General features: G+C 67.8%; 54 protein-coding genes, 1 tRNA gene and 2 pseudogenes (2 of these 57 cut by a window edge). 30 read left to right on the plus strand and 27 right to left on the minus strand.

Annotation, left to right across the window (positions count from 1 at the left end; genetic code table 11):
* The 10 genes from K5L49_RS02885 to K5L49_RS02930 all read left to right on the plus strand — a co-directional run.
* Positions 1-1,021, plus strand: the 3' portion of a protein-coding gene (locus tag K5L49_RS02885) for an ABC transporter substrate-binding protein (protein WP_223690516.1). 32 nt of this gene lie to the left of the window's left edge; the window shows 1,021 of its 1,053 coding nt (coding positions 33-1,053); its start codon lies off the left edge, out of view; its stop codon occupies positions 1,019-1,021.
* A complete protein-coding gene (locus K5L49_RS02890; RefSeq protein WP_223690517.1) occupies positions 1,008-1,781 on the plus strand; it encodes an ABC transporter permease in 774 nt (257 codons plus the stop codon). Before K5L49_RS02885 ends, K5L49_RS02890 begins: the two co-directional genes overlap by 14 nt.
* Positions 1,778-2,737 carry a dihydroorotate dehydrogenase gene (locus tag K5L49_RS02895; protein WP_223690518.1) on the plus strand — a complete coding sequence of 320 codons (960 nt, stop codon included), beginning with the start codon at positions 1,778-1,780 and terminating at the stop codon, positions 2,735-2,737. The genes K5L49_RS02890 and K5L49_RS02895 overlap by 4 nt, the downstream gene beginning before the upstream one ends.
* Complete coding sequence (locus K5L49_RS02900) at positions 2,734-3,597, plus strand: IclR family transcriptional regulator (protein WP_223690519.1); 864 nt, start codon at positions 2,734-2,736, stop codon at positions 3,595-3,597. The genes K5L49_RS02895 and K5L49_RS02900 overlap by 4 nt, the downstream gene beginning before the upstream one ends.
* A complete protein-coding gene (locus K5L49_RS02905) occupies positions 3,594-4,094 on the plus strand; it encodes a hypothetical protein (protein ID WP_223690520.1) in 501 nt (166 codons plus the stop codon). The genes K5L49_RS02900 and K5L49_RS02905 overlap by 4 nt, the downstream gene beginning before the upstream one ends.
* The gene (locus K5L49_RS02910; RefSeq protein ID WP_223690521.1) at positions 4,091-4,528 is read left to right on the plus strand and encodes a hypothetical protein; all 438 of its coding nucleotides are present in this window, start codon (positions 4,091-4,093) and stop codon (positions 4,526-4,528) included. Before K5L49_RS02905 ends, K5L49_RS02910 begins: the two co-directional genes overlap by 4 nt.
* Positions 4,529-4,551: 23 nt before the next feature.
* Complete coding sequence (locus K5L49_RS02915; RefSeq protein ID WP_223690522.1) at positions 4,552-5,829, plus strand: Zn-dependent hydrolase; 1,278 nt, start codon at positions 4,552-4,554, stop codon at positions 5,827-5,829.
* Positions 5,819-6,685 carry an iron-sulfur cluster-binding protein gene (locus tag K5L49_RS02920; protein ID WP_223690523.1) on the plus strand — a complete coding sequence of 289 codons (867 nt, stop codon included), beginning with the start codon at positions 5,819-5,821 and terminating at the stop codon, positions 6,683-6,685. Before K5L49_RS02915 ends, K5L49_RS02920 begins: the two co-directional genes overlap by 11 nt.
* Positions 6,682-7,926: a dihydroorotase gene (locus K5L49_RS02925; protein WP_223690524.1), complete on the plus strand. Its 1,245-nt coding sequence runs from the start codon at positions 6,682-6,684 to the stop codon at positions 7,924-7,926. Before K5L49_RS02920 ends, K5L49_RS02925 begins: the two co-directional genes overlap by 4 nt.
* 104 nt (positions 7,927-8,030) lie before the next feature.
* Positions 8,031-8,657 (plus strand): HdeD family acid-resistance protein, encoded by a 627-nt coding sequence (locus K5L49_RS02930; protein WP_223690525.1) that lies wholly within the window; start codon positions 8,031-8,033, stop codon positions 8,655-8,657.
* A gap of 551 nt (positions 8,658-9,208) precedes the next feature.
* Here the strand turns inward: K5L49_RS02930 and K5L49_RS19965 are convergent.
* Genes K5L49_RS19965 through K5L49_RS02940 form a run of 3 tightly spaced genes read right to left on the minus strand, consistent with a single transcriptional unit; the run spans position 9,209 to position 12,165 of the window.
* Entirely contained in the window at positions 9,209-9,331 is a 123-nt protein-coding gene (locus tag K5L49_RS19965) for a hypothetical protein (protein WP_263298804.1), read from the minus strand.
* Between the two features lie 60 nt (positions 9,332-9,391).
* Positions 9,392-11,389 carry a S9 family peptidase gene (locus K5L49_RS02935; RefSeq protein WP_223690526.1) on the minus strand — a complete coding sequence of 666 codons (1,998 nt, stop codon included), beginning with the start codon at positions 11,387-11,389 and terminating at the stop codon, positions 9,392-9,394.
* Positions 11,389-12,165, minus strand: a complete 777-nt coding sequence (locus K5L49_RS02940; RefSeq protein WP_223690527.1) for an SDR family oxidoreductase — start codon at positions 12,163-12,165, stop codon at positions 11,389-11,391. The genes K5L49_RS02935 and K5L49_RS02940 overlap by 1 nt, the downstream gene beginning before the upstream one ends.
* Before the next feature lie 128 nt (positions 12,166-12,293).
* Here K5L49_RS02940 and K5L49_RS02945 point away from each other — a divergent pair, with 128 nt between their 5' ends.
* The 4 genes from K5L49_RS02945 (at position 12,294) to K5L49_RS02960 (ending at position 15,019) form a co-directional block, all read left to right on the plus strand.
* The gene (locus K5L49_RS02945) at positions 12,294-12,797 is read left to right on the plus strand and encodes an NfeD family protein (protein ID WP_223690528.1); all 504 of its coding nucleotides are present in this window, start codon (positions 12,294-12,296) and stop codon (positions 12,795-12,797) included.
* Complete coding sequence (locus K5L49_RS02950; RefSeq protein ID WP_223690529.1) at positions 12,794-13,807, plus strand: SPFH domain-containing protein; 1,014 nt, start codon at positions 12,794-12,796, stop codon at positions 13,805-13,807. The genes K5L49_RS02945 and K5L49_RS02950 overlap by 4 nt, the downstream gene beginning before the upstream one ends.
* Positions 13,804-14,559 (plus strand): glycerophosphodiester phosphodiesterase family protein, encoded by a 756-nt coding sequence (locus K5L49_RS02955; protein ID WP_223690530.1) that lies wholly within the window; start codon positions 13,804-13,806, stop codon positions 14,557-14,559. Before K5L49_RS02950 ends, K5L49_RS02955 begins: the two co-directional genes overlap by 4 nt.
* A 91-nt stretch (positions 14,560-14,650) precedes the next feature.
* A complete protein-coding gene (locus K5L49_RS02960; protein WP_223690531.1) occupies positions 14,651-15,019 on the plus strand; it encodes an RNA polymerase-binding protein RbpA in 369 nt (122 codons plus the stop codon).
* A 106-nt stretch (positions 15,020-15,125) separates the two neighbouring features.
* Here the strand turns inward: K5L49_RS02960 and lnt are convergent, their stop codons facing one another.
* The 10 genes from lnt to K5L49_RS03010 are packed head-to-tail and all read right to left on the minus strand — an operon-like array spanning position 15,126 to position 25,266.
* Positions 15,126-16,673: an apolipoprotein N-acyltransferase gene (lnt, locus tag K5L49_RS02965; protein WP_223690532.1), complete on the minus strand. Its 1,548-nt coding sequence runs from the start codon at positions 16,671-16,673 to the stop codon at positions 15,126-15,128.
* A 46-nt stretch (positions 16,674-16,719) separates the two neighbouring features.
* Entirely contained in the window at positions 16,720-19,149 is a 2,430-nt protein-coding gene (locus K5L49_RS02970) for a DEAD/DEAH box helicase (RefSeq protein WP_223690533.1), read from the minus strand.
* A 9-nt stretch (positions 19,150-19,158) separates the two neighbouring features.
* Positions 19,159-19,911 (minus strand): twin-arginine translocase subunit TatC, encoded by a 753-nt coding sequence (gene tatC, locus K5L49_RS02975; protein WP_223690534.1) that lies wholly within the window; start codon positions 19,909-19,911, stop codon positions 19,159-19,161.
* Positions 19,912-19,953: 42 nt separating this feature from the next.
* Positions 19,954-20,181 carry a Sec-independent protein translocase subunit TatA gene (tatA, locus tag K5L49_RS02980; protein WP_223690535.1) on the minus strand — a complete coding sequence of 76 codons (228 nt, stop codon included), beginning with the start codon at positions 20,179-20,181 and terminating at the stop codon, positions 19,954-19,956.
* A gap of 4 nt (positions 20,182-20,185) precedes the next feature.
* The gene (locus K5L49_RS02985) at positions 20,186-20,536 is read right to left on the minus strand and encodes a hypothetical protein (protein WP_223690536.1); all 351 of its coding nucleotides are present in this window, start codon (positions 20,534-20,536) and stop codon (positions 20,186-20,188) included.
* A 10-nt stretch (positions 20,537-20,546) separates the two neighbouring features.
* Positions 20,547-21,521 (minus strand): helix-turn-helix transcriptional regulator, encoded by a 975-nt coding sequence (locus K5L49_RS02990; protein ID WP_223690537.1) that lies wholly within the window; start codon positions 21,519-21,521, stop codon positions 20,547-20,549.
* Positions 21,514-22,563, minus strand: coding sequence for a helix-turn-helix transcriptional regulator (locus K5L49_RS02995; protein WP_223690538.1), 1,050 nt, complete (start codon positions 22,561-22,563; stop codon positions 21,514-21,516). The genes K5L49_RS02990 and K5L49_RS02995 overlap by 8 nt, the downstream gene beginning before the upstream one ends.
* A 17-nt stretch (positions 22,564-22,580) precedes the next feature.
* Positions 22,581-23,498: an FKBP-type peptidyl-prolyl cis-trans isomerase gene (locus K5L49_RS03000; RefSeq protein ID WP_223690539.1), complete on the minus strand. Its 918-nt coding sequence runs from the start codon at positions 23,496-23,498 to the stop codon at positions 22,581-22,583.
* A gap of 59 nt (positions 23,499-23,557) precedes the next feature.
* A complete protein-coding gene (locus K5L49_RS03005) occupies positions 23,558-24,583 on the minus strand; it encodes a tRNA (adenine-N1)-methyltransferase (RefSeq protein WP_223690540.1) in 1,026 nt (341 codons plus the stop codon).
* Positions 24,580-25,266, minus strand: coding sequence for an HAD family hydrolase (locus K5L49_RS03010; RefSeq protein WP_308116506.1), 687 nt, complete (start codon positions 25,264-25,266; stop codon positions 24,580-24,582). Before K5L49_RS03010 ends, K5L49_RS03005 begins: the two co-directional genes overlap by 4 nt.
* Positions 25,267-25,353: 87 nt before the next feature.
* Here K5L49_RS03010 and K5L49_RS03015 point away from each other — a divergent pair, with 87 nt between their 5' ends.
* Positions 25,354-26,286, plus strand: coding sequence for a proteasome assembly chaperone family protein (locus tag K5L49_RS03015; RefSeq protein ID WP_223690541.1), 933 nt, complete (start codon positions 25,354-25,356; stop codon positions 26,284-26,286).
* Between the two features lie 45 nt (positions 26,287-26,331).
* Here K5L49_RS03015 and K5L49_RS03020 read toward each other — a convergent pair whose 3' ends face one another.
* Positions 26,332-27,195: an undecaprenyl-diphosphate phosphatase gene (locus tag K5L49_RS03020; RefSeq protein ID WP_223690542.1), complete on the minus strand. Its 864-nt coding sequence runs from the start codon at positions 27,193-27,195 to the stop codon at positions 26,332-26,334.
* A gap of 39 nt (positions 27,196-27,234) precedes the next feature.
* Positions 27,235-28,548, minus strand: a complete 1,314-nt coding sequence (locus K5L49_RS03025; protein ID WP_223690543.1) for a M20/M25/M40 family metallo-hydrolase — start codon at positions 28,546-28,548, stop codon at positions 27,235-27,237.
* Positions 28,549-28,691: 143 nt separating this feature from the next.
* Between K5L49_RS03025 and K5L49_RS03030 the strand changes: the two genes are divergently transcribed.
* Positions 28,692-28,776: transfer RNA gene (locus tag K5L49_RS03030), tRNA-Leu, on the plus strand.
* 88 nt (positions 28,777-28,864) lie between these two features.
* Positions 28,865-29,949: pseudogene (locus K5L49_RS03035) on the plus strand (VIT1/CCC1 transporter family protein).
* Positions 29,950-30,038: 89 nt separating this feature from the next.
* Here the strand turns inward: K5L49_RS03035 and K5L49_RS03040 are convergent.
* The gene (locus K5L49_RS03040; RefSeq protein WP_223690544.1) at positions 30,039-30,518 is read right to left on the minus strand and encodes a DUF1707 SHOCT-like domain-containing protein; all 480 of its coding nucleotides are present in this window, start codon (positions 30,516-30,518) and stop codon (positions 30,039-30,041) included.
* A gap of 91 nt (positions 30,519-30,609) precedes the next feature.
* Between K5L49_RS03040 and K5L49_RS03045 the strand changes: the two genes are divergently transcribed.
* From K5L49_RS03045 to K5L49_RS03070, 6 genes are all read left to right on the plus strand, one after another.
* Positions 30,610-30,885 carry a DUF6504 family protein gene (locus tag K5L49_RS03045; RefSeq protein WP_223690545.1) on the plus strand — a complete coding sequence of 92 codons (276 nt, stop codon included), beginning with the start codon at positions 30,610-30,612 and terminating at the stop codon, positions 30,883-30,885.
* 61 nt (positions 30,886-30,946) lie between these two features.
* The gene (locus tag K5L49_RS03050; RefSeq protein ID WP_223690546.1) at positions 30,947-31,786 is read left to right on the plus strand and encodes a DUF3097 domain-containing protein; all 840 of its coding nucleotides are present in this window, start codon (positions 30,947-30,949) and stop codon (positions 31,784-31,786) included.
* A gap of 178 nt (positions 31,787-31,964) precedes the next feature.
* Positions 31,965-32,168 carry a cold-shock protein gene (locus tag K5L49_RS03055; RefSeq protein ID WP_223690547.1) on the plus strand — a complete coding sequence of 68 codons (204 nt, stop codon included), beginning with the start codon at positions 31,965-31,967 and terminating at the stop codon, positions 32,166-32,168.
* Positions 32,169-32,340: 172 nt separating this feature from the next.
* Positions 32,341-33,072, plus strand: coding sequence for a hypothetical protein (locus tag K5L49_RS03060; protein ID WP_223690548.1), 732 nt, complete (start codon positions 32,341-32,343; stop codon positions 33,070-33,072).
* Between the two features lie 18 nt (positions 33,073-33,090).
* A complete protein-coding gene (locus K5L49_RS03065) occupies positions 33,091-34,620 on the plus strand; it encodes a DNA polymerase Y family protein (protein WP_223695227.1) in 1,530 nt (509 codons plus the stop codon).
* A gap of 14 nt (positions 34,621-34,634) precedes the next feature.
* A complete protein-coding gene (locus tag K5L49_RS03070; RefSeq protein ID WP_223690549.1) occupies positions 34,635-38,066 on the plus strand; it encodes an error-prone DNA polymerase in 3,432 nt (1,143 codons plus the stop codon).
* Between the two features lie 24 nt (positions 38,067-38,090).
* On the opposite strand, the gene K5L49_RS03075 is transcribed toward K5L49_RS03070, so the two are convergent.
* Positions 38,091-38,870 (minus strand): AMP nucleosidase, encoded by a 780-nt coding sequence (locus tag K5L49_RS03075; protein ID WP_223690550.1) that lies wholly within the window; start codon positions 38,868-38,870, stop codon positions 38,091-38,093.
* Between the two features lie 11 nt (positions 38,871-38,881).
* Entirely contained in the window at positions 38,882-39,625 is a 744-nt protein-coding gene (locus K5L49_RS03080) for a VIT1/CCC1 transporter family protein (RefSeq protein ID WP_223690551.1), read from the minus strand.
* 125 nt (positions 39,626-39,750) lie between these two features.
* Between K5L49_RS03080 and gdhA the strand changes: the two genes are divergently transcribed.
* The gene (gdhA, locus tag K5L49_RS03085) at positions 39,751-41,109 is read left to right on the plus strand and encodes an NADP-specific glutamate dehydrogenase (RefSeq protein WP_223690552.1); all 1,359 of its coding nucleotides are present in this window, start codon (positions 39,751-39,753) and stop codon (positions 41,107-41,109) included.
* Positions 41,110-41,131: 22 nt separating this feature from the next.
* Here gdhA and K5L49_RS03090 read toward each other — a convergent pair.
* Positions 41,132-43,020: pseudogene (locus K5L49_RS03090) on the minus strand (DEAD/DEAH box helicase).
* Positions 43,021-43,054: 34 nt separating this feature from the next.
* Between K5L49_RS03090 and K5L49_RS03095 the strand changes: the two are divergent.
* Positions 43,055-43,852: an SGNH/GDSL hydrolase family protein gene (locus K5L49_RS03095; RefSeq protein ID WP_223690553.1), complete on the plus strand. Its 798-nt coding sequence runs from the start codon at positions 43,055-43,057 to the stop codon at positions 43,850-43,852.
* An 18-nt stretch (positions 43,853-43,870) separates the two neighbouring features.
* On the opposite strand, the gene K5L49_RS03100 is transcribed toward K5L49_RS03095, so the two are convergent.
* Positions 43,871-45,115, minus strand: coding sequence for a D-alanyl-D-alanine carboxypeptidase family protein (locus tag K5L49_RS03100; RefSeq protein WP_223690554.1), 1,245 nt, complete (start codon positions 45,113-45,115; stop codon positions 43,871-43,873).
* A 19-nt stretch (positions 45,116-45,134) separates the two neighbouring features.
* The gene (locus K5L49_RS03105; protein ID WP_223690555.1) at positions 45,135-45,959 is read right to left on the minus strand and encodes a TrmH family RNA methyltransferase; all 825 of its coding nucleotides are present in this window, start codon (positions 45,957-45,959) and stop codon (positions 45,135-45,137) included.
* Between the two features lie 108 nt (positions 45,960-46,067).
* Between K5L49_RS03105 and K5L49_RS03110 the strand changes: the two genes are divergently transcribed.
* A complete protein-coding gene (locus K5L49_RS03110; protein ID WP_223690556.1) occupies positions 46,068-46,913 on the plus strand; it encodes a Sir2 family NAD-dependent protein deacetylase in 846 nt (281 codons plus the stop codon).
* A gap of 32 nt (positions 46,914-46,945) precedes the next feature.
* Complete coding sequence (locus K5L49_RS03115) at positions 46,946-47,545, plus strand: histidine phosphatase family protein (protein ID WP_223690557.1); 600 nt, start codon at positions 46,946-46,948, stop codon at positions 47,543-47,545.
* Here the strand turns inward: K5L49_RS03115 and K5L49_RS03120 are convergent.
* The 3 genes from K5L49_RS03120 to K5L49_RS03130 form a co-directional block, all read right to left on the minus strand.
* On the minus strand, positions 47,526-48,851 hold the full coding sequence (locus K5L49_RS03120) for a hypothetical protein (RefSeq protein ID WP_223690558.1): 1,326 nt from the start codon (positions 48,849-48,851) through the stop codon (positions 47,526-47,528). The genes K5L49_RS03115 and K5L49_RS03120 overlap by 20 nt on opposite strands.
* Positions 48,852-48,955: 104 nt before the next feature.
* Positions 48,956-50,047, minus strand: a complete 1,092-nt coding sequence (locus K5L49_RS03125) for a glycosyltransferase family 4 protein (protein ID WP_223690559.1) — start codon at positions 50,045-50,047, stop codon at positions 48,956-48,958.
* Entirely contained in the window at positions 50,044-51,000 is a 957-nt protein-coding gene (locus K5L49_RS03130; RefSeq protein ID WP_223690560.1) for an alpha/beta fold hydrolase, read from the minus strand. The genes K5L49_RS03125 and K5L49_RS03130 overlap by 4 nt, the downstream gene beginning before the upstream one ends.
* Positions 51,001-51,135: 135 nt before the next feature.
* Here K5L49_RS03130 and treS point away from each other — a divergent pair, with 135 nt between their 5' ends.
* The 3 genes from treS (at position 51,136) to K5L49_RS03145 (ending at position 53,953) form a co-directional block, all read left to right on the plus strand.
* The gene (treS, locus tag K5L49_RS03135) at positions 51,136-52,845 is read left to right on the plus strand and encodes a maltose alpha-D-glucosyltransferase (RefSeq protein ID WP_223690561.1); all 1,710 of its coding nucleotides are present in this window, start codon (positions 51,136-51,138) and stop codon (positions 52,843-52,845) included.
* A gap of 38 nt (positions 52,846-52,883) precedes the next feature.
* Positions 52,884-53,570 (plus strand): exonuclease domain-containing protein, encoded by a 687-nt coding sequence (locus K5L49_RS03140; protein ID WP_223690562.1) that lies wholly within the window; start codon positions 52,884-52,886, stop codon positions 53,568-53,570.
* A 62-nt stretch (positions 53,571-53,632) separates the two neighbouring features.
* The gene (locus tag K5L49_RS03145; protein WP_223690563.1) at positions 53,633-53,953 is read left to right on the plus strand and encodes a DUF4190 domain-containing protein; all 321 of its coding nucleotides are present in this window, start codon (positions 53,633-53,635) and stop codon (positions 53,951-53,953) included.
* Between the two features lie 122 nt (positions 53,954-54,075).
* Here the strand turns inward: K5L49_RS03145 and K5L49_RS03150 are convergent, their stop codons facing one another.
* From K5L49_RS03150 to glgA, 3 genes are all read right to left on the minus strand, one after another.
* Positions 54,076-54,327 (minus strand): type B 50S ribosomal protein L31, encoded by a 252-nt coding sequence (locus K5L49_RS03150; protein ID WP_223690564.1) that lies wholly within the window; start codon positions 54,325-54,327, stop codon positions 54,076-54,078.
* Positions 54,328-54,447: 120 nt separating this feature from the next.
* Positions 54,448-55,245 carry an ABC transporter ATP-binding protein gene (locus K5L49_RS03155; RefSeq protein ID WP_223690565.1) on the minus strand — a complete coding sequence of 266 codons (798 nt, stop codon included), beginning with the start codon at positions 55,243-55,245 and terminating at the stop codon, positions 54,448-54,450.
* A gap of 22 nt (positions 55,246-55,267) precedes the next feature.
* A protein-coding gene (glgA, locus tag K5L49_RS03160) for a glycogen synthase (protein WP_223690566.1) crosses the window boundary here: on the minus strand, positions 55,268-56,111 show its 3' portion. 341 nt of this gene lie beyond the right edge of the window; only the last 844 of its 1,185 coding nucleotides appear in the window; its start codon lies off the right edge, out of view — the gene reads right to left on this strand; it ends in the stop codon at positions 55,268-55,270.

Below are 56,111 nucleotides of genomic sequence, written 5' to 3' on the forward strand. Positions count from 1 at the left end.
GGCCTCCCTGGCCGGCGCGACCGTCGTCCTCACGGCGTTGGCAGCCTGCTCCCCCGCCGACTCGGCGGCCAGTGGCGGCACCGCCACAAGCGGTTCCGGCAAGGTCACCGATGTGACGATCCAGATCGACGGATCGGCCGTTCCCTACTACGCACCGCTCTATGAAGCGGCCGACAAGGGATACTTCGCCGACAACGGCCTCAACGTCTCATTCACCTATGCCCAGGGTTCCGACATCCTGCAGAACGTCGCCGCCGGCAACGTTCAGTTCGGCTTCCCCAACGGCGACTCCGTCGTCACTGCGAAAGGCAAGGGTGTCGACGTCGACGTCGTGCACACGACATACCAGCAGGGCATCGGAGCCGTCCTCTTCAACAAGGACACGTCCGGAATCACCGGGCCCGCCGACCTCAAGGGCAAGACCATCGCGGTCACCGATCTGGGAAGCCCGAACTACATTCAGCTCCAGGCGATTCTCAAGTCGGCCGGTCTCACCGTGAACGACGTCACCGTGAAGACCATTGGCACCGGCGCGATCGTGCAGGCCCTCCAGTCGGGACAGGTCGACGCGATCGTCTTCTCCCGTCTGCGCTACTTCGCTCTGCAGTCCGCCGGCTTCCCGGTCGGCCAGATCCTGAGCGACAAGTACCTCCCGTCGTTCGGCAACGTCCTTGTCACCAGCCCGTCCTTCCGGAAGAGCAACCCGGCCGCGGTGAAGGGCTTCGACGCCGCGCTCGACAAGGGACTCGAGTACGTCATCGCAAACCCGGCCGCCGCGGTGAAGGATGCGATCGCCAAGTACGCGCAGACGTTCAACGGCCAAGAAGACGCCGTGACGAACGTCGTGAAGGACGTCTACATCAAAGACCTCTGGCAGTCGGCCGAGACCGACAAGCACGGCCTCGGCTACGGTGACCTCAGCCGTTGGCAGAAGGCGATCGACGCGCAGGCCGACTACAAGCTGATCGACTCGAGCTATTCGGCGAAAACTCTGGTGGTGGAGCCCGATGCGCTCAAGTAACACCACGTTCGACCGGGTCCGGCCCCTCCTCGTCGGAGGGGCCGCCCTGGCCGGGGGCGTGCTCGTCTGGTGGGCGATCGCCACGTTCAGTGGCGTCCCGGCCTATGTACTGCCGACCCCGGGTGCCACCTGGCAGAGGGCGGTCGAACTCTTCAGCGCCGGTGCCATCCAGATCCACATCGCGCAGACCATCGCCGAGGTGCTGCAGGGCGCCGTGATCGGGATCGTGATCGGCATCGTGCTGGCCATGACCTTCCACCACGTCGGATGGATCCGGCGTGCCCTCATGCCCCTCATCGTTGTCGCTCAAGTCACTCCGAAGATCTCGATCGCACCCCTGATCATCCTCTGGGTCGGTCTCGGCATCGGCTCCAAGATCACCCTCGTCGCACTGGTCGTCGTCTACCCGGTGCTGATCAACATGCTGGCCAGGCTCGAGTCCATCCCGTCGACCGTCCGCGACCTCGCGAAGATCACCGGGATGGGGCCCCTCCGTCGCGCCTTCCAAATCGAGTTCCCGTACAGCGTGCCGGCTCTCGCCGCCGGTGTGAAGCTCGGACTGCTCCAAGGCGTCACCGCCGCCGTCATCGGCGAGTTCATCGGCGCTCGAGCCGGGCTCGGCTATCTCGAGAAGCAAGGGCAGGACAACGACGACATCAGGCTCGTCCTCGTGACGCTCGGGCTCCTCGCTCTGCTCGGCGTCGTGCTCTACCTTCTGGTCGGAGCCATCGAACGACGAACGACGAAGCGGTTCGAATGACGATGACAGCCGAGTTCCGCAGCAGCCGAAGCGACTTCTTCGCCGCCGCCGGGACGCCGACGGATGCGGTCGATCTGTCGGTGACGATCGGCGGCGTACGGTTCGCGAACCCGGTGATGCCCGCATCCGGCTGTTTCGGCCCCGAGCTCGGTCGGCTCATCCCGGTCGAGGAGCTCGGTGCCGTCGTCACCAAGACCGTCTTCGCCGAACCTCGCGGCGGAAATCCGGCACACCGTCTCACAGAGCTCGCCGCCGGCATGGTGAACAGCGTCGGCATCCCGAGCGAAGGTCCCGCGGGATACCTGCGACGCCTCCACCCGCGGTACGAGGAACTGGGTGTTCCCGTCGTCATCAGCGTCGGAGGTCATCGCACCCCCGAGTACGCGGACATCATCCGTGAGCTCGACGGGGCAGGAACCGCTTACGAGCTGAACGTCTCCTGCCCGAACCTCGACAGCGAAGGCACCGACATCGGTAGCGATCCATCGGCCATCGAGAGCGCCGTCGGTGCGGCGCGGGCCGCCACCACCAAACCCCTGATCGTGAAGCTCCCGGCCATGATGTCCTCGGTCGCCGACTGCGCCCGCGCCGCGGAAGCCGCCGGCGCCGATGCGATCTGCGTGTCTAACTCGATCCCCGTCCTCGCGATCGACCCCCGCACCCGGCGTCCCGCGATCGGCAACACGATCGGAGGGCTGACCGGTCCGAACATCCGGCCGATCGTCTCGCGCCTCGTGTGGCTCTCGGCTCGCTCCGTCGCAATTCCGGTGGTGGCATGCGGTGGCATCCAGACTGCAGAAGACGCACTGGACTACCTCTCGCTCGGCGCAGCAGCGGTGCAGATCGGGACGGCCAATTTCGCCCGGCCGTGGGTGATGGTCGAAATCGCTCGCCGACTCTCCGTTCTTTCCCCGAAACTGGGGGCACACGTCTCTGAGCCAAGGGGGAAGAAATGACGCAAGTCGAACCGAATGAGAAACCCATGCAGGTGGTGGTGCGGGCGTTGTCCGTGTTGACCTGCCTGGCCGAGAACCCGCACGGCCTCACGCTGCATCAGGTGCATCTCAAGCTCGGCATTCCCCTCGCCAGCATGTACCGCATCGTCGCCACGCTCGAGCACGAGGACTTCGTCAGCCGCTCACCGGCGACGAAACGGTTCACCCTCGGCCCGTCGGCGCATCGGCTGGGCCGCACCGCCGACTACACCGCCCATCTCGTCGAGCCTCCGGCGCCCCTGATCGATCTCGGCTCGGCCACGCGGGAGACGGTGTTCCTCACCCAGCTCATCGACAGCAAGGTCGTCTGCGTGGCTCTCGTCGAGTCCCCTCACCATCTGCGATTGTTCGTGCGCGTCGGCCAGGAGATGCCGCTGCGTGCCGCGGCCTCGGCCCGCGCCATCCTCGCCTACCGCGACCCCGTGCTCGTCGAGGCGCTCCTCAGCAGCGCCCCCCGCGACCCGTTCATCGAGAGTTCTCCTCGCGACGCCAGCGACCTCATCGATCACCTCAGCCTCATCCGCGAGCGCGGCTTCGACATCTGCGACAACGAGCTCGACGACAACGTCTGGGCCGTCGGCGCCCCCGTGTTCGATGCCAGCGGGCGTGTGGAGTACGCCGTGACGCTCGCGGCGGCTTCCGCGAGGATGCAGTCGCCCGAGAGCCGGGCACACGCGGCGATCGAGGTGCTCAGCACAGCGGAACGCCTCTCCGCCAACCTCGGCTTCAGCGGCGCCCGCCGCGAACGGACCGAGACGGAAGTGGCCGATGTCATCGAACGTCACGCAGATGTCGCCGCCCTCGGGAAAGGCAGCCGATGAGTTTTCTCCGCGACGGCATGATTCGACGAGACCCGATCGAGCAGCTCGACGAGCTCTCCCAGGATCTCAGCGCCACCTGGAACGCCGCCTCCGTTCCTGCCTCGATCTCGACCTGGATGTCCCGGCCCTCCATCCTCCGTCGGATCGCCGACGCGCTGAGCGCCGAGCTTCGTGACGACATCGACCGCATCCTCGCCGTCGGCCCGGGTGCACAGGCCCTCGGCAGCGCGGTCGCCCTCGCCACGGGGATCCCGTATGTGGCAGAGGCCGGGAGCACCCGTTTCGGCGACCTCCACCGTGGCGAGCGCGTGGCGGTGGTCAATGCGGTCAGGCAGGGTGAGGATGCGCTCGGCGCAGCGAACGCCTCCGGTGCTGTCATTCTGCAGAACCTCGCCGTCGTCGATCTCGACGATCGACGAGACGATCCTGCGAAGACCGCCCTCTTCCGGTTCACTGGTAGACATCAAACGCTCGTCACCGAAAGGAAAAGCTCATGACAACCTCCCCCGATCTCGCCTCACTCGTCGCCTCCGTGACCGTCCGCGAGGCCGACGGCTCCAGCTGGTACGACCTCTCGTCGCACCCGGTCTCGGTCGACGCGATCGGTGGCGCGATCGCCGATCGGGTCCGCGACGCCGGTATCACGGCCGTCATCAGCTGGTGGACCCCGGACGAAGCCGTACTCGCGCACGTCGTCGCCTCCGCCCTCGGCGTTCCGCGGAGTTCGGCCGAGCTGGAGCTCGGACTGATCACTCTCTCCCCCGAATTGAACGCGAACAACGGCCGCCGGGTGCTGCTCGTCGCCACCGACTTCGACTTCAACAAACCGCAGGAGCCCCTGCGTGTCCTTCTGGAGGGGCGGGGACAGGCGCTCGTCGCCACCGCGAGCTTCTCCGAGCCCGAGGGCATCCGTTTCACCGGGCTCGACTGAGCCTCCCCTTCGACTGGAGTTCCATGCAGCACGCCATCCCACCGCTCGTCGACGCTGTTCAGGACGCCAGGATCGCCCGCCGGATCGATGACTTCGCCCGGCTCTCCGATCCCGGCCCCGGAGTGACCCGTCTCGCATACTCCGCCCTGGAAAGGGAGGCACACCGGCTGTTCATCAGCGAGATGAGCGCGCTCGGCCTCACGGTGCACACGGATGCCGCCGGTAACACCATCGCCGAACTCGCCGGCGACGACCCCGCGACTCCCGTGCCGGCCATCGGCACCGGCAGCCACCTCGACAGTGTCCCGCAGGGCGGCCGGTTCGACGGCATCGCCGGGGTGGTCGCAGCGATGGAGGTCGCTCAGGTCATGGTCGAAGGTGGCATCGCTCACCAGCGCCCATGGCGTTTCGTCGCCTTCGCCGCCGAAGAGGGCGCCCGCTTCGGTCAGGCCTGCAACGGAAGCCGTATCGTCGCCGGTCTCACCTCGGCGGCCGATGTGCGAACGCTCAGCGATGCCGACGGTGTGACGATGGCGGAGGCCATGACCGCCGTCGGGCTCGACGTCGAGCGGCTCGCGGACGCCCGGTGGCGTCCGGAGGACTGGCATGCGTTCGTCGAGCTCCACATCGAGCAGGGCGGCGTGCTCGAAGAGTCGGGAGCGCCGGTCGGTGTCGTCGACACCATCTCGGGGAGCACCCGTCTTCTCGTCACGATCGAGGGTCAGGCCTCGCACACCGGCGGCACTCCGATGCATCTGCGTCGGGATGCACTCGTGACCGCCTCCCGCTGCGTGCTCGCCTGCGACGAGCTCGCGCGTGATCCGCACCACCACGGCACGAGGATCACTGTGGGCACGATGCAGGTGCGCCCCGGCTCCATCACCACCATCCCCGGCGAGGTGACCTTCTCGATCGACGTACGCGACATCGACAACGACCGGCAGCGGCGTACAGCGGACGCCCTCGTCGCCGAGATCTCCCGCATCGCCGCCCGCGCCGATACCCCGGCCCAGATCGCGCTCCTCGGCGACACCTCTCCCGTCGTGTTGCCGTCGTGGGTGGCGGCGCACACCCTCGCAGCCGCCGGAGAGGGCGAGGTCGAATATCGCATCCTGCCCAGCGGTGCGAGCCACGACAGTCAGCAGATCAACCGCGTCACGCCCACCGGCATGATCTTCGTACCCAGCCGGGGTGGCGTCAGCCATGTGCCCGAAGAGTTCACCGACATCGGCGAGCTCGCCGTGGGCACCCGTGTCCTCCTCTCAACACTCCTTCGACTGGACGCCGACGATGAGCGCTGACGGCGTCGGGCGCCTCGGCGACATCGTGAAGGTGCGCCCTCCACAAGCGGCCGACCGACCCGAACCGCTCTGGGATCATGCCGAGGTCACCTCCCACCGCACGATCGGCGACCGCTACCACCGCATCGCTCTGCGGAGCCCGGCCATCGCCGCCGCGGCACTGGCCGGCCAGTTCGTGATGATCACGATCGGCGACGGGATGGAGGTCGTCCTACCGCGCCCGATGGCGATCCATCGGCGCCGACCTGAGGCCGGCGAGATCGAGATCGTGTTCGCTGTACTCGGCCGGGGCACAGCCGTGCTGGCCGAGCTCGCGGTCGGCGACTTCGTCACTGTCACCGGTCCCCTCGGGCGCGGCTTCGAGCTGTCCGACGACGCCGCCAACCTCCTCTTGATGGGCCGGGGTATCGGGGTTGGTGCGGTCATGGGAGCCGCCGAGGATGCGGTCGCACGCGGAATCGAGACGACAGCTGTGCTCAGCGCCCATCGCCTCGAGTCCGTTATCGGCGGAGACGATTGCACCGAACTCGGTGCGGCCGCGATCGCCGTCGCCGACGAGGACGGCTCGAGCGCCGTTATCCGCATCGAACGAGACCTGCTCGCCCGCTTCGCGGCATCGCCTCCCGACACGATCATGGTGTGCGGTTCCCAGAGGCTGCTGGATCTCGCCCTGCGACTCGGTGAACGCTGGGGCAGTCGCGTGCAGGTCTCGTTGGAGGCCCACATGGCGTGCGGGATCGGCTATTGCCACGGATGCGCTGCCCCGATCCCTACTGATGCGAACCGTGAGGGGCCGCTCGTCTGCGTCGACGGACCGGTCTTCGACGCCGTCTCCCCTCTGGCGGCCACCGCGTGAGGATCGAGAACGTCCTGATCTTGGGCGTCGGCACCGCGCGAGACATCGTCATCGAAGGCGACGAGATCGTCGATCTTCCCCCAACGGCACAGACGGCGCGCCCGCCGCGCGTCGCACTACCCGGTCTCGTCGATCTGCACTCCCATCTGCGCGAACCCGGTGGTGAGGGCTCCGAGACGATCGCCAGTGGAACAGCGGCGGCCGCCGCGGGCGGTTTCACCGATGTGTTTGCGATGGCCAACACCGACCCGGTGACCGACACCGTCGCGCGTGTGCTCGATGTGCGCCGCCGAGCCGAAGGGAGGGCCGCAGCGGTGCATGTCGTCGCTGCGGCGACCGTCGGGCTCGGCGGCCGGCAGATCGTCGAGGTGGAGCGCCTCACCGCCGCCGGCGTCACGATGTTCTCAGACGATGGCAAATGCGTCGCGGACGACGACGTGATGCTCGATCTCCTGACACGGATCGCACGAACGGATGCGGTCTTCGCCCAGCATGCCCAGCATCCGGGCATCGTCGGGGCCGGAGTGATCAACGAACGGGTGGCGCAGGCCGCCGGTGCGGTCGGCTGGCCGAACCGCGGCGAAGCCGAGATCGTCGCGCGCGACATCGCGATCGTCAGGGCGACCGGCGCACGCCTGCATATCTGCCACATCTCGACGAGGGAGACCGTTGAGCTTCTCGCTCAGGCGAAGCTCGAAGGACTCCCCGTCACCGGTGAGGTCACGCCGCACCATCTGCATCTCACCGACGACGACGCGCTCGGCTCCGGGGCACGGCTGAAAGTGAATCCGCCCCTTCGCAGCAGCGACGATGTCGCTGCCCTCCGGAAGGGGCTGCGCAGCGGCGTGATCGACGCCGTCGGCACGGACCACGCTCCGCATCCGGTCGCCACGAAAGCGCTCCCCTGGCCAGACGCCGCCTTCGGCCTCACCGGTTTGGAGACCGCCGCCGCCGCGGTGATCGCCGCCCTCAGCGACGACAGCGGGGTGACCGATTGGAACCGCGTGGTCGATGCACTTGTCCGCCAGCCCATTCGTATCGGAGGACTGACCGGTCGCCTGCCGGCCGACCTCGCTCCAGGTGCTCCGGCGACGCTGACCGTGCTCAGTCACAGACCCGCTGAACGCGTCGACACGGCGAAGCATCTCTCCCACTCGCAGAACGCGGCCTTCGCCGGCCTGGAGCTCTCCTGGCGCGTGGAGCTGACCCTCCGAGAAGGTCGCCCCACCTACCGGCGCTGACCGGGCCCGAGAAACGCCGCACCGCTCTACGGACGGGCGGCATTACCCCGCTAATGTCGGCAGCACGGCCGCACGTGCAGCGGCCCCTAGGGAAAGGTCATTCCATGACGTCCACTGATCCGGTCGGCGAAGTCTTCCACGACTTCTCGCTCGACGCCAAGAACCTCACCAGGTCCGCGATCAACGGGGTCCGCGCCGCGCTCGGTATCAGCGGGCTCGTCGCGCTGGTCCTCGGGATCATTCTTCTGGTCTGGCCCGGCAAGACCCTCATCGGTCTCGCCATCGTCCTCGGCATCTACTTCGTCGTCGCCGGCGTGATGCGGCTCGCGCTGGGGATCTTCAGCAAGGGCATCACCGGGGGCATTCGCACGCTCAACATCATCCTCGGGGTGCTGCTGGTCCTCGCCGGCATCATCGTTTGGCGCAACTCCGCCGCTGCCGCCGTCACCTTGGCGATCTTCGCTGTCGCGTTCATCGGGATCGGCTGGATCATCGAGGGTGTCATCACACTGGCCGAATCGAGCCGCGCGTCGTCGCGTGGCTGGGCGATCACCTACGGCATCCTCAGCATCATCGCCGGTATCGTCGTCCTGGTCGTCCCCGCATCGTCCGCAGTCTTCCTGGTGATCTTCGCAGCGATCGCATTGATCGTCTTGGGCATCGTGGGCATCATCCGGGCGTTCACGTTCGGCCGCGAGGTGCTGAAAGCGACCGACGCAGCGACCGCCTGATCGCGGAACGCTTCGAGCCCTCGGGCGCGTCACGAACGGGTCGGCAGTTCTGCCGGCCCGTTCGTCGTCTCCAGAGGCGCCAAAGGTTCCAGAGGCTCCTGGGGCTCCCGGGTGCTCCCCCGCGGTGCAGCAGACCGACCATCACGCAGGCCGGTGGCTACACCGGTGTTGCTGGTGCTGCTGTGTGGGCTGAACACGGCGTCGATCATGGTGAACTCTCAGCGCGCCCACTACCACGGGAATTGCGAAGAGATGCTGATCGGGCCTGGTGTCATCGGGAGCCTTGAGTAGTCGGGCGGCAGCTGCCGGTGGGGCTCCGCGACTTCTTCCGCCGCGACGTTCGCCGCGCCATCAACGCCACGGGGCGGCGGAAAGCACTTTCGTTCGGTTCAGGCGCCCTCGTAGTCGCCTGTGCGGCGACCTTCGCGAGTGTCACCCGTGGTGGCTGTGGCTGGTTCTCCTGGCCGTCCAACAGCTCCGAATCCGTACCGATCAGCGTCCAATCGGCGACAACATCCTCATCAGACTCAGCTACCGACACACCTCCAACCCTATTTGTCGGTCTGGAACACGTTGAGGAGTACCGGGCCGAGAAAGGATGCGACGGCCAGCACGAACGCGATGAACGTGTGGACGAACAGGGCCGCTCCTCTGCCCAGCGACAGCGCCCACACCAGGCTGGATCACGAGCGTGTGAAGTACCCTCCACCGGCCACCGGAACGCGCAAGAACGATCAACCGGCGTTGGCCTCGCTCGGCAGGTGTTTCGCCCACCAGTCGAGGATCGCGTCGAACCGCTGCTGCCGGTGGCGCGGGCGGCCCGCGCGGCTGAGTTCGTGGTCCTCGCCGGGGAACACCAGCAGCTCGGTCTCGACACCGCCCCGCTTGAGCGCGGCGAAATAGCGTTCCGCTTGGCTCAACGGGCACCGCAGGTCACTGGCCGAATGCAACACCAGGGTCGGGGTCGTCACCTGGTGCACGACGGCCTGTGGGCTCTGCGAACGGATCAACTCCGGGTCGGTGCCGGTGTACTCCTGGCCGAAGAAGCTGCCGATATCGCTCGTGCCATCGAACGTCACCGGGTCGAGGAAGCCGCGCTCCACGATCGCAGCGACGAATCGGTGGTCGTGCGCGATCGTCCAGGCCGTGAGGTATCCCCCGTACGACCCACCCATGATGCCGAGGCGCTCTCCGTCGAGGCCCGGCTCCGATGCGATCGCCCCATCCAGGAAGTCCAGCACATCCGTGAGGTCGACCGTTCCCATCGCTTGACGGATGACCCGGCCGTGCTCCTGCCCGTACCCGGCCGATCCGCGAGGGTTGCACAGGACGACGGCATACCCGGCCGCGGCGTAGACCTGCGCTTCGTCGAAGAGGCTCCCGGTGAACGCCGCGAACGGTCCACCATGGATGACGAGGAGCACCGGATGCGGTCCTTCGCCGGCCGGCGCGACGACCCAGCCGTGGATCGGGTACCCGTCGCGCCCGGCCACCGTCAACTCCCGCGGTTCGATGATTCCGCGCGTTCGCAGCGGGCTGGAGAAGTCGGTGACCCGACGCAGTCGGCCGGCTTCGACGACCGCGACATCGCCATTCGTCGAAGCGTCCGCCATCGACACGACGACCGTCTCGCCGGCCACCGCGACGCCGGTCACGACGGTCGTCTCGTCTGTCAGCTCGCGCTGCGAGCCCGCCGCCGTGACCGCGGTCAGCACGAGAGCGCCGCGTCGGCGGTCGCGCACCAGCACCGAGTCGTCCTCATACGCGACGATGTCCGACTCTGCGAGATCCATCGTCTCTGGGTCGGTGAGGCGCCGCGGGGCGCCGCCGTCTGCGCCGATCGCGAAGAGTGCCGCGTTGCGGGCGACGAAATCGGTTCCGGCCGCACCGACCTCGTGGGCAGAGAAGTAGAGCACCCCGTTCCGGCCGTACCCGACGGCCACGACCGACCAATCGCCGTGCGCCCCTGTCACATCCCGCGGTTCCGCGCTGCCGTCGACAGGGACGACGAAGACGCTGGAGCGCAGGTCGTCATCGCGTGTCGCATGCCGGGCCGAGATGAACGAGAGCGTCGCTCCGTCCGGCGAGAAGGCGATTCCGATGTCGTCCCACTCCCCCGCGGTCAGCTGCCGAGGCTCGGCGATGAAAGGCTCGACCGCTGCCGCACCCTCGGCGCTGGGTGCGGCCGGTGCGGCCGGCTCTCCCCACACATCCGGAACCGCGACCAGGAAGACGTGGGCGCGTCGGTCGATCGTGTACCCGAGGCCGTTCGCCTGATATTTCAGCGTCGTGATACGTCTCGCCGGCTCGGATGCCGCATCCAGCCCTTCGACCGTGCCATAGCGCCCCGCCTCGGGCTCCCGGCTCACGAATGCGATCGTGCGGCCGTCTGGCGCCCAGGCGAACTCGGAGACACCCAGCTTGCGATCGGTGGCTTGAACGGGCTCGCCGCCCGTCGCATCCACGACGTAGAGCTGGGGAGCCGCTTTGGGCGCCGAGCGCAGAAAGGCGAGAAGGCGGCCGTCCGGCGAGAACTGCGGAGCGCTGTCCCGGAAGCCCCGCGTGAAACGCTTGGGCGCCGCGTGCCCGGTCAGCGGTACGGTCCAGAGCTGTCCGACGGTGGCGTCGGCGGCCAGATCCGGTCGCGTCACCGAGACGACGGCACGGCCGCCGCCGGGATGCACCGTCGGCGCCGACACGCTGGTCAGCAGGTCGAGGTCGGCCGCCTTCATCAGCGTCCTTCGTCCGTCGGCACGAAACTGGAGATGTCACCGACCAGACGGGTGTGATCGGCCGGGATCGGCTCCACCGTCGCCAGAGCGATCTCGGCCGCGAACTCGCTCACGTTGTAGAGCTTGCCGGCGGCCTCCTTGCGCGCGTCGATCGCGCCCGGGTTGAGCCGGTTCAGCAGGGTAGCGGTGATCGTGCCCTCGATCATGTCGCCGGAGACGACGACGAACTCGACGCCCTTCTCGGTGAGGGTCGGGATGAGCGCGCGCAGCGCATCTTCGCCGGCCCGCTTGCTGAGAGCCACCGCTTCGTACTCCGGCATCGTCTCGGTCGTCTTGATGAAGTGCGCCTGGTGGCTCGTCACGAAGACGACGCGCGAGCCCGGAGCCAGCAGGGGGAGCGCGGCGGTCAGCATGTCTACCTGAGCGTCGCGGTTGAGCTGCATCGCGTAGTCCTCGGCCATGCCGGACTCCATGCCGCCGGACGCATTGAGGACGAGCAGGTCGAGACCGCCCCACTCCGTTTCGACGGCGGCGACGAGCTGCGCCACCGAAGCCGGATCCGTCATGTCGGCTCCGACGGTGATCGCCGTGCCGCCGGCCGCCCGGATGCTGTCTGCCAGCTTGACCGCCCGCGCTTCCTTGTTGCGGTAGTTGATCACCACGCTCGCCCCCGCCTCGGCGAGGTACTGCGCGGTGTCGGCACCGATTCCGCGGGACGAGCCCGTGATCAGGGCCCGCTTTCCGGCGAGCGAGTGAAGGGCGAGAGGGTTGGACACGAAGACTCCTACAACTGATGAACGCTCGCCGGGGCGAGTCGGATTGTCGTCCCTGAGACTACCAAGTGGGTTCCGTGCTGGGAGCCTCCCACCTGCTACCTTGAAAGAACCAGTGAAGGGAGTGGACGATGGAATTCGAAACTTTTGCCTGGATCGTCTGGCTCGTCCTCATCCTGGTGTTCATCATCGTTGAGATGCTGACCCTCGATTTCGTGTTCCTGATGATCGCCGTCGGCAGCGTGGGGGGATTGATCTCCGGCCTGTTCGGCGCCCCATGGTGGCTGCAGCTGATCATCGCCGCCGTACTCTCCGTGCTGTTGATCTTCACGATCCGGCCACCGCTGCTGCACCTGCTGAAACGTGGCGGCGACCCGGCCAAAAGCAACGTCGCCGCCCTCATCGGCATGTCCGGCACCGTCGTATCGACGGTCTCGCGCACGTCCGGCCAGGTCAAGCTCGCCGTCGGCGAGACGTGGACCTCCCGGCTCGCCCCCGGCGCACCCTCGGCTGCGGCCGAGCTCGTACCGGGCGAACACGTCATCGTCGTCGCGATCGAGGGGGCGACGGCCGTCGTCACGCCCGCCCCGGTGATCGCCGGCGCCGACGACTTCACAGAAAGGAGCGCATCATGAGCAACGCGACCCAATTGGTTGTGCAGATCGTGGTGTTCGTCATCATCGCGATCATCGCGATCTTCGTCCTCGTCACCCTGTTCCGGGCCATCCGCATCATTCCGCAGGCCACCGCGGGCGTCGTCGAGCGGCTCGGTCGCTACCACAAGACCCTGATGCCAGGCCTCAACATCGTCGTTCCGTTCGTCGACCGGGTGCGCCCGCTCCTCGACATGCGCGAGCAGGTCGTCTCCTTTCCCCCGCAGCCGGTGATCACCGAAGACAACCTCGTCGTCTCGATTGACACGGTCGTCTATTTCCAGGTGACGGATGCGCGGGCCGCGACCTACGAGATCGCCAACTACCTCGGCGCCGTCGAGCAGCTGACCACGACGACCCTCCGTAACGTCGTCGGCGGCCTGAATCTCGAAGAGGCGCTCACGAGCCGCGACGAGATCAACGGCCAGCTGCGAATCGTGCTCGACGAGGCCACCGGCAAGTGGGGCATCCGAGTGTCGCGCGTCGAGCTGAAGGCGATCGACCCGCCCGTCTCCATCCAGGACTCGATGGAGAAGCAGATGCGCGCCGAACGTGACCGTCGCGCCGTCATCCTCACCGCCGAGGGCACCAAGCAGTCCGAGATCCTGAACGCCGAGGGCATGCGGCAGGCCGCCATCCTCAAGGCGGAGGGTGACGCGAAGGCGGCCGTGCTGCGGGCCGAGGGTGAGGCGAAGGCCATCACCACCGTGTTCGGCGCGATCCACGAGGGAAACCCGGACAACCTCCTGCTCGCCTACCAGTATCTCCAGACGCTGCCGAAACTCGCCGAGGGCGCCGCCAACAAGATGTGGATCATCCCGAGCGAGCTCACTCAGGCACTGCAGGGCATCGGCAAGGCGTTCACCGAGAAGGGCTCCGACGCCGTGCATGCGGCGACGCGCGCGGCTGCAGCTGCCGCCTCGACGGCGACGCCCCCGACGGCTCCCCCGTCCGTGCCGCCGGCGGGCGGCGACGCCCCCGGAACGGCGTGACCTTCCTCTCCGGTCCACTCCCCCGCATCATCGCCCACCGGGGCCTCGCCACCGAGGCCCCGGAGAACACGCTCCTCGCGTTTCTGCGCGCGCTCGCGGCAGGTGCGACCCATCTCGAGACGGATGTGCACGCCACCGCCGACGGTGTCGCCGTCATCAGCCACGACGCCGACCTCCAAAGTGCCGTGGGCCGATCGGTGCGTGTCGACCAGCTGACGATGGCCGAGCTACGTCGGCTCGACCTCGGCGCCGATCAGTCGTTCTGCTCGCTTGCTGATGCTCTCGACGCCTTCCCCGAGGCGCGGTTCAACATCGATATCAAGGATGCGCGGGCCGCTGAGCCGGCCGCGCAGGCCATCCTCGCCACGCGCGCGACCGATCGGGTGCTGATCACCTCGTTCGATGAGCGACGGCGTCGCGCCGCGGTGGAGGCGCTCCCCGGTGTGGCGAGCTCCGCCTCGGTGTCGCGCTTCCTCCCCGCATTGCTCGCCGCGAAGGCGGGCCTCACGCCGCTCGTGCGCCGCTCCCTGCGAGGTCTTGTGGCGGTCCAGGTGCCTGAACGAGCCACGTTCGTGCGTCTCGTGACCGGCCGAACGATCGACGTCCTTCACGCGGCGGGAGTGGAGGTCCACGTGTGGACGGTGAACGATCCTGCAACAATGACACGTCTGCTCGATCTCGGTGTCGACGGCCTCGTCACCGACCGCTGCGACACGCTGAAAGCGCTGGTCGAATCGAGAATTCGACCCTGAGAGGCCTCTGGGAGTATCGCGGCGACGGAAAGAGAATCCCCAGCTTGTTGGTTTATAAATGGGAAGCATCGCGCGAAGAGGAGACCACACAATGGCAGATCGCAGTTTGCGCGGAATGAGGCTTGGCGCCCAAAGCTTACAGAGCGAAGAAGGCGTCGTGTACTCCCCGCGTTCCCGTTATAACTACCTGTGCCCGGATTGCGGCCAGGAGACCGAGATGGTGTTCTCGGCCGACGCTGAAGCCCCCGAGACGTGGGAGTGCAAGCACTGTGGCCACGAGGCCACCCTGCTGGTCGGCAACGAGCCTGTCGAGGTCGACCGTTCCGACGTGAAGGTTCCCCGCAGCCACTGGGACATGCTGCTCGAGCGGCGCACCCGGGCGGAACTGGAAGAGCTCCTGGAGGAGCGTCTCACCTACCTGCGTGCGCGCCGTGGCGGCGAGCACAAGATCGGCGCCTGAGCGCCGCAGCACGACTCAAGAAGGCCGTTCGCACCTGGTGCAGGCGGCCTTCTTTCCGTTCCGCCACCGACACCGAGCCGGTGACCGACACGGAGCAGCAGGTCTCTCAGCGGAAGCGGCGGAGCGCCGAGACGGGCGCGCGAGGCCGCCTGCGGGCGCTGAAGGCCACCAGGAGCCCGAACAGGCCCAGCCCCGCTACCAGGTACTCGATACCTCTGCTGAGGAGCGTGGCGGGCGTCGTGGTGGTGCCGAGTGGAACATCCGCCACCATCGCCCCCGGCCGGAACGGCGGGATGCTGTCAATGGTCTCACCGCTCGGCCCGATGATCTGGCTGCTGCCGACGGTCGAGATGTTCACCAGCGAGCGCCCGGACTCGATCGCCCTCAGCCGCGCGATGGCCAACTGTTGCTGGTTCTCGTCCGTCTCGCCGAAGTCCGCGTTGTTCGTCTGGGCGAGGATGACCTGGGCGCCGCCTTGCATCATGTCTGTGAGCAGCTGGTCGTCGACGATGTCGAAGCAGATCGAGATCCCGGCCCGCACCCCGTTGACGTCGAAGACGTTGTCACGAGTTCCGGGCGTGTAGTCGCGACCGATGAGGTCGATGAGCGAGGGGGCGAAGGGGCGCCAGAACGCGCGATCCGGCACGTATTCGCCGAAGGGTACGGGATGCCGTTTGTCGTAGTAGTCGACCGCGCCCTCCCCCTGCTTCCAGAGCAAGGAGGTGTTGTAGTACTTGCCGTCGCGGTAGGTGATCGTCCCCACGATGAACGGCGCGTCCATTCGGCGGCTGAGCGCGTTCAGGATGGCCGCCGTGTCGGGGTCCCGCGTCGGGTCCGGCTGTGCGGCGCCCTCGGGCCAGACGACCATGTCGACCTTCTGGTCCTCGATGGTCTGCGTCTCGGCGATCTGAGTGTTGAGCACCGCATTCGGCGGGGCATTGTCGAAGTAGCCCGCCGGCCCGTTGCCCTGCACGGCGGCGATGCGCGTCGTTCCGTGGGTCGGCGTCGGCCAGGCCGGGACCGCCAGCACCAGCGCGACGGCGCCGATGGCGAGAGCGCCGCGCCAGACCCGCTCGAGGTCGACGGCGAAGCAGAGCTCGAGCAGCACGACGACGAGCCAGACCATCACGAAGCTGAGGCCCGAGATGCCCAGCCACGCCGCCAAGGGCGCTAACGGGCTCTCGGATTGCGATTCGGCCACACGGCCCCAGGAGAATCCTCCGTACGGCCAATTCCCCGTCACATACTCCCGCAGCACCCACAGCCCTGCGACGATGACAGGCAGCAACCCGACCCGCCCTGTGGTCGTCGGCCATGCTCGGGGGACCCAGCGATAGGCCAGCGCGATGAGGAGTCCGCCCAGCCCCACGAACAGCGCTTCCAAGGTCGACAGCGCCACCCACGGCACGGGGCCGAGGTAGAGCGACGTCCACGCGATGTGGAACAGGTAGAACGACTCTCCCGCGACGAACGCGACCAGAAAGGCGCTGCCGGCACGGCGCCCGCGCAGGGCGAGCAGCACCATGGCGATGCCCACGAACGCGAGAGGCCACCAATCCCGGTCGGGGAAGGCCGCATCGAGCACCGGCCCCGATCCCGCGGCCACGAGGAGCGCGAACCAGAGAGGGAGCGGCGCGCGAGGGAAAGCAGTCACGGAGTCAGAGCCTAGAGCACGCGGATAGGCGTCGACCGCGCCGATCTCAGGCAACGGATGAGTACGCCACGATGCCGCGACGGATCGACTCCAGCGCCTGCCGAGCGGTGCGCCCGACAGGACCTTGCGCCACCAGCGAGAGCTGATCGAGCAAATCGATCGTCTGCTTCGTCCAGCGCACGAAGTCACCAGCCGCCATATCGGCCTCCGAGAGCACGATGTCCAGCCCCGACCCCTTCGCCCAGGCGTGCATCGCGAGCGACAGCGTCGTCGACGGCGGCTCACTTCCGGCCAGATGGTGACCGCGCTCCAGATCGTCGAGTCTGCTCCAGATCTCGACGGTATTCTCGAACGCCGGCCGGAACCCGCCCCGAGGAAGCATCCGTTCGCTGGCGAGCCCTTCGTCACGCCGAGGCTCGAACACGAGGGCGCAGGCCATCGCCGCAAGGCTCGGCGCGTCGAGCTGATTCCAGAGGTTGCGGCGCAGGCACTCGGCCACGAGAAGGTCGCGCTCACCATAGATGCGCTTGAGGGTGCGGCCGTGCACGGTCAATTCGGTGATGCCGCCCTCGACGGCGAGATAGCCCAGGTCGATCAGCACGTCGGAGACCCGGTCGAACACCTTGGCGACGGCTCCGGTGCGCGACCGGATCTGTGAGCTGAGCGCATCCGTCTCCCGCTTCAGCTTCCACCAGCGTTCCGCCCAGCGCGCGTGCTGCTCCCGGTCGGGACAGCGATGGCACGGATGCTCCTTCATGCGCTTGCGCAACGCGACGAGCTGACGTTGCCGACGGTCGCGATCGGAGCGCGAAGCGTTCTCCATCCGCGCGCCCTTGCGCTCCAGATCACTCAGCTCCCGCCGGATGCCCGAATACTCGCGGAAGTCGCCCAGGTGGCAGGTCATCGCCTTCTCGTAGCCGGCGAGCGACTCCTCCTGCTGCCGAACCTTGCGCGCGAGGTCCACGACGGCACGATCGGCCTGGAATTGGGCGAATGACGACTCGAGGATCTCGCGTGTGCGCAACCGGCCGAATTGGTCGATGAGATTGACCGCCATGTTGTACGTCGGGCGGAAACTGGAGTTGAGCGGGTAGCTCCGGCGCGACGCGAGCGAGGCCACCGACTGCGGGTCGAGCCCGTCCTGCCACTGGATGACCGAATGCCCCTCGACATCGATCCCGCGTCGCCCGGCGCGCCCGGTGAGCTGCGTGTACTCCCCCGGGGTGATCGGCACCCGGGATTCGCCGTTGAATTTCTCGAGCTTCTCGAGCACGACCGTGCGCGCGGGCATGTTGATGCCCAGGGCGAGTGTCTCGGTCGCGAACACGACCTTCACGAGCTTGCGGCGGAAAAGCTCCTCCACCACCTCTTTGAAGGCGGGCAGCAAGCCGGCGTGGTGCGCCGCCACCCCGCGTTCGAGCCCCTCCAACCATTCCCAGTAGCCGAGAACCGCCAGATCTTCGTCGAGCAGGGTGCGGCACCGATCCTCCACGATCTCGCGGATCTCGTCACGCTCGTGCGCCTCGGTGAGCCGGACCCCGGAACGGAGCGTCTGGCGCACCGCCTGATCGCAGCCGTTGCGGCTGAAGATGAAAAAGATCGCCGGAAGCAGGTTGCGTTCCCCGAGCATCCGCACCACTTCGGCGCGATCCATGCGGAACGACTCCGTCCGCCCGCCGCGGGAATGGTAGCGGCCGACCTCGTTCCGCTGGCGGGAACCCGATACCCTCCCGCCATAGCGGGCCAGCTGCACGAGCTCCGGATTCACGCGATTCGTCGCGGCGAGCCCCGATGAGTCGAAGAGGTCGATCAGCTTCGACCGCATCAGGATGTGCTGCTCCAGCGGCACCGGGCGCTCCTCCGAGACCACGACATCCGTGTCGCCGCGCACGGCCTGCAACCAGTCGCCGAACTCCTCGGCGTTCGAGACCGTCGCGCTGAGCGACACCATGCGCACCGCCTGAGGAAGATGGATGATCACCTCTTCCCAGACCGCGCCGCGGAACCGATCGGCGAGGTAGTGCACTTCGTCCATGACCACGTAGGCGAGATCGGTCAGCAGATCGGAATTCGCGTAGAGCATGTTGCGCAGCACTTCGGTGGTCATGACCACGATGCGTGCGCGGGAGTTCACATTGGTGTCACCGGTGAGCAGCCCCACCGAGTCGGCACCGTACTCGGCGACGAGCTCCTGGAACTTCTGGTTGCTGAGCGCCTTCATCGGCGCGGTGTAGAACACCTTCGCGTTCGGCTCCCGCATCGCCAGGAACACCGCGAACTCGGCGACGATGGTCTTTCCCGCCCCCGTCGGCGCGGCGACGAGCACGCTCCGACCGTTCTCGAGACTGCTGCACGCCTCGAGCTGGAACGGATCGAGCTCGAACCGGAGGCCACCCCGAAAAGCGTCGAGAAGGGGTTGGCGAACGCGCGAACGGGAGGCCGCGTAGCGCTCGGCCGGGGACAGCTGATCGGTCACGGGACCAGCCTATGTCGCGAGCTCCGCCTCCAGGCGCACCGCAGACTTCGCCACGCGGCGATCGTGCAGCCAGGCGACACCGTACGCCGCCAGATACAGCAGAATCATCGGGATCGCGAGCAGGAACATCGAGAGCACATCGGCCGCGGGCGTCGCGATCGCGGTGAACAGTGCGATCAGGATGAACGCCCAGCGCCACGACTTGATGATCGACCGCGCGCTGAGCACCCCCACGAAGTTCAGCAGCACGAGGAACACGGGAAGGACGAACGCAACCCCGACGGCGAGCGTCAGTTTCAGGACGAAGTCGAAATAGGTCTTCGCCGAGATGATCGACGAATCCGCCCCCGGTGCGAAACTGGTGAGAAGGGTGACGATGTGCGGAACAAGGAGCCATCCGACGTACGCTCCGGCGAGGAACAGCGGAACCGCGGTGAAGAAAAAGCCGAACCCGTACCGGAGCTCCTTGCGGCTCAGCGCGGGCACGAAGAACGCCCAGATCTGATAGAGCCAGATGGGGCTCGACAGCACGACACCGACCGTGACCGCGATCTGCATCTTCAGGTCGAAAGCGCCGGTGATGCTGTCGTAGTTGAGTTGCGCCATACGGCCCTGCTGCTTGGCGATCTCGGTGATCGGAGAACGCAGCGCGTCGAGAAGGTAGTCAGAGACGAACCAGCCGACGACGGCACCGGCAAGCAGTCCCAGGGCAGAACGGAAGAGGCGTTTGCGAAGTTCGACGAAATGTTCGCCGAGCGTCATTCGTCCTTCGTGGTTCTTGCCTCGCTTGGTTGAGGCCACGACCTACGGTTTCGTGGGCGATTCAGACGAGGGAGCGGACACGCCATCGGCCTTCAGCGTGGGGTCTTCCGGCTTCTCGTCGTCTTTCTTCATCGCGTTGACCTCGCCCTTGAAGATCCGCATCGACTGGCCGATGCTCTTGGCGAGCCCGGGAAGCTTCGGCGCTCCGAAGAGCAGCAAGATCACTGCGAGGATGATGAGCAAGTGCCATCCGGTGAGGCCACCGAGCATGAGATCAAGTCCTTTTGGTCAGGTGCGAAAACGGTGTCGGATCCGCATTGACCAACAGCTTACCTCGTCGCACCCGCGCATCGCTGCGAGATTGTCGCGCGAATCGGCGATCCGCCCTGGCTTGGTCCCGCTCCGCCGAGAGACGGGACGCGTCGTCGAAGACGGCGGAATGGAAGGGCGGATCCCGGAGCTCGTCCGCCCGCCGGGAGAGAACCTCGGCCTTCTCCGCGAGGGCCCCCACCTCTCGACCGGCGGCCATGAGCTTGCGGAAGAGGTGCACGGCGAAGAACACGAGCATCCCGAGGAAGGCCAGGATCAGCGTTCCCCAGATGACGATCCACGACCACCAGGGCATGGGCGGAAGCCTACCGGTACCGTTCGGCGCCGGCCCGCGCCCAGTCGGCGACGACGCGGCGAGCCTCCGGCGGATCGAGAACGGTGAGAACGCCGGAGAGCCCGGACACCAGCCGTTTCAGGCCGTGGTAATGCGCCACCCGCACGCTCGTGCGCACGAGCCCGTTGCTCTCGACACGCGTGGCGCCTTCGGGGATGTAGTCCACGATGAGCGGCACGGCCGCGGCCGACACCTCGATCTGCACGAGAAGGTCGTCCGGTGTCGGCTCGAATAGCGTCTCCGGCAGGGTCACGTCTCCGGGCCGGTATGTGATGGGGTCTTCCGTGGCCGTCAGGTCGTCGATGCGATCGAGCCGGAAGGTGCGGATCGCGGTGCGCAGATGGCACCACCCTCGCAAATACCAATCCTGGTCGATCGACTCGATGCGCAACGGATCGACGCGACGCCGTTCGCTTTCCCCACGCGAGTTCAGATAGTCGAACTCCAGCTGTGTGCCTGCGGCGACGGCATCCCGGATGACCGCAAGCGTGTCGTCTGTCTCCGATCCGGCGACCGCCACCTGGCTCGGGGCCGCGGAGGCACCGCGGGCGAGCTTGGCCATGAGGGAGCCGATCACATCCCGGTCGGCGTTCTCGGGCAGGGCCGAAAGATACTGCAGACCGGCGATCAGCGCCGCCGCCTCGCGCGCGGAGAAGCGCGGCGAGTCGTCGATGGCCACCTGATGGGTGAGGACGATCTGGTCGTTCTCTTCGAAATCGTCCCAGGCGATGTCGAACAGATCACCCGGTTGATACTGATTCGTCTCGCCGGGGATGCCCGAAACGGCGATCAGCCGAATTGCGTCTCGCAGCTGGCCTCGCTCGACCCCGAAATGTGCCGCCGCCTCGGCGACGCTGACCCGATCCCTGTCCATCAGGTAGGGCACGAGCGCGAGCAGGAAAGCGAGCTTGTCCTGGGCCTGCATCGGTTTGCGGCGCTCAGCCATCGTGCTGCACCCCCTGATCGATCGTGCCGTCGTCGTGGGCGCGGAAGGTCGCGACCAGACGCTCACGCACCGCCTCGCGGATCGTCTCGGGCGCGAGCACGAGCACCTCCGGACCGAAACTCGCCAGTTGATCGGCCAGGATGTTCGCATCCGAGTAGTTCACGGTGAGCCGGAACGATTCCCCGTCCCGGCGCGGGGGAACCGCATCGCCGTAGCGCTTCCCGAGACGTGTCGCCGCGTCGGTGCCCGCGGTCACCTCGATCTCGGCCACGTTGCCCGCCCAGATGCGTTCGAGTTCGGCCAGCGCCTTCGCCGCGAAGTCGGTGCCCTCGGCCTCGAATCCACGAGCGGTCACCTTGACCGCGCCGACCATGCGCGACAGCAGGAAGGTGCGCGAGCCGTTCGCGTCTTGGTCGATGCCCTGCAGATGCCAGCGCCCCTGGTGCTGCACGAGCGCCAGCGGGGCGACGGTGCGAACGCGCGACGCGCGCTCCCCCGGCTTCAGATAGGGGAACTGGACGATGACCTTGCGTTCCAGCGCGAGGTTCAGCGGGTCGAATGCGCTCTCGCGGGCGCGCAGACGCGGCGCATACCCGACGATCGGGTCGTCCGCCTCCACCCCGAGCGAACGCAGCTTCATCAGCGCCCGACGAGACTCGGACGAGAGGGAACCCTCTCGCCACACCGTCGCGGCCAGGCCGAGCAGGGTGATCTCTTCCGGCGCGAACACCACATCGGCCGGCAGATCGTATGCCCCCTTGGGTATGCGATAGCGCAGCAATTGGTTATTGCCCGAATCCCCCGGCGCCTCGACGGTCTCGAGCGGCACGCCGAGTTCGCGGATGTCGTCTTTGTCGCGCTCGAACTGCCGCTCGAGGCTGCTGTTGTCTCCGCGCAGCGAAAACCGCTGACGGTACCCCTGAACCGTGGAGAGGATCTCGTTCTTGGTCAATCCGGTCTCGGTCGCGAGCAACGCGAGCACGAGGCTGAAAAGTCGCTCCTCCACGGGCACGCGGGAGGGCGAAGTCGACGACGGAGGCACCCCTCCATCCTAATCGGCTAGCGGATGCCCAGGATGTCGACGACCCACGCCGAGGCGGGGAAGCTTCCGTCTTTGGAGGCCGGCGTGAGCACGGCGATCTGCGAGCCGACCTTCTGGCCGACGAGGGCCCTCGTCATGTCCTGTGGCAGCACATTGCCCTGGGCGGTCGCGCTCTGACCGGTGTCGACGACCACCAGGTCGGGCGAACCGTTCTGCCACGTGCTGACGACGACGTTCTTGTTCTCCCAGCCGACGGCTGTGTACTGCACGACGACCGAGCTGTCCTTCTTCACTGTCGCACCCGAACCGGCTTTGAGCGTCTCCGACGTGACGGAGGTCGGCGCCGATCCACCGGGGATCGTGATGCCGGGCTGACCGGTCGGCGCGAGGACGACGGTCGGGAAACCGGACACCGAGGGCTGGGGTGTTCCGTCGGCCTTCGCCAGGTACGCCTTGACGACGTCGATCACGGCGATCGCCGTGCCGGCGGAGGCGTCGGAGCCGCTGTCCTTCGGGGCGATCGCGACCGCGATGCGCGAACCGACGCTCGTGCACTGCAGTGCCGTGTTGAATGCCGGAATGTTGATGGTGCCCACCGGGACCAGCTGCGCACTGTCTTTGGCGTAGGAGCTCGCCTGCAGGGTCGCGCCGGTGTTCCCGTCGAACACCGAGTACTCGATCTCCACGAGCTGGTTCTTCTGCACCATGGCGCCGTCGCCCTGGATGACCGTGCTGCGCTCGGACTTCGTGGTCTTGATCGGCGTCGGGAAGCTGACCTTCGGCTTCTCGCCGAGCTTGCCGCTGACCTTCACGAGATCAGATGCGCTTCCCGGCTTCAACGCCGTGTCACAGTTGGCGTTGGGGTTCGACGAACATCCCGTGAGTGTGACGGCCAGCAGGCCGGCGGCCACGACGAGTGCGGTTGCTCTGCGCACGAGTCCTCTTTCGGTGCAATCGGTGGGAGTCGGAGGGACGCGCCCTCCGGCCTCCCATGCTAGTTGATCGTTTGGTCCTGGTCTGACGCTGCATCCGTCGCGCGCGCCTTCGACAGCTCTGCGCTCGTCGCGGCCGCTCGCACGCGCTTGCGCAGGCTCTTCGGGCTGGACTGGCGTTCGCCGAGCGCGCCGGGGGTCCACGCCTCGACGTCTTCGTCGCTGTAGTCGCTCTTGGACGGTCGGCGCTTGAGCTCCGGCAGAATCGTTCCGGGTGCCAGCCGGCGTGCGGTGATCAGGAACCCCGTGTGGGCGATCATCCGGTGGTCGGGGCGCACGGCGAGGCCTTCGACGTGCCAACCGCGCACCATCGTCTCGCTCGACTGCGGGTGCGTGTATTCGCCTGAGGCGCGGATGGCCTCGGCGACGCGGGAGAGCTGCGTGACGGTCGCGACGTAGCACAGCACGACACCGCCGGGTTTGAGGGAGGAGGTGACGACGTCGAGGCATTCCCACGGCGCGAGCATGTCGAGCACGACCCGGTCGACGCTCTCGTCGTCGACCGCCAGCGGCAGCTCATCCTGCAGATCGCCGACGGTGACGGTCCAGTTCTCGGGGTCGCGACCGAGGAAGGTCGCCGCGTTCGATCGGGCCACCTCTGCGAACTCGTCGCGACGTTCGAAGGATCGGAGGGTGCCCGACGGCCCGATGGCGCGCAGCAGCCAGAGCGAGAGAGCCCCGGACCCGACACCGGCTTCGATCACGCTGGCACCGGGGAAGATGTCGGCCAGCGCCAGAATCTGCGCCGCATCCTTCGGGTAGATGATGGCCGCGCCGCGCGGCATCGACATGACGAAGTCGTTCAGCAGCGGACGCAGGGCGAGATGCTCCACGCCGACGTTATTGGTGACGACGGATGCGTCCGGCAGGCCGATGATGGCATCGTGCTCCAGGATGCCGCGGTGGGTGTGGAACACCTTGCCCGGCTCGAGCGTGATGGTGTTCATCTTGCCTTTGGGACCGGTCAGCTGCACCCGGTCGCCGGCACGGAACGGTCCGCTGCTCTGCGGGAACTCGCCGGCGCTCATCGCACGGCCGCCCGGCCGCCGGCGAGGGCCACGATGTCATCGACCGTCTTGCCCTCCAGTGACGGCCACAGGGTGTGCTCGTCGCTCTCGGGCAGCGGAACGATGTGCGGCACGCCGAGCGCGACCGCGCCCGAGGCGACGGCCGAAGCGAGTCCGACGAGCGAATCCTCGATGGCGACGGCACTCGACACGTCGATGCCGAGAAGGCCTGCAGCCCGCAGGTACGGTTCCGGATGCGGCTTCGGCTCGGTCACCTCGTCTCCGCTGACGATCACGTCGAAAGCGTCGAACGGGATCTGCGCCACGATCTGCTCGGCCATGCGGCGTACCGACATGGTGACCAGCGCCGTGCGGATGCCGCGCTCCCGCAGGGCACGCAGCAGCTCCCGCGCACCGGGACGCCAAGGGACCCCGTCGGCATCCAGCCGCTCCTGCACGCGGTTCGTCAGCCACTGCACGATCTCATCCGGATCCAGCTCGACGCCGCGCGAACGCAGGATCGCTGCCGAGTTCCAGAGGCCCTGGCCCACCAGCAGCAGGCCGTCGTCGTGGGACCACTCGCCGCCGAAGGAGTGCACGAGCTCCACCTCGGACTCCATCCAATACGGTTCGGTGTCGACGAGGGTGCCGTCCATGTCCCAGAGAACAGCGGCCGGCAGCGGGGGTGGAGTCAGAGAGGTCACGGGCGACAAGCCTACCGGGGACGGGCGGGCCTATCCTGGATGGATGGCGTCCGATCGGTCGCCGGAAGAGAACGAGGTTCATCCACTGTGACGCAGGGCACCAACTTTCTCGGAGGCCGCATCCTGGTCGTGGCGTTCGAAGGCTGGAACGACGCGGGCGAGGCCGCGAGCGGCGCCGTCCGCACGCTGCAGGACGTTCTCGACGTCGTGCCGATCGCCGAAGTCGACCCCGAGCTGTACTTCGACTTCCAGTTCAACCGTCCGACGATCACCGACGACGACGGGCACCGTCATCTCATCTGGCCCTCCGCGGTGATGTACGGTCCGGCCCGCCCGGGCGACCCGGCGCACGCGCTCGCCGATGACGCCAATCTTCGTGTGAGCGGCGACAACGTCGGTAACATCTACCTCCTTCTCGGCACCGAGCCCTCCCGCAGCTGGAAGAGCTTCACGGCGGAGATCCTCGACGCGGCCCTGGCAGCCGACATCGGCGCGATCGTGTTCCTCGGCGCCATGCTCGCCGATGTGCCCCACACGCGCCCGATCTCGATCTTCGCGTCGAGCGAGAACAGCGCCGTGCGAACCGAACTGTCGATCGAGCGCTCCACCTATGAAGGCCCGGTCGGCATCCTCAGCGCGATCGCCGAGGGGGCCGAGACCGTGGGCATCCCCACCGTGACGATCTGGGCGTCGGTGCCGCACTACGTGCACAATGCGCCGAGCCCGAAGGCCATGCTGGCGCTGATCGACAAGCTCGAGGAGCTCGTCGATGTGACGATCCCTCGCGGTGACCTCGTCGACGAGGCGGCCGCCTGGGAGGCAGGCATCGACGCGCTCGCCTCCGACGACGAGGAGATGGCCTCCTACATCCAGCAGCTGGAGCAGGCCCGCGATACCGTCGACTCCCCCGAGGCCAGCGGCGAGGCGATCGCCCAGGAGTTCGAACGTTACCTGCGGCGGCGCGGCGACGGCCGTGACGGTCAGGCGGGCGGGCGCCCAGATGAGCCCTGGCGAAGCTGACGACCGGAGCGCGATGATCGACCGGCGCTGAGCTGCCGCCGGCGGTTACGCGGCGAGCACGCCCGTCGAGAGCAGCACGATGAGCACGACGCCGAGCACCACGCGGTAGATCACGAACGGCAGGAAGCTGCGGCGCGAGATGTACCCCATGAAGAACGCGATCACGACGAGCCCGACGAGGAACGCCACGATCGTCGCGACGACGGTCTCCCCCGGCCCGAAGACCTCGATCGTGCAGGTGTTCGCCGCCGCCAGTGCCTGCGTGCAGGGCTCTTTCACGGCCTTGTAGAGCTGGTAGAACCCGCTGCCGAACACAGCGGGGAGAGCGAGGAGGAACGAGTACCGCGCGGCCGCCCGGCGCTGGTAGCCCATGAACAGCCCGGCCGTGATCGTTCCGCCTGACCGGGAGACGCCCGGGATGAGCGCGAGCGCCTGGGCGAAGCCGAAGATGATGCCGTGCCCCCAGGTCAGCTCCCGCAGGCGCCGGGTCTTGCTGCCGACGTAGTCGGCGATCCCGAGCAGGATGCCGAAGACGATCAACGTCACCGCCACGATCCACAACGACCGGAAGGTGGTCTCGATCCTGTCCTGGAAGAGCACGCCGAGCACCACGATCGGGACGCTGCCGATGATGACGAGCCACCCCATCTTCGCGTCGGGGTCGTTGCGCGGAACCTTACCGAATAGCGAGCGGAACCAGCGCCCGATGATGCGGACGATGTCCTTCCAGAAATACAGGAGCACGGCGGCCTCGGTGCCGAGCTGGATGATGGCGGTGAACCGCGCACCCGGGTCGGCTCCTGTGCCGAGGAGTTCGCCGACGATGCGGATGTGCGCGCTCGACGAGACGGGAAGGAACTCGGTGAGCCCTTGCACGAGGCCGAGGATGATGGCGTTGAAGAAATCCATGCGTCGCTTTCGCTGGCGGAGTGGACGGGGTTGCTGGACTCAGTAGCCGAGCAGAAGGTCGCGCAGCACGGTCCGACCAAACACTAGCGCGTCGAGGGGAACACGCTCATCGACCCCGTGGAACATGCCGGGGAAGTCCAGCCCGGCGGGCAGCCTCAGCGGAGCGAAGCCGTAGCCGGTGATGCCGAGCCGACTCAGCGCCTTGTTGTCCGTGCCCCCCGAGAGCAGATAAGGGAGCACCGGCGCGCCGGGATCGTGTTCGGCGAGAGTTCCGACGATCGCGTCGATCAGCGGTCCGTCGAAGCTCGCCTCGAGTCCCACATCCCGGTGCATGATCTGGATCTCGATGTCGTCGCCCACCAACTCCTGCACGAGGCCGAGGACGCGATCCTCGTCACCGGGCAGTGTGCGGATGTCGATCAGGGCTTCGGCGGTGTCCGGGATGACATTGTGCTTGTAGCCGGCGTTCAACAGTGTCGGGTTCGTCGTCGCACGCAGGGTGGCCAGGATGAACCCGGCCGCCGTTCCCGTTCGCAGCACGATCTCGTCCGGACCGACCTGCTCGGGATCGACGTTCAGGATGCGCGAGAGCTCGGCCAGCAACTGGGTGGTGGTGTCGGTGAGCTGGATCGGCCACTCCTGCCGACCGATCGCCACGACCGCCTCAGCGAGACGGGTGATCGCGTTGTCCCGGATCAGCCGCGAACCGTGCGCAGCCGGGCCGCGTGCCACGAGTTTGATCCACACCAGGGACTTCTCGCCCGTCTGCATCAGGTAAGCGCGCTTTCCGCCCAGCTCGATCGAGTACCCGCCGACCTCGCTGATCGCCTCGGTGGCGCCGGCGAACAGCTCGGGGTGGGTGTCGACGAGGAAGTGCGAACCACGACGGCCGCCGTCTTCCTCGTCGGCGAAGAAGGCCACGACGAGGTCGCGCTCGGGCTGATTCCCGGCCGAGAGGATGTCGCCCACCGCGGTCAGGATCATCGCGTCCATGTTCTTCATGTCGACAGCCCCGCGCCCCCAGAGCAGGCCGTCTTTGATCACGCCGCCGAACGGGTCGACCGACCATGCGCGGGGGTCGGCCGGGACGACGTCCAGATGGCCGTGCACCACGAGCGCCGGCTTGTCGCCGTCGCGGCCGGGGACACGAGCGACGACACTGGTGCGACCCGGGTCGGAGTCGAACAGCTGCGGCTCGAGACCGATGGCCTTCAGCCGCGCCTCGACGTATTCGGCGGCATCCGTCTCGCCGTTCGACTTCCCCTCACCGAAATTGGTGGTGTCGAAGCGGATCAGATCGCGTGCGATCACCGCCGTCTCGTCGAGCCCGCTGTCGTTCTGCGCATCCGTCATGCCTCCAACGCTACCGGCGCCTCCCGCGGACGCCAACGCGACACCACCGGGCGCGCCCGGGGAGCGTCCGGTGTGAAATCGGGTTCCGTTTTCGTGCTAATGTCTTTCTTCGGCGGCCGGTTCGATCGGCGGCCGAAACACCTGTCCGGGTGGCGGAAATGGCAGACGCGCTAGCTTGAGGTGCTAGTGCCCGTATAGGGCGTGGGGGTTCAAGTCCCCCCTCGGACACAGAACAGAGAACCCCGGTCTCACGACCGGGGTTTTCTGCATCCCGGGCGGCAGAGAAGAAGGCATCCCTTAGACTTTCGTCTCGGATATGACACTCGACACTGCCCCACGCACGCCGAGCCCGGCCGACATCCGGCGCTGGCGACGGTACCTCGCGGACGAACGCGCCGAGGCGGCCGTCTACCGCGACCTGGCCGGGCGACGCACCGGTGAGGAGCAGGAGATCCTGCTCGCTCTCGCAGAGGCGGAGGGGCGCCACGAGCAGCACTGGCTCACATTGCTCGGAGAGCACGTCGGCCGCCCGCTCCGCGGCGACATCCGCACCCGCATCCTCGGGTTCCTGGCCAGGCGGTTCGGCTCCGTGTTCGTCCTCGCGCTCGCACAGCGCGCCGAGGCACGATCGCCGTACGCGACCGACGCGGACGCGACGCCGCAGATGGCGGCGGACGAACAGATCCACGAAGAGGTCGTCCGGGCGTTGGCCGCCCGCGGCCGGCAGCGTCTCTCCGGCACGTTCCGCGCGGCGGTCTTCGGCGCGAACGACGGCCTGGTGAGCAACCTCGCGCTCGTCCTCGGGATCAGCGCGAGCGGGGTCCCGAACCACGTCGTCCTTCTGACCGGCGTCTCGGGGCTTCTGGCGGGTGCCCTGTCGATGGGGGCCGGGGAGTATGTCTCCGTCCGTTCCCAACGCGAACTGCTCGAAGCCTCCACGCCGAATCCTGAGACCCGCACTGTCATCCCGCATCTGGATGTGGATGCGAACGAACTCGCCCTCGTCTACCGGGCCCGTGGGATGACCGCTGACGAGGCACAGGCGCACGCGCACGACGTCCTCGGCGGGCTCGCCAACGATCCCGATGAGCCGCAGGCGGATGCGGTGGATGAGCACGAAGCCGTCGGGAAAGGCTGGAACGCCGCCATCTCGAGCTTCTGCTTCTTCGCCTCCGGTGCACTCATCCCGGTTCTGCCCTACCTGTTCGGGCTCCAGGGGACGGCGGCGGTCATTGTGGCCGCGACTCTGGTCGGCCTCGTTCTGCTCGGCACCGGAGCCATCGTCGGTCTGCTCTCGGGGGCCCGCCCCTCAGGCGCGCACTGCGCCAGCTCGGCATCGGGTTCGGCGCCGCCGCCGCGACTTACCTGCTCGGCCTGCTGTTCGGCACGACGCTCGGCTGACGCCTGCCGCCCGCCGCGATCGGTCGCGACCGATCGCGCGCAGACCGGACGTCAGCGGCGAGCCCGGACATCAGCGGCGAGCCCGGACATCAGCGGCGATACCGGTCGCCATCGGTGCCGTAGACGAAAGCGCCGGTGATCGGCACCAGAAGGAACCAGAGCCAGCTGTAGCCGTACCCCCAGATCGCGCTCGTCGCGAAGAAGAGGATGAGGGAGATGAACGGCACGATCGACACGACGGCGAGGCCCCAGCGGCCATAGTGGTGCGGCGGCGGTCTGTGCTCGTCGAGAGGGGCGGAGTCGGCCCCGCCCGCCCGGGCACCGGCCGAGGCGGCCGTCTGGTGCGGGCCTCCGACGGGATCGAGATCGACCCTGCCGGGGAGATCGACGAACAACGGGGCGAGATCGCCCCGGGTGACGGACGCCCGGGCAGCCTGAACCCGTGTCTGCAGTTCGGCGTCAGTCAGCCTGCCATCGGCCGCGTGGGTCTGCAGCGCGGCGACAGCCCGCTCGCGCTCATCGTGGCTGAGACGCAGCGACGCGCTGGAGGGATCCGAGAAATCCGTCATGTCGTCAGTATGCCAGGGAGCGGATCGGCGGCGAAGGTTCTACAATCGTGAATCGAACATATGTTCGATTCACGGATGCGAGGGAAGACACATGACGGAGATCCACGAGGCCGTCGCCGTCTGGACCACCGACGACGGGATACCGACGCGACTCGTCTGGCGCACGACGCGCTACCGGGTGACCGATACGCCGACCGTATGGGCGGAGGTGTGCGCCTGGTGGCGCCCCTTCGGCGAACATCGTTACAGCATCGGTACCATCCCCGCGAGATCGGCGGCTGGCGCTTTCAGGCCACCGACGATCGGGGCGTCGCCCGCGTCTTCGACGTGCGGCACGATGACGAACGGCACAGCTGGCAGCTGGTGAGGATCTTCGACTGAGGGCGTGCCTCCCCCGGCACGCGCCCACGGCAAACTACTCTCACCGGGTGAGCTACGACCCCTACGGATCCGATGTCCTGGCCGGCGATTGGAAGAACGCCGGCCGCAAACCCGTTCCGACGGTTCCCGTCGTCCGCGACCTCGTGGTCGAAGACGCGGCCACCGGGTTCTGCGGAGCGGTGACGCGCCTGGAGGCCCAGACCGTGGAACTCGAGGATTATTTCGGCAAGAAGCGGGTGTTCCCGCTCGGCGGCGGGTTCCTGATCGACGGCGAGCCGGTGACCCTGGTCTACCCGAAGAAGTCCGACGACGGCACCCGGGCGCGCACCGCATCCGGCTCCTTCGCTGTGACCGGCCAGAAAGCCCGTGTGGCGCGGGCCAGCCGCATCTTCGTGGAGGGCCGGCACGACGCCGAGCTGGTCGAACGCGTCTGGGGCGACGATCTGCGGGTGGAGGGCGTCGTCGTCGAATACCTCGAAGGCGTGGACGATCTGGATGCGATCGTGCGGGAGTTCGCCCCCGACCGCGATCGGCGGATCGGCGTTCTGGTCGACCATCTCGTCCCGGGCTCCAAGGAGAGCCGGATAGCCCAGACGGTGGCGCGGGGGCCGTTCGGCGACCACGTCCTCGTGGTCGGGCATCCATTCATCGACATCTGGCAGGCGGTGAGACCCGAGCGGGTGGGCCTGGTCGCCTGGCCGGACATCCCGCGCTCGATCGAGTGGAAGCACGGGATCTGCGACGCCCTCGGGCTCCCGCACGAAAGCCAGGCCGATGTGGCGAGAGCCTGGAAGAAGATCCTCGGTTCCGTGCGCGGATTCGGCGATCTGGAGCCGGAGCTCCTCGGGCGCGTCGAGCACCTCATCGACTTCGTCACCGAGTCTTGAGCCCCGGAATGGGTGGACTTTCCGTTCTCTGCCGGTAGGCTGGTGCTACGCCGCGTGTTTTGCATGTGTTGGAGCGGTACGTCCCGAACCCGGAGCGTTGCCACCTTTTCAGGAGCAGGCTTACAACACGCAGCGAGGCTCCGACGTTCGGAGTCGCAATTACGCTCCTGGAGGAGACATGGCAACAGGTACGGTCAAATGGTTCAACGCTGAAAAGGGATTCGGCTTCATCGCCCCCGACGATGGCGGCGCTGACGTCTTCGCTCACTACTCGGCGATCACCACGGGCGGCTACCGCTCGCTGGAGGAGAACCAGAAGGTCGAGTTCGAGGTGACTCAGGGTCCGAAGGGCCTGCAGGCGGAGAACATTCGCCCGCTCTAGTCAAGAACTCGTGAAGGGGTCGGACCGCGAGGTCCGGCCCCTTTTCGTCGCCCTGGGGGCCGCGACGGGGATTTCCCAGGGCATTCCCAGCCAGATGCGGCATAGCCGGATCGGGTGCCGCCTCAGCCGAAAAGCATTTGCTATCGTCGAACATATGTTCGAAACTTGAAGGGTGTTCACGACCGTCGCCGCCCTCGCCTCCCCGGCACCCGACCGGGCGCAGGTGCACGAGCTGCAGTCGCGCATCCGGCAGATGCAGGCGACCAAACTCGAGAGCCGCGGGCTGGAGACGCATCCGGCTCTCGCCTCACTGCTGCCGGGCGGCTCGCTGAAAGCCGGCGCCGCCTACTCGGTGCGCGGGTCGACGACACTCGTCATGGCGATGCTGGCGGGCCCTTCCGGTGCCGGAGCCTGGTGCGGGGTCGTCGGGATGCCCGACTTCGGGGCCGAGGCCGCCGGGCGATTCGGTATCGACCTGGAACGGCTCGTGCTGGTCCCACACCCCGGCGAGCACTGGCTCACGGTGACGGCCGCGATCGTGGATGTGCTGAGCGTGGTGGTCGTCGTCCCGTCGACCGCGGCGCGCGATGCCGACGTGGCCCGGCTCACCGCCCGACTGCGGCAGCGCGAGAGCACCCTCATCGTCGTCGGCGACTGGCCGCAGGTGGAGGCGACCCTCACCGTCGCCCACAGCGGCTGGGACGGTCTGGGCGCCGGCGTCGGCGCTCTCTCCTCCCGCCGCGTCACCGTGGAGTCCGCCGCCCGCGGCGGATCCGGCTCGCCGCGTCGGGCCGAGCTGTGGTTGCCCGATCTCCGCGAGACCTTCCGCGCCGCCGACACCGATGGTGCCGGCCGCGCGCAACACGCCGGCCGTGAGCGCCCCGCTCTGGAGGCGGTGGGCTGAGTGCGGGTGACGAGGGCGATGGTGCTGTGGTGCCCGGACTGGCCGGTGACCGCCGCGATCCGGGCACGGGAGCTTCCCGACGACGCACCGGTGGTGCTCGTGGAGGGCGGCCTCGTCTTCGCCTGCTCGGCGGCGGCCAGGGCCGACGGGGTGAGACGGGGGCTGCGCATCCGGGAGGCCCAGTCCCGATGCACCCAGGTGCTGGTGCTCCCCTACGACCCGGTGCAAGATGCGCGGGCCTTCGAGCCGGTGCTCGCCGCCATCGAAGAGATCGCTCCGGGAACGCAGCCGGTCCGTCCCGGAACCGTCGTGCTGCGAGCACGGGGGCCGGCCCGCTACTACGGCGGGGAAGAGAGGGCCGCCACCGAGCTGCTGCGCTGTCTGGAGGGTCTCGGCATCCCGGACGCGCGTATCGGTATCGCCGACGGGCCGTTCGCCGCCGAGCAGGCTGCCCGCCGCACCGGGGCCGAGCGCGTGCGCGTGATCCCGGCGGGCGACTCCCCCGCCTTCCTGTCGCCGTTGCCGGTGGCGACGCTCGGGCAGGAGGAGCTGACGCCGCTGTTCCTGCGGTTGGGCATCCACCGGCTCGGCGATCTCGCCGCACTCGACCGCACAGATGTGCGTCACCGGTTCGGCGCGCTCGGAGAGCGTTGTCACACGCTGGCGAGCGGGCTCGACGACACCGCCGTCGTGCCGCGCACGCCGCCGAAACAGCTCGACCGGGCGATCGAGTTCGAGCCGCCGCTCGACAGGGTGGACCAGGTCACGTTCGCCTTCCGTGCCACCGCCGAGACCTTCATCGCCGGGCTCACCAAGGCGGGACTGGTGTGCACCTCGGTGCGCATCGAGGTCACCGACGAACGAGGGAAGACGGGCGAACGCACCTGGCTGCACCCGCGGCTGTTCTCCGCCGGCGACGTGGTAGACAGAGTGCGCTGGCAGCTGCAGGGCAGCGGTGCGATCGACAGCGGTCTCGGCTCCCCCGTCGTGCGGGTGCTCGTCGCCCCCGAGGCCGTCGACGACATCGGTCACCATGAAGACGGGCTCTGGGGCGGCGGCGCGGATGAGCGCATCCACCACGGCCTCTCCCGCGTGCAGAGCATGCTCGGGCACGATGCGGTCGTCACCGCGACGATCGGCGGCGGCCGAGCACCGGCCGAACGGCGGGTGCTCGTGCCCTGGGGCGATCGGGCCGTCGGCGCCGCCCGAGCGGAACAGCCCTGGCCCGGGAGCCTGCCGGCGCCGGCGCCGGCGACCGTGTTCGAGGCACCGCTCACCGTGGCCGTGCTCGATGAAAGCGGCCGACCGGTGGCGGTGGATGCGCGGGGCTCGGTCACCGCGCCCCTCGCCCGGTTCTCCCCCACCGCATCCGCCCGCGACGCTCGCGAGGTGAATGCCTGGGCCGGGCCGTGGCCGGTGCGCGAACGCTGGTGGGATGCCGCTCTGGCCCGCACCGTTCAGCGGTTCCAGGTGGTCGACGCCGACGGCACCGCCTGGCTGCTCGTGCTCGACGGCACCGATTGGCGTGCGGAGGCCCGCTATGACTAGCCACGGGAGCGACGATGGGCTGGAATAACCCGCCGATCCCGTGGGCCGAGTTCGAACGACGATTGTCGGGCACGCGCACCGGCGAGCAGGAGGAGGAACGGCCGACCTCGCGCAAACGGGCCGCGTATGTTCCGCCCCCACTGCCGCCGGAACAGCCGGAGGACGACGCCGGCCACGTTCCTTACGCCGAACTGCACGCGCACTCGAACTTCAGTTTCCTGGACGGCGCCAGCTCGCCGGAGGAACTGCTCGAGGAGGCGACCCGGCTGCGGCTGCACGCCCTCGCGATCACCGATCACGACGGCTTCTACGGCGTCGTTCGTCTGGCCGAGGCGGCGGAAGCGTACGACCGGGTGAAGACGGTGTTCGGCGCCGAACTGTCGCTGCAGCTCAGCAGACCCCAGAACGGGGAGGCCGACCCGGAGGGCAGCCACCTCGTGGTGCTCGCCCGGCGGCAGGAGGGGTATCACCGGCTGGCGGCGGCCCTCACCGACGGGCAACTCGCCGGCGAAGAGAAAGGGCGCCCCCGGTACGACCTCGAGGGCCTCGCCCAGCAGGCCGGCGGCGAGTGGACCGTCCTCACCGGCTGCCGCAAAGGCGAGGTGCGCCGAGCGCTCGCATCCGGCGGCGAGGAGGCGGCCGAACGCGAAGTCGCCCGACTGGCCGAGCTGTTCGGGCGGGAGGCCGTGCTCGTCGAGCTCATCGACCACGGCAACCCGCGCGACACGACCGACAACGACACACTCGCCCGCATCGCCGGGCGGCTCGGGATGCCGGTGGTCGCCACCAACAACGTGCACTACGCCTCCCCGGCGCAACACCCGCTCGCCGCCGCCCTCTCGGCCGTGCGTGCCCGGCGGAGCCTCGACGAGATGGACGGCTGGCTGCCCGCCTCCGACGCCGCCCACCTGCGCAGCGGGCGCGAGATGGCCGCCCGGTTCGGCCGCTACCCGGGGGCCGTCGAGCGCACGGTCGAGGTGGCCGACGACCTCTCCTTCCGGTTGCGCAGCGCACGGCCGAAACTGCCGAGGCAGGAGGTTCCCGACGGGCACACGCCGATGAGCTGGCTGCGCGAGCTGACCTGGCGCGGCGCTGCCGAACGCTATCCCGATCTCGACACCGACCCCCTTCACCAGAAACGCACCCGGATCGAGCACGAGTTGAAGGTGATCGAAGAGAAGGACTTCCCCGGCTACTTCCTCATCGTGAACGACATCGTGAGGTACGCCCGCGAGCGGGACATCCTCTGCCAGGGGCGAGGCTCGGCCGCGAGCTCGGCGGTCTGCTACGTGCTCGGCATCACGGCGGTCGACGCGATCCGCTACCACCTGCCGTTCGAGCGGTTCCTCTCCAGCATGCGCGACGAGGAACCCGACATCGACGTCGACTTCGACTCCGACCGGCGTGAGGAGGTCATCCAGTACGTCTACAGCAAGTACGGCAGGCACAACGCCGCGCAGGTGGCCAATGTGATCAGCTACCGCCCCAAGAACGCCGTGCGCGACATGGCCAAAGCCCTCGGATTCAGCCCCGGCCAGCAGGACGCCTGGTCGAAGCAGATCGACACCTGGGGCTCCATCCAGACCACGGCCGACCACGACATCCCGGAGCCGGTGGTCGAGCTCGCGCAGCAGGTGCTGAAGTTCCCCCGGCATCTGGGCATCCACTCCGGCGGCATGGTGCTGACCGACCGGCCGGTGGGCGAGGTGTGCCCCATCGAGCACGCCCGCATGGAGAACCGCACCGTGCTTCAGTGGGACAAAGACGATTGCGCCTGGATGGGTTTGGTCAAGTTCGACCTGCTCGGCCTCGGCATTCTGAGCGCCCTGCACTATTCGATGGCCGTGATCGCGGAGTCGCTCGGCGAGCGATTGACGCTGGACAGCATCCCGAAAGAAGAGCAGGGCGTCTACGACATGCTGGCCCGGGCAGACGCGATCGGCGTGTTCCAGGTGGAGAGCCGGGCGCAGATGGGCACGCTGCCGCGCCTGCGGCCCCGAGGGTTCTACGACCTGGCCATCGAGATCGCGCTCATCCGGCCGGGACCGATCCAGGGCGGAGCGGTGCACCCGTACATCCGGCGGAAGACCGGCGAGGAGCAGGTGAGCTACGCGCACAAAAAGCTCGAGCCGGTGCTGGAGCGCACCCTCGGCGTTCCGCTCTTCCAGGAACAGCTGATGCAGATGGCGATGGCGATCGGCGGATTCGACGCCGCCGACGCCGACCAGCTGCGCCGCGCGATGGGCTCCAAACGCGGGGTGGAGAAGATCAGCCGGTTGCGCGCGAAGCTCTACGAGGGCATGGCCGCGAACGGTCTCACCGGCGACGAAGCCGACGCCATCTACGCCAAGATCGAGGCGTTCGCCAATTTCGGTTTCGCCGAGAGCCACTCCCTCAGTTTCGCGCTGCTCGTCTACGCCAGCTCCTGGCTCAAGCTGCACTACCCCGGCGCCTTCCTCGCCGGGCTTCTACGCGCGCAACCGATGGGGTTCTACTCTCCGCGCACCCTCACCGCGGATGCACGCCGGCACGGTGTCGTGGTCCACCGGCCGGATATCCACCGCTCCGGCGTCTTCCCCGTGCTGGAGGCTCTCGACGACGCCACAACCGGACCGACCGGTTCAAACGTTTGCCTCGAGCGCACCCAACCCCCGGTCGCCCCGCTGCCGACTCCGGGCGGAAAGCCGCTGCCCGCCCCGCAGATCCCGCTCGACTACGACAGGCACCGTCGCGACGCCGGCCACGCAGTGCGGCTGGGCCTCGCCGGGGTCGCCTCGATCGGCGAGAAGCTGGCCGCGCGCATCGTCGCCGAGCGGGAGCAGCACGGACGGTTCACCGACCTCGGCGACCTGAACCGCCGGGTCGGCCTCAGCGCGGCCCAGCTGGAGGCTCTCGCGACCGCCGGCGCCTTCGACGGGCTCGGGCTCACCCGACGGCAGGCCATCTGGGAGGCGGGACCGGCAGCGCAGGAGAAGCCGGAGTTTCTCACCGGCACGACGATCGCGGTGCAGCCTCCACTGCTGCCGTTCCTCTCCCCCGCCGAACAGCTGGCTTCCGACCTGTGGGCGACGGGGATCTCTCCGGACGATCACCCGATCGGCTTCCTTCGGCCGCAGCTGAGTGAGCGCGGGGTCTACCCGGCCGAGCAGCTCCCGTTCGCCGAGTCCGGGCGCCGCATCGAGGTGGGCGGTGTCGTGACCCACCGCCAGCGCCCGCAGACCGCCGGCGGCGTCACCTTTCTCAACCTGGAGGACGAGACCGGACTGGTGAACATCATCTGCCCGCAGGGCGTCTGGAACCGCTACCGCCGGGTGGCTCGGGAGGCACCGGCCATGATCATCCGGGGCATCCTGGAACGGTCGCACGAGGGGGTCGTCAACCTGATCGCCGACCGGATGGAAGCACTGACGGTGGGGATGCGCACCACCTCACGCGACTTCCGGTGACGCGGCGACGCGCCTGAGCCCGCCCTAATCGTCTTCGAACCGAAGATGCCGCACACTGCGACCGTTGCGACGCACCAGTTTCAATGCCTCCACGCCGATCCGGATGTGCCGATCGACGAACTCGGCGGTCACACTGTGATCGCTCGCGGCCGTCTTCACCCCCTCGGGGATCATCGGCTGATCGGAGACCAGCAGCAGCGCCCCGCACGGGATGCGGTTGGCGAAGCCGGCCGCGAAGACCGTGGCGGTCTCCATGTCGACAGCCATGCAGCGCGTGCGCTGCAGGTACGCCTTGAACGTGTCGTCGTGCTCCCACACCCGCCGGTTCGTCGTGTAGACCGTGCCCGTCCAATAGTCGTAGCCGAAGTCCCGGATGGTCGTGGAGACACCGCGCTGCAACTGAAACGCCGGCAGGGCGGGAACCTCCGGCGGCAAATAGTCGTTCGAGGTCCCTTCCCCGCGGATCGCGGCGATCGGCAGCACGAGATCGCCGAGCCGGTTCTTCTTCTTCACCCCGCCGCATTTGCCGAGGAACAGCACCGCTTTCGGGCTCACCGCACTCAGCAGGTCCATGACTGTCGCAGCGTTGGGGCTGCCCATCCCGAAGTCGATCATCGTGATGCCGTCGGCGGTGGCGTTCGGCATCGGCCTGTCGACACCGCGCACCTCCACCCCGTGCAGTCGCGCGAAGATCTCCACATAGTCGCCGAAGTTGGTCAGCAGCACATGGTCACCGAACTCGGCGAGCGGTGTCCCCGTGTAGCGCGGGAGCCAGTCGGAGACGATCTCCTGTTTGTCTTTCATCGCATGTCCTCTCAGACCACCCCGGCCGAACCCAGCGCCGCGCCGATGGCGAACGTCGCGATCAGCGCGATCGCCCCGCCCACAACGACCCGCACGGTCGCCCGCCAGCGCGAACTGCCGCCGATGAACGCAGCGACGTATCCGGTCAGCGCCAGGGCGACGAGCACGACGACGAACGTCACCGGCACCCGGGCCGCCTGCGGAAGCAGCAGCATCGGCAACAACGGCAGGATGCCGCCGATCGTGAAGGGGACGGCCGACGCGAGTGCGGCGTGCCACGGGCTCACCACGTCGTCGGGGTCGATGCCGAGTTCGGCGGAGAGGTGGGCGGCGAGCACATCGTGTTCGGTGAGTTCGAGCGCGACCTGACGCGCCGTCGCCGGCTTCAGCCCTTTCGCCTCGTAGAGACCGACGAGCTCCTCCAGCTCCTGCTCCGGCGTCTCCTCCAGTTCGCGGCGCTCCTTCGCGATGAGGGCGTGCTCGCTGTCGCGCTGGCTGCTCACCGACACGTACTCGCCGAGGGCCATCGAGATGGCGCCGCCGACGAGCGCGGCCAGCCCCGCGGCGAGGATGGGGGCGATGTCTCCCGTCGCCCCAGCGACGCCGACGGCGACCGCGGCCACCGAGACGATGCCGTCGTTTGCACCGAGCACGCCCGCCCGCAGCCAGTTGAGCCGTTGGGCGAGCCCTTCGCGATGAGGCTCGCCCAGATGCTGCCCGGGCAGCGGGTTCTCATTCGTCGCCGAATCCGTCATGAGACCAGCAGACCATGTCCGGCGCCGCCGCGCCAGTGAGGGAAGGCAGCCCACACCCGGCGGCCGCTTCGTCACACACGCCACCCACCCGATACGATTCTGAAGGTCCCGACAGAAAGTCAGCTATGCCGCAAACCACTTCGCTTTCCCCTCTGCTCGAAGATGTGCTCCGCCGGAATGCGGGAGAACCTGAGTTCCACCAGGCTGCACGCGAGGTCTTCGATTCACTCGGCCCTGTGATCGCGGCGCATCCCCGCTACGCCGAGGCATCGGTGCTGGAGCGTCTCAGCGAGCCGGAGCGGCAGATCATCTTCCGCGTGCCGTGGACGGACGACCGCGGCCACGTGCACATCAACCGCGGTTTCCGCGTCGAGTTCAATTCCGCTCTCGGCCCGTACAAGGGCGGGCTGCGTTTTCACCCGACGGTCACACTCGGCACGGTCAAGTTCCTCGGTTTCGAGCAGATCTTCAAGAACGCGCTCACCGGTCTGCCCATCGGCGGCGGAAAAGGCGGAAGCGACTTCGACCCCAAGGGCAAGTCCGACGCCGAGGTGATGCGGTTCTGTCAGTCGTTCATGACGGAGCTGTACCGGCACATCGGCGAGTACACGGATGTGCCTGCCGGTGACATCGGCGTCGGCGGCCGCGAGATCGGCTATATGTTCGGCCAGTACAAGCGCATCACGAACCGCTACGAGTCGGGTGTGCTCACCGGCAAGGGTGTCGGCTGGGGCGGTTCGCTCGTGCGAACCGAGGCCACCGGTTTCGGTGCCGTCGTGTTCGCCGAGCGGATGCTCGCCACCCGCGGTCGCTCGTTCGACGGTGCCCGGGTGCTCGTCTCCGGTTCGGGCAATGTCGCGATCTATGCCATTCAGAAGGTGCAACAGCTCGGCGGCACCGTCGTCGCCTGCTCCGACTCGACCGGCGCGGTCTACGACGAGGACGGCCTCGACCTCGACTTGCTCCGCCGGGTGAAGGAGCAGGACCGCGGGCGACTGAGCGACTATGCGGCCGCGCGGGGCACCGCATCCGTGTACCGCCCCGGTGGTGACATCTGGGCGCTCGCGGCCGAGACGCACATCGATGTCGCTATCCCCTGCGCCACGCAGAACGAGCTCGACGGCGACGCAGCGGCGACCCTTGTGAACAACGGCGTCATCGCGGTCGTCGAGGGCGCGAATATGCCGTCGACCCCCGAGGCCGTGCGTGTGTTCTCATCCGGCGGCATCCTGTTCGCGCCCGGCAAGGCGGCAAATGCCGGCGGCGTGGCAACCTCGGCGCTCGAAATGCAGCAGAACGCCTCCCGCGACGCGTGGACTTTCGACTACGCCGAGCACCGCCTGGCCGAGATCATGGTCGGCATCCACGACCGCTGCGCCGAGACGGCGGAGGAGTATGGCAGCCCCGGCGACTACGTTCTCGGCGCGAACATCGCCGGTTTCGTGCGGGTGGCCGATGCGATGATCGCCCTCGGCGTCATCTGATCCCCTCCCTCCCGACGAAGCGCTACCCGCGCCCGATTCGCTTGCGCAGGAAGTCGATGCGTGCCTGGAGCTGGGTGACACTGGCCTGTGCGACGGCAGGCCCGCCGCACACCCGCCGCAGTTCCGCATGCACCAGCCCGTGCGCCTCCCCGGTGTTCTTCGCGTACAGACCGACGAGGCTGTTGAGCAGCGAGCGCTGCTCTTTGAGGTTGCGGTAGAGCGGTGCGGGCGGGTGCCCGTCAGCGCCCGCCGGCCGCGAGGCCGTGCGCCGCGCCTGCCGCTGCTGCCGCTGCATCAACAGCTCGTGCACCTGGTCTGGTTCGAGAATGCCCGGCAGACCGATGAAGTCGAGCTCCTCGTCGCTGCCCGGAACCGCGAAGCTGCCGAATTCGCGGCCGTCGTAGAGCACCCTGTCGAAGTTCGCCTCCGACCCGAGGGCTTCGAACGCGAACTCCTCCGTGAGCGCATCCGACCCGCGCTCCTGCCGGTTCGCTTCCGCCATCATCGCGTCTTCGGGGTTGAAGAAATCCCCTTCCGCGTTCTCGTCGCTCGGCCGGTCGAGCGCGTGGTCGCGTTCAAGCTCCAGCGCGTTCGCCAACGCCATCAGGCTGGGCACATTCGGGAGGAAGACAGAGGCGGTCTCGCCCCGACGACGGGCCCGCACGAACCGGCCGATGGCCTGGGCGAAGAACAGCGGCGTGGATGCGCTGGTGGCGTAGACGCCGACCGCGAGACGCGGAACATCGACCCCCTCTGAGACCATGCGCACGGCAACCATCCAGCGCGAGGTGCCGCTCGAGAACTCGGTGATCCTGTCGCTCGCCTCCTTCTCGTCGGAGAGCACGACGGTCACCGGCTCGCCCGAGATCTGCTGCAGCAGGTCGGCGTAGGCACGAGCGGTGTACTGGTCGGTGGCGATGACGAGGCCGCCGGCATCGGGGATGGCGGCGCGCACCTCGGTCAGACGCCGGTCGGCGGCGCTCAGCACCGCGGGGATCCACTCTCCGCGCGGGTCGAGCGCCGTGCGCCAGGCCTGCGAGGTGATGTCTTTGGTGTTCCCCTCGCCGAGACGCGCCTCCATCTCGTCGCCGGTCTTCGTGCGCCAGCGCATGTGCCCGGCGTAGACCAGGAAGATCACCGGACGCACGACGCCGTCTTCCAGGGCGCGGCCGTAACCGTAGTTGTAGTCGGTGAGCGAGGTGCGGATGCCGTTCTTGTCGGGCAAGTAACTCACGAACGGGATCGGCGCCGTGTCGGACCGGAACGGCGTGCCCGTGAGAGAGAGCCGGCGGGTGGCCCGTTCGAATGCGTCACGGATGCCGTCGCCCCAGCTGAGCGTATCCCCGCCGTGGTGCACTTCGTCGAGGATGACCAGGGTGCGGTAGTTCTCGGTGATGTCTTTGTGCAGGCTCGGGCGCATCGCGACCTGCGCGTAGGTGACGGCGACCCCGCGATAGTGCCGCGCATAGCGGCCGTCGGAGTTCTTGAACTCGGGTCGAGGTGCAGCCCGACCCGTTCGGCCGCCTCGGCCCACTGCCTCTTGAGGTGCTCCGTCGGCGCGACGACGGTGACCCGCTCCACCGTGCGGGAGCGCAACAGTTCCGTCGCGAGCCGCAGCGCGAAGGTGGTTTTGCCGGCGCCGGGCGTCGCGGCGGCGAGGAAGTCGCGGGGCTCGGTCTGGAAGTAGACGTCGAGCGCCTCGGCCTGCCATGCCCGCAGTTTGTCGGCGGTTCCCCACGCTGCGCGCTCGGGGAACGACGGCGACAGGTGCTCCGCCGCGAAGGTACCCGCGTGCGCTCCCGGTCGATCGGGGTTGGGGGGTGAGGTCGGCGTTTCCACTTGTATCGAATTTACCGTGCTCCCCTGACAGTCGCACGCCGCCCGCCCGCCCGGGCGCGCCGCCCCGCACATCCCCGGCACCGCGGCCGGCGTGCAGAATGGAGGCATGGTCGACGCGCAGCACCCCTGGTCCCGTTATGTCGCTCTGGGCGACTCCTTCACGGAGGGGATCGGCGATCCCGAGCCGCGAAGCGCGGGCGGTCACCGCGGCTGGGCCGACCGGGTGGCCGAGGTGCTCAGCCGCCAGACCGGCGACTTCGCCTATGCGAACCTCGCCGTGCGCGGCAAGCTCATCAGGCAGATCGTCGATGAGCAGGTGGAACCGGCTCTCGCCCTGCGGCCGGATCTCATCACGCTCTCCGCCGGCGGCAACGACGTGATCCGCCCGGGCACCGACCCCGACCAGATCGCCACACTCTTCGATGAGGCCGTGGCGCGCCTCAGCCGGGAGGGAGCGACGATCGTCGTGTTCACCGGCGTCGACGTGGGGTTCTCGCCGGTGTTCCGCGGTATCCGGGGCAAGGTCGCGATCTACAACGAGAATGTGCGCGCCATCGCGGCCCGTTACGACTGCATCGTCGCCGATCAGTGGTCGCTCACCGAGATCCAGGACCTGCGGATGTGGGCCCCCGACCGGCTGCACCTCGCCCCGCTCGGCCACCACACCGTCGCCCGCATGGTGCTCGCAGCGCTGAACGTCGAGAACGATCTGCAGCCGTTGGAGCCCGAACCGCTGCCGGAGCGCAGCTGGCGTCAGGCGCGGGCAGAAGACCTGTCCTGGGCACGCGAATATCTGGTGCCCTGGGTGATCCGCCGCATCCGGCACCAGTCCTCCGGCGACCACGTGCAGGCGAAGCGCCCCGACGCAGTTCCGTTCCTCCTCCCGCCCGTCGACGGCGAGTAGCGGAGGCGGGATGCTGCGCTAGGCGCCCAACCCGCCCGGGTGTGCCAGACGCCAGAGGAATCCAGGGTCAGTGAGCTCGCTCGCGAGCGCGAGCGGTGCCGTCTGCGTCTTTCCGTCGAGGGTGAACGTCACCTGCCCGACCACATCCCCTTTGGCACCCGCCTGCAGCGGCCGAGTCTGCACCGCCACCTGGATCGGGGTGTCCGACCAGACGACGAACGACTTCGCCTTCGTTGACACCAGGGTCGTCTTGGCGCCCCACGGCGTCGTGTACGTGCCGTACGACTGCCCGATCGTCGAGGCCTCCACCTCGTGGAACCCGTTCTTCATGCTTCCGAGCAGTGCCTTCACCGAGGCCCACAAATCGTCGTGGCTCTGTGCGCCGAGCACGACACCGACCACCCGCACTTTCGTGTCGCCGACCGTGACCCGTGCTGAGAAGAGCAGGCAGTACCCCGCCTCGTCGGTGTTCCCGGTCTTGAGGCCGTCGATCCCGTCGACGCCGAGCAGGGAATTGGTGTTGTCCTGCTCGCCCGCCCCCGGCAGCGTCACGGTCTTGAGAGACACGATCGAGGAGAGCACCGGATCGGCGAGCACGAGCTTGCCGATCCCCAACAGGTCCTTCGGGGTGCTCACGCTCCCGGGCGTCAGACCGTCGGGGCTGTCCATGTGCGTTCCGGTGAATTTGTTGGCGGTGAGCCAGCTGTTCGCCGCTTTCACGAAGGCACCCGTAGAGCCGTACGACCAATTGGCGAGCGTGATCGCGTAATTGTTCGCCGACGGGAGCAGCATCGCCTCCAGCGCCTGCTTCTCGGTCATGGACGTGCCGGCGACCACCGGCGCCCACGATCCGCCCTCGGCGATCACCTCGTTCCAGATGTCCACATCCTTCTGGGTGAACCTGATCGTCGGTCCGTCGCTCCCGGCCGTCAGCGGCTTCTTGTCGAGGACCACCAGCGCCGTGATCGTCTTCGTGATGCTCGCGATCGGCACGCTCGCCGCCGACCCGTGGAACGCCGTCGCCCCGGAGTAAGCGGGCGCCGTGATGCCGCTGGATCCCGAGCCCGGCCAGGCCAGCTTGGCCGCCGGCTGTGCGATCGTCGCCTGATGCGAGGTCACCGCCGCCGTGGCGGGCACCGGCGCGAAGAGCGAGCCGGCGACATAGAGGACGCTGACGAGCACCACCCCGAGGAGACCGAAGACGACGATGCGCCGTCGACGGTAGACGTTGCGACGGGCGAGGCGGCGGGGCTGGTCGTGCACCCCGAGATTCTATGCGGTGCTAACGAAGCGCTCCCTGTGAACGCGCCCGCAACGCCCAGAGTGCCACGGCGCTGGCCGAAGCCACATTGAGCGAGTCGACGCCGTGCAGCATCGGGATCGTCACCACCGTGTCGGCGGCCGCCAGAGCGTGGCGGCTCAGGCCGTCCCCCTCCGAACCGAGCACGAGCGCCAGCCGTTTCGGCGGGTTCGCCGCATAGTCGTCGAGGGAGACCGCGTCGTCGGCCAGCGCCAGGGCCGCGATCTCGAACCCGGCGTCGTGCAGGATCGGCGCCGCCTCGGACCACTCCGGGATGCGCGTCCACGGAACCTGCAGCACCGTGCCCATGCTCACCCGCACGCTCCGCCGGTAGAGCGGGTCGGCGCAGCGTGGGCTGATCAGCACGGCATCCGCCCCGAGCCCGGCCACCGAACGGAACATCGCCCCGACGTTGGTGTGGTCGACGATGTCCTCCAGCACCACGACCCGCCGCGCATCCCGCAGCAGCTCGGCGGGGTCGGGAAGCGCCGGGCGGTGCATCGCCGCAAGTGCCCCGCGGTGCAGGTGGTAGCCCGTGAGCTCCTCGAGAATGGAGCTCTCCCCGACGAACACGGGCACATCCGGGTAGTCCACAAGCAGCGGTTCCACGTCGGCCAGCCACTGCTCCTGCAGCAGGACGGAGCGCGGACGGTGGCCCGCGGCGAGGGCTCGCGTGATCACCTTGGTCGACTCGGCGATGTACAGGCCGCCCGCCGGCTCGCTGACCCGCCGCAGGGCGACATCCGTGAGACGCGAATAGTCCGCGAGGCCCTCGTCGCCGAGGTCGGTGATGCGATGGATGCGCACGAATCGTCCGCCCTTTCTGGTGGTGATGTACCCAGATTGCCAGTCGCCGGAAACAAATCGGAAAACTGGGGTGTTTAGACTCAGGGCTGGCTGGACCTGGAGGTGTCGATGGCTGCGTTCACGACGGAGATCCCACCCGAGCTCGCGCGCGGGCTGGACGAGGCCGTCGACATTCTCGCCGGGCGCACATTCTCCGTGCTCACCGGTGCCGGTGTCAGCACCGATTCTGGCATCCCCGACTACCGGGGCGAGGGCGCGCCCACCCGCACTCCGATGACGTTCCAGCAGTTCCTCGCCTCCGAGACGTTCAGCAAGCGTTACTGGGCCGGCAGCCACCTCGGCTACCGCCGCTTCGCCGCCGCCGCACCCAATGCCGGGCACCGCGCTCTGGCGGAGCTGGAGTCGGCCGGCGCCGCCAACGGTGTGATCACCCAGAACGTCGACGGCCTCCACAAGCAGGCCGGTTCGCGCAAGGTCGTGGATCTGCACGGTGCGATGGACCGAGTGCTCTGTCTCGCCTGCGGTCAAGTCTTCGCGCGCGAGAGCATCTCGGCTCGCATCGAGGCGGCCAACCCATGGCTCGACACCGCCGGCGCCGTCGAGATCGCGCCCGACGGGGATGCGATCGTCACCGACATCGACGCCTTCGTCGTTCCCGAGTGCACAGTGTGCGGCGGTCGGCTGAAACCCGATGTGGTCTTCTTCGGCGAGTTCATCCCGGCCGAGAAATACCGTGAGGCGAGCGCGCTCGTGCGCTCCTCGGATGCTCTGCTCATCGCCGGCTCGTCGCTGGTCGTCAACTCGGGCATCCGCCTTCTCGAGGAGGCCCGCCGTCGGCGGCTGCCGATCGTGATCGTGAACCGCGGCGCGACCAAAGGTGACTCCCGGGCGACCGTTAAGCTGGAGGCCGGGACCACGGAGACCCTGGTCGAACTCGCCCGACGACTCGGCTGAGGCTTCGCGCGCCCTTCGACGAAAGGACGCGCGTGACAAGAATCTCCCTCGTTCGCCACGGCCAGACCGACTGGAACCTGGCCAAGCGCATCCAAGGCTCCAGCGATATCCCACTCAACGAGACGGGACGCAATCAGGCCGAGACCACGGGCCTCGCGCTGGCGCGCGGTCGCTACGACGCGCTCTACGCGAGCCCGTTGAGCCGAGCGGCCGAGACGGCGAGCATCATCGGTCGGCACACCGGTCTCGGCGATCCGATGCCGCTGCCCGCGGTGGCCGAGCGTCGCTATGGCGAGGCGGAAGGGATGACGGGAGCGGAAATCCTCGCCCGTTGGCCGGAGGACACACCCGTTCCCGGTCGGGAGAGCCGGCAGTCCGTCGTCGATCGGGCGCTACCGGCGCTGCTGGAGCTCGGCGAACGGCACCCGGACGAGTCGATCATCGTCGTCAGCCACGGTGGCGTGATCGGCTCCCTGGTGCGGCATGTCACCTCCCATGCACTCCCAGGGCCTGGCGAGGTCATCCCGAACGGATCGGTGCACGAGTTCGTCTACACCGACGGCCGGCTCGAACTCGACCGGTTCAACCTCAGCCCCGAAGATCGCGACCTGTTCACGGCATCGGTGCTGTAGCGGAGGGTTCGCCGAACCCCGGAAGCATCGTGATCTCCCGGAACGATGCGGGGAGTTCCTCCGCGCGGACAGCGATGGAGCCGGGCCCCGTCGCGTGGATTCCGCGCGCCACGCGCGCTGAGGCCACCGGACCGAGCAGCTCGACCGTGGCCAACTCCGCACCCGCCGAGGAGATCGCTCCCCCGACATCCAGCCGTTCGATGCTGCCGCCCGGCTTGATGCTCAGCGCCATGGCCGGAAGTGAGATCTGCTGCCCTTTGACCAGGCTGATCCCCGTCGATCCTCGGGTGACGATGTCACCGCTGACGGTGAGGACGGGCAGGGGTCTGCTCAGCTGGACGCCGATCGCCCCATCCCCCGCGGTGCTGATGGAGAGGAAGTGGGCTTCCTGGATCGAACCGTCATACAGGTTGAATCCCCGCGAACCCGCTCCATACGTCTCGATCGCGCCGTCTGCCTGCAACGTTCCGAGCCGGCCGAAGTTGACGAACCCGATTCCGGACGGGCCACGCGAGGTGATCGTCTCCCGGCTTCGCCAGGTTCCGACCTCACCCCAGTTGTCGAGCACCATGTCGTTCTGGCCGTTCGTGGTGACCGTCCCCAGGTTATCGACGAGGTCGACCGTCGCGCCGCCGATCACGAAGACGCCCCCGCTGATGACGTCCGGGGTGCCGGGAGCGATCCCGCCGTCGGTGTGGATCTCGCCCGTCGTCAGCAGCGAGACCGCGACGGCCCCCTCCCCTCCCGCATCCCGGGATCCGCCCACGAACACACCGCTGCCCCGCACAGGCACGTCAGCGGTTCCCGCCGAGATGCCCTCCAACACCGCTGTGAACCGCGACGAGGCATCGTTCTGGCGGTTCCACAACGTGAACGCACCCTGCAGGGCGTCGACGCCGAACGCATGAGGGCGGTGGAACCGGCCACGAACATCGGCCGCAACGACGTGCACATCCCTCGTCACGATGTGGCCGGAACGCACACGCCCCTCAGCGATGAGGGCGATCTGCCCCACCGTGGAGACACCCGACAGCTCGAGCGTGCCCCAGCTCGCCACGCTCGTGTCGGTGAACAGTGCCGCCTCGGTGAGGCTCGTCTCGATCGTGATGTCTGAGACGGTGTTGTCCGTGGTGACACCCACTCCCCTCCCGCCGAAGCGCAGGCGGCCGCCTCGCAGCTGGGTTCCGGGCGCCAGCGTGAGGCTCGGCATCCCCTCGATCGTGCCGTCGACGGCGATGCCGGGCACACCGTCAGCGACCGCTTTCGTCAGTTCCTCTGCCGTCGTGACCGTCGTCCAGGTCGTCATGATCGTCACCTTCCCGTCGAGTACGTCTCGTCGTCCCACTCAACACCTTCGAGGTCGGAGGGGATAGGAACGTGGACGGGTTGGAAGGGGCGCCGAACCGACGGTCAGCCGAGTTTGCGTTTGGCGCGGGCGGCCGCCGCGGTCAGAACCGTCAGCAGGTGATCGGCCGACGCCCGCCACGTGAAACGGGTGGCCTCGGCGCGCGCAGCGGCCGACCGCGACGCCCACTCGTGAGGGGCCTCCAGCTGTCGGATGCGGGCGACCAGTTCCTCAGCGCTTTCGGCGGCGAAGTAGAGCGCCGCCTCTCCCCCGATCTCACGGAAGATGGGGATGTCGCTGACGACGGCCGGCGTTCCGAGCGTCATCGACTCCACCAGCGGGATGCCGAAGCCCTCGTCGAGCGACGCCGTCACGAGCGCGGTCGCGTGGGCGAGCGTCTCGGCGTACTCCTCGTCGCTCGCACCGTTGTGGAAGACGATCCTCGCCGTCGGAGCGATCGCCGAGAGACGCTCGCGTTCGGCATCCGTCACCCGGCTCATCAGGTGCAGCTCGTACTCCGGCAGCAGCGCCGCCGCGCGAACCAGGGTCTCCACATTCTTGTACGGCATGAACGACCCCATGTACACGAGGGATCTGCTCTCGGGCGTCGACCTCATCAGGCGTTCCTCGGGCAGCGGGGGCATGTCTGCCGCGTTCGGCACGACATGAACGGGGCGCCGCGTCAGACGATGCTCGGCGATCAGCTGCTTGGTCGTCTGCGAAACCGTCACGACGGCGTCCGAACGGTTGAGCAGCATCCGCTGCGGCCACCACGCCAGGTGGTAGAGCCGCCAGAGCCCCCTGATGGGCGCCTGCAGGTCGCGGGGTGGCGTTCGATTGCGGTAGTAGATCAGATCGTGCACGGTCAGCACCAACCGGTAGCGCCGACCCCAGCTGCCCATCGTCTGCATCGGTGTGAAGACCACATCCGGCCGCAGCCGGTTCACCTGACGGGCCACCCACGGCTCCCGGATGCTCGTCGGCGAGCTCACGAGCTCCCACGGCAGCGTCGGGAGCATGTCCAGCTGGCGGTGATCGCTGATCAGCATCGTCACCGCATGGCGCTCTCCGAGAGCTGCGACGAGTCCGGCCGTGTAGCGGCTGATGCCGTCATGGCGACCGATGCGCGTGTAGCGGCAATCGAACACGATCCTCATCGGATGTCCCCCTCGCCGCTCCGCGTCGAGAGGAAGGCCTCGATCGCGCGGGCCGCCTCCACCGGCGTCTCGTAGTGGATCAGGTGCCCGACGCCCGGGATCACTAGAAGCTGCGCATCCGGGAACAGCTTCTGCAGCCGGTGCTGGGCCGACAACGGTGTGATGTCGTCCTTCTCTGCGGCGATGAGCAGGGTGTGTTCCGGAATGCGCGCAGCGAACTCGCTCACATCGTGCGAGACCGACGCCTTGAACGCCTCCAGGACGACCCGTCGATCGCTGAAAGCGCTGAAGTAGCGATCGTGTTGATCGTGGATCCAGCGGCGCAACGACTTCTGCTTGGTCTTCGCCATGGTGATGCTCATCACGCGCACGATGAGGCCGTTGCGCAACAGCCAGAACCCCAGCCGTTCCGGTAGGGCCGCGCCCAGCCAGTAGTAGAAGATCGCGAGCCGGGTGAAGACCCCGCGCGGCCCTTCGAGGGCGGGCTGCCCGATCGGGTTGACCAGAATCACCGCCGCCGGGTCGAACGATTTGGCACCCTGCGACTCCGGGGCACCTCGGCCGGCGAGTGTCGCCGAGACCACGATCGAACCGAACGAGTGGCCGAGGATCACGAACCGTCCGTGCAGGTCGAGCTCGTTCACGAATGCACGGAGCCAGCGCGCATATCCGTCGATGTCGTGCTTCGCCTCGCCCAGTGGATCCGACTCACCGAAACCGGGAAGGTCGGGCGAAATCAGCCGAACACCGCGCAGATTCGCCACCACCGGCTCGAGACCGTGGTGGTCACCGCGGAAGCCGTGCACGAGAACGATCGTCGTGTCGGCGTCCCGGTCGCCGTAGTCCCAGTACCGGGTCCGTCCACCCAGGACAGCGATCACCGACGGGCGCACGGGTACGCGATCGAGGGCCTCGGCGTATGGTGAGGCTGGATACCGAGTGGTGGGGGTCATCGCAGACCAGTTTAGGCAGCGCCGGAGACTTTCTCCGGCGCCGGGCTCCGCCGACTGGACAGGTCACCCTCACCAGCACCTAGACTCGTCTGGTTGTAATCGCTTGCATTCGGCATTCGTGCCAGAAGGAGAACCGTGAGTTTCACCGCGCCCATCACGCTTCCCGGGCTCACCCTCGACCCCCATTGGTACCGCCGATCGGTGTTCTACGAGGTCATGGTGCGTTCGTTCGTCGACAGTAACGGCGACGGCTCCGGCGACCTGCAGGGCCTCACCTCGAAGCTCGACTATCTGCAGTGGCTCGGCATCGACGCACTGTGGCTTCCCCCGTTCTTCCAGTCGCCGCTGCGCGACGGCGGGTACGACGTCGCCGACTTCCGCGCCATCCTGCCCGAGTTCGGAACGATCGACGAGTTCAAAGACCTCGTGACCAAGGCGCACGAGCGCAATATGCGCATCATCATCGACCTGCCCATGAACCACACCTCCGATCAGCACGAGTGGTTCCAGCAATCGCGCGAAGACCCCGAGGGGCCGTACGGCGACTTCTACGTGTGGAATGACACGGACGAGAAGTGGCCGGACATCCGCATCATCTTCACCGACACCGAAGACTCCAACTGGGCGTTCGACGAGGCCCGCCGGCAGTTCTACTTCCACCGATTCTTCTCCCACCAGCCCGACCTCAACTTCGAGAACCCGGCCGTGCACGAAGCGATGTTCGACATCGTTCGGTTCTGGCTCGACCTCGGCGTCGACGGCTTCCGGCTCGACGCCATCCCGTATCTCTACGAATCGGATGAGGGCAACGGCGAGGGTGAGCCGAAAACCCACGAGTTCATCAAGAAGCTGCGCGAGATGGTCGACCGCGACTACCCCGGGCGGGTGATGATCGCCGAGGCCAACCAGTGGCCGCGCGAGGTCGCCGCGTTCTTCGGCACCGAGGAGGAGCCGGAGTGCCACATGGCCTTCGACTTCCCCGTCATGCCACGCATCTTCTACTCGCTGCGCTCGCAGCAGGCCGGAGAACTCGTGCGAGTGCTCTCGGAGACCACCGACATCCCCGAAGGCGCCGGTTGGGGTGTGTTCCTTCGCAACCACGACGAGCTCACCCTCGAGATGGTGAGCGAGGAATACCGCCAGGCGATGTACGGCTGGTATGCCTACGACCCCCGGATGCGCGCCAACGTCGGCATCCGTCGTCGCCTCGCCCCGCTGCTCGACAACTCGCGCGCCGAACTGGAGCTCGCCCACGCGCTGCTCTTCTCGCTGCCCGGCAGCCCGTTCCTCTACTACGGCGACGAGATCGGGATGGGCGACAACATCTGGCTCCCGGACCGTGACTCCTCCCGCACCCCGATGCAGTGGACGCCCGACCGGAACGCCGGCTTCTCCACCGCCGACCCGGGCAAGCTCTTCCTCCCCGTCGTGCAGTCGCTGGTGTTCCACTACAACCAGGTGAACGTCGAAGCGCAGCTCGCCCAGTCGCGCTCCCTGCTGCACTGGATCCGCAACGTGATCCACGTGCGCAAGGCGCATCCCGTGTTCGGGCTCGGCAGCATCCGGGTGCTGCAGACGAACCACGAGTCCGTCCTGGCCTTCGTGCGTTCGTATGAAGGCAGCGGCACGCATTTCGGCGATCAGCCCGAGGATGTGCTCTGCGTCTTCTCATTCGCGCACAACCCGGTCTCCGTCAGCCTCGACGCCCCCGAGTTCGCCGGAAGCACCCTGTTCGACATGTTCGGCGGCGGAGAGTTCCCGACGGTCGCGGAAGACGGGCGTTTCACGCTCACGCTCGGCACGCAGAGCTTCTACTGGCTGCACATCGAGCCGCGCCGCGACTGACACGGTCGGGTGACGGTGGTCGCCCGTACTCTGAGCATATGAGCAACTGGCACGATGAATTGGGCGTCTTCGACCTCGAGACCACCGGGATCGACGTCGAGACGTCCCGCATCGTCTCCGCGCATGTGGGGCGCCTCGACGAGTCGGGTCAGGTGGTCGAACGCCGCGACTGGCTCGTCGACCCCGGCGTCGAGATCCCGGAGGGCGCGACCGCGGTGCACGGCATCACCACCGAGCACGCCCGAACGGTCGGCATGCCCGCCCCACAGGCCGTCGCCGAGATCGTCGCAGCCCTCCGCACCCTGTTCGAGCACGGAACGCCCGTCGTCGCGTACAACGCTCCGTACGACTTCACGCTGCTCCACCGCGAAGCAGTGCGTCACGGTGTGACCCCTCTCGTCTCCCCCGGTCCGATCGTCGACCCGCTGGTGATCGACAAGGCGGTCGACAAGTACCGCCGCGGCAAGCGCACTCTCGAGCTCACCGCTCTTTTCTACGGTGTCGATCTCATCGGTGCGCACGACGCCGGCGCCGACGCGATCGCGGCCGGCCGGGTCGCGCAGGCTCTCGCCCGTGCACATGCGGAGGCGCTTGCCCTCGAAGCCGCCGAGCTGCACCGCCGGCAGATCGACTGGAGCCGGGAGCAGGCCGATGATTTCCAGGCGTACATGCGCCGCGTGCGCGACCCGGAATTCACAGCGGCGGGCGGCTGGCCCGTTCGCTGACGCGCGACGGCGCGCCGCATCTGAGTATTCCCTCTGAGATTGCTGACCGCTACAGTCGACGTATGAGTACACCAGACCTGCCCGAGCAGCCCAGCCCGTCTCCGCAGTATCAGGCCCCGGCGCCTCAGTACCAGCCCGCCCCGGCCCGGTACAACACCATGTCCATCGTCGCCTTCATCCTGGCGTTCTTCGTCTCGATCGTCGGCATCATCCTCGGCTTCATCGGTCTCTCGCAGATCAAGAAGACCGGCGAGCAGGGCCGTGGTCTTGCGATCGCCGCCATCATCATCGGCTTCGTCGAGGTGGTGCTGACGATCATCATCGTCATCCTCTCCATCGTCGCCATCGGTATCGCGGCCACCACCACCTACTCCACCAACTGAGAACACCCATCGAGGGGCGGTGAACGCACCGATTCAGTCCGAATCGATGTGTTCACCGCCCCTCGATGGCGTTAAACGCCGAAGGGGCCCCGCCATCAGGCGGGGCCCCTTCGCGCGGCGGTTTACTTGCCGAAGTTCTTGTAGCGCGAGTTGAACTTCTCGACACGACCGGCCGAGTCGAGGATGCGCTGCTTGCCCGTGTAGAACGGGTGCGACTCGGAGGAGATCTCGACGTCGATGACCGGGTAGACGGTGCCGTCTTCCCACTCGATGGTCTTCTCGCTCGTCACGGTGGAGCGGGTAAGGAACGTCGCACCCGAGGCCAGGTCGCGGAAAACCACCGGAGCGTATTCGGGGTGGATGTCAGTCTTCATCAGGACTTCCTTGTTGCGTAGTGTTGTTTGGTCATGCCCCAGGCCTGTCGGCCGGGGCGGGAAGCATGTCGGCACAGAGCATCGCAGCTCGACGGCCAGCTACCTACTTTAGCAGAATGTTCACTCCGCCGTGGCTTGACGCGCCCGGGCGGAGTAGCGACCGCCCTGCTCGCTGAGCTCGATGTCGAGGCCGAAGGTCGAGCTCAGACGCTCAGCGGTGATCACATCGCCCAATGCTCCGGCGGCGGCGACGGCCCCGTCTGTGAGCAGCAGGGCGTTGCCGAAGCCGAGCGGGATCTCCTCCACGTGGTGGGTGACCATCACGATGGCGGGCGAGCGCGGGTCGCTGGCGTACCCGCCGAGGAGCTGGAGCAGCTCCTCACGACCGCCGAGGTCGAGGCTGGCCGCCGGCTCGTCGAGCAGCAGGATCTCCGGGTCGGTCATCACCGCGCGGGCGATCTGCACCCGCTTCTGCTCGCCGTCACTCAGGCTGCCGAAGGCACGGTCGGCGATGTGGTCGAGGTTCCACTCCGAGAGCACGCGGTGCGCTCGACGCTCATCGATCTCCTCGTATTCTTCGTTCCAGCGGCCGGTCACGGCATAGGCGGCGGTCATCACCACATCGAGCACGGACTCGGTGCGCGGGATGCGCCGGGCGAGCGCACTCGAGGCGAAGCCCAGCCGCGGCCGCAGTTCGGCCAGATCGCTGTGTCCGAGCGATTCGCCGAGCACAGCTGCCTCCCCCGAGGTCGGGTGGAGAGCGGCGGCCGCGATCTGCAGCAGCGTGGTCTTTCCGGCTCCGTTCGGGCCGAGCACGACCCAGCGTTCTTCCGGTTCGACCGTCCAGTCGACCGAGTCGAGAATCGTATTCCCGTCACGGACGACGGAGACATTTTCAAGCTTGAGAACGCTGGCCATGACCTCTAGCCTACCGGCGACGTCAGCCCGCCAGTGACCGGTAGATCGCCCGTGTCTGCTCCGCGATCGACTCCCAGCTGAAGTCGGTCTCGGCTCGCAGCCGTCCGGCCCGGCCCATCAGCTCGGCCCGCTCCGGGTCGCTCACCACGGCGATCAGGGCCGCTGCGAGGTCGGCCACGAACGCGTCCGGATCCGTCGGGGTTCCTGTTCCATCTGTCGCCTGTCGGATCGGGACAAGTCGGCCGGTCACACCGTCCACGATCACCTCCGGGATGCCTCCCGTCGCCGTTCCCACGACCGGCAGCGCGCACGCCATGGCCTCCAGGTTCACGATGCCGAGCGGTTCGTAGATGGACGGGCAGACGAACACGGTGGCTGCGGTGAGAGCGATCCGCAACTCCTCCTGCGTGAGCAGCCGGTCGATCCACACCACGCCGTCGCGTTCGGCCTGCAGCGCCTGGACTCCGCGGGTCACCTCGGCGAGGATCTCCGGCGTGTCCGGCGCCCCGGCGCAGAGAATGAGCTGCACGTCTTTCGGCAGCAGCCGCGCGGCACGCAGCAGATACGGCAGCCCTTTCTGCCGCGTGATCCGGCCGACGAAGATGACGGCCGGTCGATCCGGGTCGATGCCGAGCGCGCGGGCTCGCTCCGGGTCGTGGAGCGGGCTCCACCGTTCGAGGTCGATCCCGTTGTAGACGACGGTCACCTTCTCGTGGTCGAGCGACGGGTACGACGTCAGGATGTCGCGCCGCATCCCCTCGCTGACCGCGATGACTCGATCGGCCCCCTCGAACGCGGTCTTCTCGATCCAACTCGAGACGCGGTACCCGCCGCCGAGCTGCTCCGCCTTCCACGGTCGCAGCGGC

The organism is Leifsonia poae (genome assembly GCF_020009625.1).
Lineage (GTDB): Bacteria > Actinomycetota > Actinomycetes > Actinomycetales > Microbacteriaceae > Leifsonia > Leifsonia poae_A.

Excerpts from the sequence above, each read along its gene's own strand:
- K5L49_RS02890 (WP_223690517.1), top strand. The coding sequence starts at position 1,008 with ATGCGCTCAAGTAACACCACGTTCGACCGGGTCCGGCCCCTCCTCGTC.
- K5L49_RS02895 (WP_223690518.1), top strand. The coding sequence starts at position 1,778 with ATGACGATGACAGCCGAGTTCCGCAGCAGCCGAAGCGACTTCTTCGCC.
- K5L49_RS02900 (WP_223690519.1), top strand. The coding sequence starts at position 2,734 with ATGACGCAAGTCGAACCGAATGAGAAACCCATGCAGGTGGTGGTGCGG.
- K5L49_RS02905 (WP_223690520.1), top strand. The coding sequence starts at position 3,594 with ATGAGTTTTCTCCGCGACGGCATGATTCGACGAGACCCGATCGAGCAG.
- K5L49_RS02910 (WP_223690521.1), top strand. The coding sequence starts at position 4,091 with ATGACAACCTCCCCCGATCTCGCCTCACTCGTCGCCTCCGTGACCGTC.
- K5L49_RS02915 (WP_223690522.1), top strand. The coding sequence starts at position 4,552 with ATGCAGCACGCCATCCCACCGCTCGTCGACGCTGTTCAGGACGCCAGG.
- K5L49_RS02920 (WP_223690523.1), top strand. The coding sequence starts at position 5,819 with ATGAGCGCTGACGGCGTCGGGCGCCTCGGCGACATCGTGAAGGTGCGC.
- K5L49_RS02930 (WP_223690525.1), top strand. The coding sequence starts at position 8,031 with ATGACGTCCACTGATCCGGTCGGCGAAGTCTTCCACGACTTCTCGCTC.
- K5L49_RS02935 (WP_223690526.1), bottom strand. The coding sequence starts at position 11,389 with ATGAAGGCGGCCGACCTCGACCTGCTGACCAGCGTGTCGGCGCCGACG.
- K5L49_RS02945 (WP_223690528.1), top strand. The coding sequence starts at position 12,294 with ATGGAATTCGAAACTTTTGCCTGGATCGTCTGGCTCGTCCTCATCCTG.
- K5L49_RS02950 (WP_223690529.1), top strand. The coding sequence starts at position 12,794 with ATGAGCAACGCGACCCAATTGGTTGTGCAGATCGTGGTGTTCGTCATC.
- K5L49_RS02960 (WP_223690531.1), top strand. The coding sequence starts at position 14,651 with ATGGCAGATCGCAGTTTGCGCGGAATGAGGCTTGGCGCCCAAAGCTTA.
- tatC (WP_223690534.1), bottom strand. The coding sequence starts at position 19,911 with ATGACGCTCGGCGAACATTTCGTCGAACTTCGCAAACGCCTCTTCCGT.
- tatA (WP_223690535.1), bottom strand. The coding sequence starts at position 20,181 with ATGCTCGGTGGCCTCACCGGATGGCACTTGCTCATCATCCTCGCAGTG.
- K5L49_RS02985 (WP_223690536.1), bottom strand. The coding sequence starts at position 20,536 with ATGCCCTGGTGGTCGTGGATCGTCATCTGGGGAACGCTGATCCTGGCC.
- K5L49_RS02990 (WP_223690537.1), bottom strand. The coding sequence starts at position 21,521 with ATGGCTGAGCGCCGCAAACCGATGCAGGCCCAGGACAAGCTCGCTTTC.
- K5L49_RS03005 (WP_223690540.1), bottom strand. The coding sequence starts at position 24,583 with ATGAGCGCCGGCGAGTTCCCGCAGAGCAGCGGACCGTTCCGTGCCGGC.
- K5L49_RS03020 (WP_223690542.1), bottom strand. The coding sequence starts at position 27,195 with ATGGATTTCTTCAACGCCATCATCCTCGGCCTCGTGCAAGGGCTCACC.
- K5L49_RS03025 (WP_223690543.1), bottom strand. The coding sequence starts at position 28,548 with ATGACGGATGCGCAGAACGACAGCGGGCTCGACGAGACGGCGGTGATC.
- K5L49_RS03040 (WP_223690544.1), bottom strand. The coding sequence starts at position 30,518 with ATGACGGATTTCTCGGATCCCTCCAGCGCGTCGCTGCGTCTCAGCCAC.
- K5L49_RS03045 (WP_223690545.1), top strand. The coding sequence starts at position 30,610 with ATGACGGAGATCCACGAGGCCGTCGCCGTCTGGACCACCGACGACGGG.
- K5L49_RS03055 (WP_223690547.1), top strand. The coding sequence starts at position 31,965 with ATGGCAACAGGTACGGTCAAATGGTTCAACGCTGAAAAGGGATTCGGC.
- K5L49_RS03065 (WP_223695227.1), top strand. The coding sequence starts at position 33,091 with ATGGTGCTGTGGTGCCCGGACTGGCCGGTGACCGCCGCGATCCGGGCA.
- K5L49_RS03070 (WP_223690549.1), top strand. The coding sequence starts at position 34,635 with ATGGGCTGGAATAACCCGCCGATCCCGTGGGCCGAGTTCGAACGACGA.
- K5L49_RS03075 (WP_223690550.1), bottom strand. The coding sequence starts at position 38,870 with ATGAAAGACAAACAGGAGATCGTCTCCGACTGGCTCCCGCGCTACACG.
- K5L49_RS03080 (WP_223690551.1), bottom strand. The coding sequence starts at position 39,625 with ATGACGGATTCGGCGACGAATGAGAACCCGCTGCCCGGGCAGCATCTG.
- gdhA (WP_223690552.1), top strand. The coding sequence starts at position 39,751 with ATGCCGCAAACCACTTCGCTTTCCCCTCTGCTCGAAGATGTGCTCCGC.
- K5L49_RS03095 (WP_223690553.1), top strand. The coding sequence starts at position 43,055 with ATGGTCGACGCGCAGCACCCCTGGTCCCGTTATGTCGCTCTGGGCGAC.
- K5L49_RS03110 (WP_223690556.1), top strand. The coding sequence starts at position 46,068 with ATGGCTGCGTTCACGACGGAGATCCCACCCGAGCTCGCGCGCGGGCTG.
- K5L49_RS03120 (WP_223690558.1), bottom strand. The coding sequence starts at position 48,851 with ATGACGACCTGGACGACGGTCACGACGGCAGAGGAACTGACGAAAGCG.
- K5L49_RS03125 (WP_223690559.1), bottom strand. The coding sequence starts at position 50,047 with ATGAGGATCGTGTTCGATTGCCGCTACACGCGCATCGGTCGCCATGAC.
- K5L49_RS03130 (WP_223690560.1), bottom strand. The coding sequence starts at position 51,000 with ATGACCCCCACCACTCGGTATCCAGCCTCACCATACGCCGAGGCCCTC.
- K5L49_RS03140 (WP_223690562.1), top strand. The coding sequence starts at position 52,884 with ATGAGCAACTGGCACGATGAATTGGGCGTCTTCGACCTCGAGACCACC.
- K5L49_RS03145 (WP_223690563.1), top strand. The coding sequence starts at position 53,633 with ATGAGTACACCAGACCTGCCCGAGCAGCCCAGCCCGTCTCCGCAGTAT.
- K5L49_RS03150 (WP_223690564.1), bottom strand. The coding sequence starts at position 54,327 with ATGAAGACTGACATCCACCCCGAATACGCTCCGGTGGTTTTCCGCGAC.
- K5L49_RS03155 (WP_223690565.1), bottom strand. The coding sequence starts at position 55,245 with ATGGCCAGCGTTCTCAAGCTTGAAAATGTCTCCGTCGTCCGTGACGGG.